At 64.7% G+C, this 56,058-nt stretch carries 52 protein-coding genes (2 of these 52 only partly in view); 29 read left to right on the plus strand and 23 right to left on the minus strand.

Going from position 1 to position 56,058, the window contains the following annotated elements; all coding sequences use genetic code 11:
- Both E4P09_RS17915 and E4P09_RS17920 read right to left on the minus strand, forming a co-directional pair.
- On the minus strand, positions 1-329 hold the 5' end (the start) of the coding sequence (locus E4P09_RS17915) for a dihydrodipicolinate synthase family protein (protein ID WP_137390995.1). It extends 628 nt beyond the left edge of the window; 329 of the gene's 957 nt are visible here — the first part of the coding sequence; its start codon is at positions 327-329; its stop codon lies off the left edge, out of view.
- A gap of 46 nt (positions 330-375) precedes the next feature.
- Positions 376-1,806, minus strand: a complete 1,431-nt coding sequence (locus E4P09_RS17920) for an NAD-dependent succinate-semialdehyde dehydrogenase (RefSeq protein ID WP_137390996.1) — start codon at positions 1,804-1,806, stop codon at positions 376-378.
- A 135-nt stretch (positions 1,807-1,941) separates the two neighbouring features.
- On the opposite strand from E4P09_RS17920, the gene E4P09_RS17925 reads away from it, so the two are divergent.
- Together E4P09_RS17925 and E4P09_RS17930 are read left to right on the plus strand one after the other, a co-directional pair.
- Positions 1,942-2,853 carry a LysR family transcriptional regulator gene (locus E4P09_RS17925; protein ID WP_137390997.1) on the plus strand — a complete coding sequence of 304 codons (912 nt, stop codon included), beginning with the start codon at positions 1,942-1,944 and terminating at the stop codon, positions 2,851-2,853.
- Positions 2,854-3,070: 217 nt separating this feature from the next.
- Positions 3,071-3,454, plus strand: coding sequence for an aminotransferase-like domain-containing protein (locus E4P09_RS17930; protein ID WP_137390998.1), 384 nt, complete (start codon positions 3,071-3,073; stop codon positions 3,452-3,454).
- Between the two features lie 47 nt (positions 3,455-3,501).
- Here the strand turns inward: E4P09_RS17930 and E4P09_RS17935 are convergent, their stop codons facing one another.
- Positions 3,502-4,515, minus strand: coding sequence for a LacI family DNA-binding transcriptional regulator (locus E4P09_RS17935; RefSeq protein ID WP_205042173.1), 1,014 nt, complete (start codon positions 4,513-4,515; stop codon positions 3,502-3,504).
- Between the two features lie 169 nt (positions 4,516-4,684).
- Here E4P09_RS17935 and E4P09_RS17940 point away from each other — a divergent pair, with 169 nt between their 5' ends.
- From E4P09_RS17940 to E4P09_RS17980, 9 genes are all read left to right on the plus strand, one after another.
- Complete coding sequence (locus E4P09_RS17940) at positions 4,685-5,995, plus strand: M24 family metallopeptidase (protein ID WP_137391000.1); 1,311 nt, start codon at positions 4,685-4,687, stop codon at positions 5,993-5,995.
- A gap of 19 nt (positions 5,996-6,014) precedes the next feature.
- Entirely contained in the window at positions 6,015-7,055 is a 1,041-nt protein-coding gene (locus E4P09_RS17945; RefSeq protein WP_137391001.1) for a thiamine pyrophosphate-dependent dehydrogenase E1 component subunit alpha, read from the plus strand.
- Entirely contained in the window at positions 7,043-8,020 is a 978-nt protein-coding gene (locus E4P09_RS17950; RefSeq protein ID WP_137391002.1) for an alpha-ketoacid dehydrogenase subunit beta, read from the plus strand. The genes E4P09_RS17945 and E4P09_RS17950 overlap by 13 nt, the downstream gene beginning before the upstream one ends.
- Positions 8,021-8,028: 8 nt before the next feature.
- Entirely contained in the window at positions 8,029-9,477 is a 1,449-nt protein-coding gene (locus E4P09_RS17955; protein WP_137391003.1) for an NAD-dependent succinate-semialdehyde dehydrogenase, read from the plus strand.
- Positions 9,478-9,485: 8 nt separating this feature from the next.
- On the plus strand, positions 9,486-10,796 hold the full coding sequence (locus E4P09_RS17960; RefSeq protein ID WP_170984485.1) for a dihydrolipoamide acetyltransferase family protein: 1,311 nt from the start codon (positions 9,486-9,488) through the stop codon (positions 10,794-10,796).
- A gap of 30 nt (positions 10,797-10,826) precedes the next feature.
- Positions 10,827-11,786, plus strand: a complete 960-nt coding sequence (locus E4P09_RS17965; protein WP_137391005.1) for an NAD(P)-dependent oxidoreductase — start codon at positions 10,827-10,829, stop codon at positions 11,784-11,786.
- 143 nt (positions 11,787-11,929) lie between these two features.
- Positions 11,930-13,033: an ABC transporter permease gene (locus E4P09_RS17970; RefSeq protein ID WP_170984486.1), complete on the plus strand. Its 1,104-nt coding sequence runs from the start codon at positions 11,930-11,932 to the stop codon at positions 13,031-13,033.
- Entirely contained in the window at positions 13,030-14,094 is a 1,065-nt protein-coding gene (locus E4P09_RS17975; protein WP_137391007.1) for a sugar ABC transporter substrate-binding protein, read from the plus strand. Before E4P09_RS17970 ends, E4P09_RS17975 begins: the two co-directional genes overlap by 4 nt.
- A gap of 31 nt (positions 14,095-14,125) precedes the next feature.
- Positions 14,126-15,628, plus strand: coding sequence for a sugar ABC transporter ATP-binding protein (locus E4P09_RS17980; RefSeq protein WP_170984487.1), 1,503 nt, complete (start codon positions 14,126-14,128; stop codon positions 15,626-15,628).
- Positions 15,629-15,682: 54 nt separating this feature from the next.
- Here the strand turns inward: E4P09_RS17980 and E4P09_RS17985 are convergent, their stop codons facing one another.
- From E4P09_RS17985 to E4P09_RS18005, 5 genes are all read right to left on the minus strand, one after another.
- Complete coding sequence (locus E4P09_RS17985; protein WP_170984488.1) at positions 15,683-16,591, minus strand: sugar ABC transporter substrate-binding protein; 909 nt, start codon at positions 16,589-16,591, stop codon at positions 15,683-15,685.
- A 63-nt stretch (positions 16,592-16,654) separates the two neighbouring features.
- A complete protein-coding gene (locus E4P09_RS17990; protein WP_205042175.1) occupies positions 16,655-17,635 on the minus strand; it encodes an ABC transporter permease in 981 nt (326 codons plus the stop codon).
- 11 nt (positions 17,636-17,646) lie between these two features.
- Positions 17,647-18,609 carry an ABC transporter permease gene (locus E4P09_RS17995; RefSeq protein WP_137391010.1) on the minus strand — a complete coding sequence of 321 codons (963 nt, stop codon included), beginning with the start codon at positions 18,607-18,609 and terminating at the stop codon, positions 17,647-17,649.
- Positions 18,596-20,191: a sugar ABC transporter ATP-binding protein gene (locus E4P09_RS18000; RefSeq protein ID WP_137391011.1), complete on the minus strand. Its 1,596-nt coding sequence runs from the start codon at positions 20,189-20,191 to the stop codon at positions 18,596-18,598. Before E4P09_RS18000 ends, E4P09_RS17995 begins: the two co-directional genes overlap by 14 nt.
- Positions 20,188-20,523, minus strand: a complete 336-nt coding sequence (locus E4P09_RS18005; protein WP_170984489.1) for a DoxX family protein — start codon at positions 20,521-20,523, stop codon at positions 20,188-20,190. Before E4P09_RS18005 ends, E4P09_RS18000 begins: the two co-directional genes overlap by 4 nt.
- 205 nt (positions 20,524-20,728) lie before the next feature.
- On the opposite strand from E4P09_RS18005, the gene E4P09_RS18010 reads away from it, so the two are divergent.
- Positions 20,729-21,067, plus strand: coding sequence for a YciI family protein (locus tag E4P09_RS18010; protein WP_137391013.1), 339 nt, complete (start codon positions 20,729-20,731; stop codon positions 21,065-21,067).
- A gap of 92 nt (positions 21,068-21,159) precedes the next feature.
- Here E4P09_RS18010 and E4P09_RS18015 read toward each other — a convergent pair whose 3' ends face one another.
- Entirely contained in the window at positions 21,160-21,519 is a 360-nt protein-coding gene (locus tag E4P09_RS18015; protein ID WP_137391014.1) for a putative quinol monooxygenase, read from the minus strand.
- Positions 21,520-21,526: 7 nt separating this feature from the next.
- The gene (locus E4P09_RS18020) at positions 21,527-22,888 is read right to left on the minus strand and encodes an amidohydrolase family protein (RefSeq protein ID WP_137391015.1); all 1,362 of its coding nucleotides are present in this window, start codon (positions 22,886-22,888) and stop codon (positions 21,527-21,529) included.
- A 132-nt stretch (positions 22,889-23,020) separates the two neighbouring features.
- Here E4P09_RS18020 and E4P09_RS18025 point away from each other — a divergent pair, with 132 nt between their 5' ends.
- The 3 genes from E4P09_RS18025 (at position 23,021) to E4P09_RS18035 (ending at position 26,097) form a co-directional block, all read left to right on the plus strand.
- Complete coding sequence (locus E4P09_RS18025) at positions 23,021-23,818, plus strand: AraC family transcriptional regulator (protein ID WP_137391016.1); 798 nt, start codon at positions 23,021-23,023, stop codon at positions 23,816-23,818.
- 83 nt (positions 23,819-23,901) lie between these two features.
- Entirely contained in the window at positions 23,902-25,737 is a 1,836-nt protein-coding gene (locus E4P09_RS18030) for an adenine deaminase C-terminal domain-containing protein (protein WP_137391017.1), read from the plus strand.
- A gap of 30 nt (positions 25,738-25,767) precedes the next feature.
- A complete protein-coding gene (locus tag E4P09_RS18035) occupies positions 25,768-26,097 on the plus strand; it encodes a hypothetical protein (protein WP_137391018.1) in 330 nt (109 codons plus the stop codon).
- A 179-nt stretch (positions 26,098-26,276) separates the two neighbouring features.
- Here the strand turns inward: E4P09_RS18035 and E4P09_RS18040 are convergent, their stop codons facing one another.
- Positions 26,277-27,443 (minus strand): MFS transporter, encoded by a 1,167-nt coding sequence (locus tag E4P09_RS18040; protein WP_137391019.1) that lies wholly within the window; start codon positions 27,441-27,443, stop codon positions 26,277-26,279.
- Positions 27,444-27,571: 128 nt separating this feature from the next.
- Here E4P09_RS18040 and E4P09_RS18045 point away from each other — a divergent pair, with 128 nt between their 5' ends.
- Entirely contained in the window at positions 27,572-29,089 is a 1,518-nt protein-coding gene (locus tag E4P09_RS18045; RefSeq protein WP_170984490.1) for a winged helix-turn-helix domain-containing tetratricopeptide repeat protein, read from the plus strand.
- A gap of 9 nt (positions 29,090-29,098) precedes the next feature.
- On the opposite strand, the gene E4P09_RS18050 is transcribed toward E4P09_RS18045, so the two are convergent.
- Positions 29,099-30,004, minus strand: coding sequence for a LysR family transcriptional regulator (locus tag E4P09_RS18050; protein WP_137391021.1), 906 nt, complete (start codon positions 30,002-30,004; stop codon positions 29,099-29,101).
- Between the two features lie 292 nt (positions 30,005-30,296).
- On the opposite strand from E4P09_RS18050, the gene pxpA reads away from it, so the two are divergent.
- The 11 genes from pxpA to E4P09_RS18105 are packed head-to-tail and all read left to right on the plus strand — an operon-like array spanning position 30,297 to position 42,048.
- Positions 30,297-31,103, plus strand: coding sequence for a 5-oxoprolinase subunit PxpA (gene pxpA, locus E4P09_RS18055; protein WP_137391022.1), 807 nt, complete (start codon positions 30,297-30,299; stop codon positions 31,101-31,103).
- Positions 31,100-31,342, plus strand: coding sequence for an acetyl-CoA carboxylase (locus tag E4P09_RS18060; RefSeq protein WP_137391023.1), 243 nt, complete (start codon positions 31,100-31,102; stop codon positions 31,340-31,342). Before pxpA ends, E4P09_RS18060 begins: the two co-directional genes overlap by 4 nt.
- Positions 31,339-32,724: an acetyl-CoA carboxylase biotin carboxylase subunit gene (locus E4P09_RS18065; protein WP_137391024.1), complete on the plus strand. Its 1,386-nt coding sequence runs from the start codon at positions 31,339-31,341 to the stop codon at positions 32,722-32,724. Before E4P09_RS18060 ends, E4P09_RS18065 begins: the two co-directional genes overlap by 4 nt.
- Positions 32,721-33,596 carry a 5-oxoprolinase subunit B family protein gene (locus tag E4P09_RS18070; protein ID WP_137391025.1) on the plus strand — a complete coding sequence of 292 codons (876 nt, stop codon included), beginning with the start codon at positions 32,721-32,723 and terminating at the stop codon, positions 33,594-33,596. The genes E4P09_RS18065 and E4P09_RS18070 overlap by 4 nt, the downstream gene beginning before the upstream one ends.
- Positions 33,586-34,557: a 5-oxoprolinase subunit C family protein gene (locus E4P09_RS18075; RefSeq protein ID WP_137391026.1), complete on the plus strand. Its 972-nt coding sequence runs from the start codon at positions 33,586-33,588 to the stop codon at positions 34,555-34,557. The genes E4P09_RS18070 and E4P09_RS18075 overlap by 11 nt, the downstream gene beginning before the upstream one ends.
- A gap of 55 nt (positions 34,558-34,612) precedes the next feature.
- Complete coding sequence (gene torT / locus E4P09_RS18080; RefSeq protein WP_137391027.1) at positions 34,613-35,683, plus strand: TMAO reductase system periplasmic protein TorT; 1,071 nt, start codon at positions 34,613-34,615, stop codon at positions 35,681-35,683.
- 57 nt (positions 35,684-35,740) lie between these two features.
- Positions 35,741-37,252 (plus strand): sugar ABC transporter ATP-binding protein, encoded by a 1,512-nt coding sequence (locus E4P09_RS18085; protein WP_137391028.1) that lies wholly within the window; start codon positions 35,741-35,743, stop codon positions 37,250-37,252.
- Positions 37,252-38,292 carry an ABC transporter permease gene (locus tag E4P09_RS18090; protein ID WP_137391029.1) on the plus strand — a complete coding sequence of 347 codons (1,041 nt, stop codon included), beginning with the start codon at positions 37,252-37,254 and terminating at the stop codon, positions 38,290-38,292. Before E4P09_RS18085 ends, E4P09_RS18090 begins: the two co-directional genes overlap by 1 nt.
- 36 nt (positions 38,293-38,328) lie before the next feature.
- A complete protein-coding gene (locus tag E4P09_RS18095; protein ID WP_239025259.1) occupies positions 38,329-39,213 on the plus strand; it encodes an FAD binding domain-containing protein in 885 nt (294 codons plus the stop codon).
- A 6-nt stretch (positions 39,214-39,219) separates the two neighbouring features.
- Positions 39,220-39,678, plus strand: a complete 459-nt coding sequence (locus tag E4P09_RS18100) for a (2Fe-2S)-binding protein (RefSeq protein ID WP_137391030.1) — start codon at positions 39,220-39,222, stop codon at positions 39,676-39,678.
- A gap of 3 nt (positions 39,679-39,681) precedes the next feature.
- The gene (locus E4P09_RS18105; protein WP_137391031.1) at positions 39,682-42,048 is read left to right on the plus strand and encodes a xanthine dehydrogenase family protein molybdopterin-binding subunit; all 2,367 of its coding nucleotides are present in this window, start codon (positions 39,682-39,684) and stop codon (positions 42,046-42,048) included.
- Between the two features lie 43 nt (positions 42,049-42,091).
- Here E4P09_RS18105 and E4P09_RS18110 read toward each other — a convergent pair whose 3' ends face one another.
- Positions 42,092-42,718: a TetR/AcrR family transcriptional regulator gene (locus E4P09_RS18110; protein ID WP_137391032.1), complete on the minus strand. Its 627-nt coding sequence runs from the start codon at positions 42,716-42,718 to the stop codon at positions 42,092-42,094.
- A gap of 103 nt (positions 42,719-42,821) precedes the next feature.
- Here E4P09_RS18110 and E4P09_RS18115 point away from each other — a divergent pair, with 103 nt between their 5' ends.
- Complete coding sequence (locus tag E4P09_RS18115) at positions 42,822-43,562, plus strand: SDR family oxidoreductase (RefSeq protein WP_137391033.1); 741 nt, start codon at positions 42,822-42,824, stop codon at positions 43,560-43,562.
- Positions 43,563-43,628: 66 nt separating this feature from the next.
- Here the strand turns inward: E4P09_RS18115 and E4P09_RS18120 are convergent, their stop codons facing one another.
- From E4P09_RS18120 to E4P09_RS18150, 7 genes are read right to left on the minus strand one after another with little or no spacing between them, the layout of a single operon-like run.
- On the minus strand, positions 43,629-45,182 hold the full coding sequence (locus tag E4P09_RS18120; protein WP_137391034.1) for an AMP-binding protein: 1,554 nt from the start codon (positions 45,180-45,182) through the stop codon (positions 43,629-43,631).
- 34 nt (positions 45,183-45,216) lie between these two features.
- Positions 45,217-46,185 (minus strand): NAD(P)H-dependent flavin oxidoreductase, encoded by a 969-nt coding sequence (locus E4P09_RS18125; RefSeq protein WP_428977729.1) that lies wholly within the window; start codon positions 46,183-46,185, stop codon positions 45,217-45,219.
- Positions 46,186-46,194: 9 nt separating this feature from the next.
- Positions 46,195-47,694 carry a sugar ABC transporter ATP-binding protein gene (locus E4P09_RS18130; protein WP_137391035.1) on the minus strand — a complete coding sequence of 500 codons (1,500 nt, stop codon included), beginning with the start codon at positions 47,692-47,694 and terminating at the stop codon, positions 46,195-46,197.
- The gene (locus E4P09_RS18135; RefSeq protein ID WP_137391036.1) at positions 47,691-48,773 is read right to left on the minus strand and encodes an SMP-30/gluconolactonase/LRE family protein; all 1,083 of its coding nucleotides are present in this window, start codon (positions 48,771-48,773) and stop codon (positions 47,691-47,693) included. The genes E4P09_RS18130 and E4P09_RS18135 overlap by 4 nt, the downstream gene beginning before the upstream one ends.
- Entirely contained in the window at positions 48,770-50,935 is a 2,166-nt protein-coding gene (locus E4P09_RS18140; protein WP_137391037.1) for an ABC transporter permease, read from the minus strand. Before E4P09_RS18140 ends, E4P09_RS18135 begins: the two co-directional genes overlap by 4 nt.
- Positions 50,936-50,987: 52 nt before the next feature.
- Positions 50,988-51,998, minus strand: coding sequence for a sugar ABC transporter substrate-binding protein (locus E4P09_RS18145; protein ID WP_137391038.1), 1,011 nt, complete (start codon positions 51,996-51,998; stop codon positions 50,988-50,990).
- Between the two features lie 50 nt (positions 51,999-52,048).
- Positions 52,049-53,017 carry an ABC transporter permease gene (locus E4P09_RS18150; protein WP_137391039.1) on the minus strand — a complete coding sequence of 323 codons (969 nt, stop codon included), beginning with the start codon at positions 53,015-53,017 and terminating at the stop codon, positions 52,049-52,051.
- Between the two features lie 248 nt (positions 53,018-53,265).
- On the opposite strand from E4P09_RS18150, the gene E4P09_RS18155 reads away from it, so the two are divergent.
- A complete protein-coding gene (locus E4P09_RS18155; protein WP_137391040.1) occupies positions 53,266-54,228 on the plus strand; it encodes a helix-turn-helix domain-containing protein in 963 nt (320 codons plus the stop codon).
- 28 nt (positions 54,229-54,256) lie between these two features.
- On the opposite strand, the gene E4P09_RS18160 is transcribed toward E4P09_RS18155, so the two are convergent.
- From E4P09_RS18160 to pcaF, 3 genes are all read right to left on the minus strand, one after another.
- Positions 54,257-55,024 carry an SDR family NAD(P)-dependent oxidoreductase gene (locus tag E4P09_RS18160; protein WP_137391041.1) on the minus strand — a complete coding sequence of 256 codons (768 nt, stop codon included), beginning with the start codon at positions 55,022-55,024 and terminating at the stop codon, positions 54,257-54,259.
- Positions 55,021-55,827 carry an enoyl-CoA hydratase/isomerase family protein gene (locus tag E4P09_RS18165; protein WP_137391042.1) on the minus strand — a complete coding sequence of 269 codons (807 nt, stop codon included), beginning with the start codon at positions 55,825-55,827 and terminating at the stop codon, positions 55,021-55,023. The genes E4P09_RS18160 and E4P09_RS18165 overlap by 4 nt, the downstream gene beginning before the upstream one ends.
- Positions 55,828-55,985: 158 nt before the next feature.
- On the minus strand, positions 55,986-56,058 hold the end of the coding sequence (gene pcaF / locus E4P09_RS18170; protein WP_137391043.1) for a 3-oxoadipyl-CoA thiolase. Its footprint extends 1,133 nt past the window's final position; 73 of the gene's 1,206 nt are visible here — the last part of the coding sequence; its start codon lies beyond the right edge, outside the window — the gene reads right to left on this strand; its stop codon occupies positions 55,986-55,988.

Genomic DNA, 56,058 nt, shown 5'->3' on the forward strand with positions numbered 1-56,058 from the left:
ACCGCCTGAGCATGGCGTGCCAGCTCGATCACGGTGTCTAGGTTCTGATCGGAGCACGACATGATCGTTGCCGCTCTGCCTGCACACGCATCGACTGCAAGTTCGAAACTGCGCTTGCGTTCTTCCAGTGACATGGAAAAAAATTCGCCCTGTTTACCGGCGATGAAGAGACCGTCTATAGACAGATCTTCGACCCAGTGGTCGACGTTCTTCCGCCAGCCCGGCTCGTCGATGGCTCCGGTCGGCGTGAACGGCGTCAACGCCGCCGCCCAGATGCCTTTCATATGTTGCCGCGCGTAGGCCTTGGCGTCCTTCTTGGCGTACTTCATCGAGGTCCTCACACCCGAATTTGGCGTGAACTGCTGGCCGGCATGCTCAGGCCATCCGATGGGAGACGGTCTTGACAATGGTGTAGTTCAAGATGCCTTCCGCGCCCCCTTCGCGCCCATAACCACTCTCTTTCACGCCGCCGAAAGGGGTCTCCGCCACGGATGCCTCCAACGTATTGATGGAGAGATTTCCTGCCTCGATGCAATCAGCGAGATAATCCACGTTGCGGGCAGAATGGGTGAACCCGTAAGCGGCCAGTCCGAAGGGGAGGGCGTTGGCCTTCTCGACCGCCTCTTCAAGAGACGCCACCGGATTGATGATAGCCAAGGGGCCGAAGGGCTCCTCTCGCATAGCCCGTGCGTCGTCGGGAAGTTCCGCGAAGACGGTGGGGGCAAAGAAATAACCCCGGTTGCCCAGACGGTCCCCTCCGGTGAGAAGTCGGCCTCCCTTCGCGCTCGCATCCGCAACAAGACCCTCCAGTGCCCCCACGCGACGCTGGTTGGCCAAAGGGCCTACATTCGTATCGGCATGAAGGCCGTTGCCGACCTTCATCGCGCGCGTGCGTTCCACGAAGGCCTTTGAAAAGGCGTTGAAAACATCCTGATGCACAAAAAAGCGGGTCGGCGAGGTGCAGACCTGGCCAGCGTTTCTCATCTTGCGAACGGCCGACATTTCGGCAGCCGCAGCGGGATCGAAATCGTCGCAGACGATTACGGGCGCATGCCCGCCGAGTTCCATCAACACCGGCTTCATGTGGCGTGCCGCAAGTTCGGTCAGCCGCTTGCCAACTGCCGTCGAGCCCGTGAAAGCGACCAGTCGGACCTGCTCTCGTGGGATGAGGAACTCGGAAACGCGGGCGGGAACACCAAAGACGAGGTTCAGCACACCGGGCGGCAGTCCTGCATCGTGAAAGGCGCGCGCGATATGAAGGGCACCGGCCGGTGTTTCTTCGGAGGCCTTGATGATGATCGAGCAGCCGGCGCCGAGCGCGCCCGCAATCTTTCGACACGGCTGGCTCATGGGAAAGTTCCACGGCGAGAAAGCGGCCACGGTGCCGATCGGCTGATGAAGAACGATGTAACGGATACCCGGGCCGCTCGGGATTACGCGACCATAGGTGCGCTGCCCTTCGGCAGCGTCCCATTCAATGAATTCACAGCCACGGATTACCTCAAGACGTGCCTGTTCGAGCGGCTTGCCGTGTTCCAAGGTGATCGCCAGCGCAATTTCTTCGATCCGCTGGCGCATGAGCGAGGCCGCGCGGAGCATGATCTGCGCACGAGCCGCAGGCGCTGTCCGACTCCATGTGGCAAAGCCGATGGCAGCGGCTTCGAGCGCATCGGCTAAATCTACGTCGTCCGCTAACGGCACGTCGCCGATCGTCGTTTCGTCGGCCGGGTTGATGACGGGCTCACAAGACGCGGTGTCACGCCAATGGCCGCCGATATAAAGCTGCAGCCGCGGATAGTACGTCATCTGGGCTATCATCCTCACCGACCGAAAAACCGGGCCGTGCCGCGATCGACGCGACGATTGAAAAACAGTTCAATCTATTCGAGAATGCTATATTGTGTTATCAATTGATGCCTTCTTCTTATAAATGGGCCGCTCATGCAGCGTGTCACGCTCAGACAGATTGAAAGCTTCATCGCTGTCGCGGAGACCGGCAACTTCTCGCGGGCGTCGCGTAGACTGGGGATTGCCCAGCCGGCGCTGTCCCTCGCCATAAAGGAACTTGAAGCCGAATTGGGGTTGCGGCTGTTCGATCGAACCACACGAAAGGTGCAGTTGACCGAAGCAGGTAGCGAGTTTTTCGCGTCCGCTGCGCCGATCATGGAAAGTCTTCAGCTGGCACTGGCCAATATGAGCAACTTGGCGCAGCTCAGGCGTGGGCGCATCAAGGTGGCAGCGCCGCCACTCCTCGCGTCGGCGATCTTGCCCTTGGCGTTGGCCAAATTCCGGCGCGAGCATCCAGGAATCACCGTTGAAGTTCTGGATGTCGACACGGGAAAAATCGTGGAAAGCGTCACGGCGGGCACCGTCGACTGCGGGCTAGGCACTTTTTCCCCGGAAGAGCGCGAGGTCACACGCAAGGTCCTGGCGCGAGATAAGCTACTTCTATTCTGCCCGAAGGATCACGGGCTGGCCGAGCAGCCCCTTGTTCGATGGGAGCAGCTTGCAGGGTTTCCGCTTGTGACCTTGACCCGCAACAGCGCCATCCGCCTACTTGTTGAGATAGGGTTCGAAACGGCGGGCGTTGCCGCCAAGCCATCATACGAAGTCTCTCACATCACAACAGCCCTGGCGTTCGTAGGCGCAGGGGTTGGCATCAGCGTTCTGCCGACCTACGCCTTGACTGCGGTTCAAGACCGATCGCTCAAAGGGGTTCCGCTGGTTGAACCGGAAATGAGCAGGGAGATCGCATTGATCTGGGCGAGCGGCCGTTCGCTGTCGCCCGCGCTTGCAAAGTTCTCAGAATATATCGCAAAAGCATCAAGATCTCTTATGCCGGAGGAACGATAGAGTTGTCGAAAACAGTTGCCGGCCCGCTATGCACTGATGGAAGCTTTTCATCTAACGACTCCCCGCTTCCTTTCCTATGGCGGGCCTCTGCAACTTCTCAGCCCGACATACGGTGTGTTGTTCCGGATGCGGTTCCGCCGGTGGGTCGCGTGATCATCGGCTTTGTGCCTTCATAGTGCATCCGCCCACGCTCTCCCAGGCAGCTCTTGCGGACTTCATGGAGGAAGGTCATTTCGGCCGCCATCTCCGCCGCATGCGCGTGCTTTATGGCGAGCGGGCGCAAACGCTGAAGGATGCGGTCGGTCGCTATCTCGGCGGTGTGCTTTCGGCTCCGGAACCACAAGCGGGAATGCACATGGTGGGCTGGCTTCCCGAGAACATGGATGACCGGCAGGTCGCCTCCGCTGCCGCGCTGGAAGGAATCGAAGCCAGGCCACTGTCGCTCTATGGAATGGAGCCTCTCAAGCCGGGGCTGGTCCTCGGCTTCGCGACCGTGCCGGCCTCCGAGACGAACGAAGGCGTCATCAAGCTCGCACGCGCCATCGAAACAGTGCTGCGAGCACGAGGTGGCCGCCCAGCGCTCTGCGCGGAACCACACTAAGTTATTGCTTCGCTCGAAAATGCTCAACGACACGCAGACAGCCGGCGTCAGGCTCGAGATGAGGCCGGCGCGGTCGATGACCTGATCACAAGCTCGACCGGCAGCACCGCATGCTCCGGTGGAACCTCCTGGCCGATCATGCGCTGAAGCATCATTCCGGCGGCATGGCCCATCTTGTATTGCTGGATGCGCACCGTGGTGAGCGACGGCTGGATCCGGTCCATCATCGGCATATCGTTATAGCCGGTGACGGACATGTCCTGAGGGCACCTGATACCATGGCGCGCCAGCGCCGCGATCGCGCCGACTGCAAGCCGATCATTGGCGCAGACAACCGCGCTGAAATCGTCGCCGCCCGCCAGCAGTTCCTCGACACAGCGCTCGCCCTCCGCTTCGTTATAGGCTTCTGCGAAGGCCACCAGATGAGCGCGGGACGAAAGCCCCATCGCCGCCCGATGGTGCTCGAACGCGGCAAAACGCTCTGCGCCGGTCGAAAGCACCTGCGGCCCGGCAATCATGGCGATGTTCTTGTGACCGAGCGAGACAAGGTGGGTCAGCACGCGCCGAATGCCCTCGTATTCATCATGCACTACAGAGGAGACAGTATCCTTCTCGACCCGGCGGTTGACCGTAACGATAGGCACCCCATCCGCCAGCGCGCGGTCCAGAGCGTCGTCCTCCCGTTCCACGCTCGCAAGCACGAGCCCGTCCACGCCGCGGCCGAGAAACATATCGACCAGGCTGCGTTCACGGTCGCGATTGCCGTCCGTGTTGCCGACGATTGCCATGTAGCCGCCCGCCAGAAGCGCATCCTCGATGCCGCGGATGATTGGAGGAAAGATGGCGTTGGTAATGTCTGGAATGACCACGCCGATCGTCCGGGTGCGGTTGGTCCGCAGCGAATAAGCCGCAATATTCTGCCGGTAGTCCAACTCCCGGCTTGCCTTCAGAATCTTCTCCACGACCTTGGGGTTGATGAGGTGCCGAGTGTTGCTGTCGAGCGCCCGTGAGACCGTCGACACGTGAACGCCGACCGTCTGGGCGATTTCTTTCAGCGTCACGCGCTTCCTGGGACGGCTCTCAGTTTTAGCAGTCCTCATTGGACCTCCAGATCGCAATCGATTTCCAATTCTCCCATACACTGAATCCAACCAACCCTCCAGTTGGATTTGCACTTGACGGCGCGACGCCTTAGTGGTGTAAATGCAAACGATTGCAAAAGAGGGTTCCATGGACAGCAGGGTTATAGAGCCGCGGCACATCCGCGAAGGCGAAGTCGAAACGCCATCCACTCATTGGAACTGGGGGCGCGCAATTCCCGCGCCTGGCCACATGGGGGTGGACTTCGAAACCCGGGTCGATTTCCGCAGGCTGCAGGCCTACCGCCTCGCCCGCGCGCGACGGGCTCTGAAGATGTCGAACTGCGGCGCTCTCCTGCTCTTCGACGTCAACAACATTCGCTACGTCACCTCGACCAAGATCGGTGAATGGGAGCGCGACAAGTTCTGCCGTTTTGCGCTCCTTGCCGCCGATGGCGACCCGATTTTGTGGGACTTCGGCTCGGCCGCCGTCCACCACCGCCTGTACTGCGATTGGATGCCGGTGGAAAATTTCCGCGCCGGCATGCTCGGCATGCGCGGCACTGTTCCGCCCGATGTCGGGCTCATGCGCAAGCATGCCCGCGAGATCGCAGCGCTTCTCCGCGACGCCGGAGTGGCCGACATGCCTGTCGGCGTCGATGTCGCCGAGGCGGCGATGTTCTTCGCGCTTCAGGAGGCGGGCATCAAGGTGGTGGACGGGCAGCAGATTATGCTGGATGCCCGCCAGATCAAGAATATCGACGAGATTATTCTGCTCAACCAGGCAGCCGCCATGGTCGATGGCGTCTACCACATGATTTATGAGGAGCTGAAGCCGGGTGTGCGCGAGAACGATATCGTCGCGCGCGCCAACAAGATGCTCTACGAAATGGGGTCGGATGACGTCGAGGCGATCAACGCCATATCGGGCGAGCGCTGCAATCCGCACCCGCACAATTTCACCGATCGGCTGTTGCGCCCCGGCGACCAGGCCTTTTTCGACATTCTTCAATCCTACCAGGGCTATCGCACCTGCTATTACCGCACCTTCAATGTCGGCCGGGCCACGCCCGACCAGCGCGATGCCTATGTGAAGTGTCGGGAATGGCTCGATGCGGCGATCGCGCTCATCAAGCCCGGCGTCTCGACAGATACCGTCGCCCGCGCCTGGCCAAGAGCGGAGGAATTCGGCTTCGGCTCCGAACTCGACGCCTTCGGCCTCCAGTTCGGCCACGGGCTCGGCCTCGCGCTGCACGAGCGGCCAATTATCTCCCGGCTCGTTTCGCTCGATAACCCCATGGAGATCAAGACCGGAATGGTGTTCGCGCTGGAGACCTATTGCCCGGCCAAGGATGGCTTTTCCGCCGCGCGCATTGAGGAGGAAGTGGTCGTGACCGACACGGGCTGCGAGGTCATCTCGCGCTTCCCCGCCGAAGAGCTGCCCATTGCCAATGCCTACTGAGCGGTTGCGGGAGGAAACCATGTCTGCACGGAAGGGAACGGCGGCGCAGGTCATGCCGGAGGCAGTTCTGGCCAATGATGACATCGGGTTGGCCACGCGGCTCAAGCTCTATCGTATGCAGGTCGAGATGCGCGATTTCGAGAAACGCGCCTACGACCTGTTCCTGCAGAATCTGGTGAAGGGCACCAGCCACCTTTCCCTCGGGCAGGAGGCCATTGCCGCCGGTTTTGGCGCGGCCATGCGGAAGGATGACAAGTCGTTCTGTACCTATCGAGGCCACGCGCACACGCTCGCGCGTGGCGTGCCGCCCGAGTCGGTGCTTGGCGAGCTCATGCAGCGCGACAACGGGCTGATGCGCGGCAAGGGCGGCTCCATGCATCTGACCTCGGTAGAGCACGGGGTTCTCGGCTCCTACGCGATCATCGGCGCGCATCTCTGCATCGCCAATGGGTCGGCTTGGCGCGCCCAGTATCTGGGAGAGGATGACGTCTCGGTCTGCTTCTTCGGCGACGGCACCACCAATATCGGCGCGTTCCACGAGGCTCTCAATTTTGCCGCCGTGTGGTCGCTGCCGGTGATCTTCGTCTGCGAGAACAACCTTTACATGGAATACACGCCAATCGCCGATGTGACCCCCGTCGAGCATCCGGCCGCCGACCGCGCCAGCGCGTACGGCCTGCCGTCGATCGTCATCGATGGCAACGATGCCGACATAGTCTATCGCACGGCGCGCGCAGCGCTCGACAAGGCACGCGCCGGCAGCGGGCCGTCGCTCATCGAATGCAAAACCTATCGGCACTCGGGCCACTCCCGCGCCGACCCGGCGAAATATCGGCCGGAAGGCGAGCTCGAACGTTGGCTGGAGCGCGATCCCGTCAAGATCTATCGCGCCCGGCTGCTGGAGTTCGGCGTGAGCGAGGATGAAATCGCGCGCATAGAGCAGGAGTCGCGGCGGCTCGTCAATGCGGCAACGGAAGCCTGCAAAGCGGCCCCGCCGCCGCCGGCCGAGCTTCTCACGACCGATGTCTATGCCGATGGGGTCTGGTCATGGCGGAACTGACCTACCGGGATGCGGTGGCTCACGCCATCGCACAGGAGATGGAGCGCGACGATCGTGTTGTCTTCCTTGGCGAGGATGTCGGCAAGGCGGGCGGTGTCTTCAAGGCGACGGTCGGCCTTCACGAAAAGTTCGGGCCGAAGCGCGTGCGCGATACGCCGATTTCAGAGCAGGCGATCTTGGGGGCCGCCATGGGCGCGGCAATGACCGGGCTGCGGCCCATCGCCGAGATCATGTTCTCGGATTTCCTCGCCGTCTGCTGGGATTTCGTCGCCAATGAGTTTCCGAAGCTGCGCTACATGACGGCTGGCCAGCTGTCCTGCCCGTTGGTGGTGCGCACCGGCAATGGCGCGGGTTCGCGCTTCGGTGCCCAGCATTCCCAATCGGTCGAAAACTGGGCGATGATGATCCCGGGCTTGAAAGTCGTGGCGCCGTCGAGCCCTCGAGACGTGGTGGGCCTGTTCGCGGCTGCCGTGCGCGATCCCGATCCCGTCATCTTCTTCGAGCACAAGTCGCTTTATGCGGCCAAAGGAGAGGTCCCCGACGGGGAGATCGTCGATACTCTCGGCACCGCGAAGGTGGTGCGGTCCGGCCAGGATGCCACGATCCTTGCCCTCGCGCTGATGGTGTCACGTGCCATTGCCGCCGCCGAGATGCTCGCCGCGCGGCACGGTATCGACGCTGAGGTGATCGACGTCCGCTCCCTGGTGCCGCTCGACACCCAAACCATTCTTGGTTCGGTCGCGCGCACCGGCCGACTGTTCACGGTGGAGGAGAATCCGCGGCTGTGCGGCTGGGGGGCGGAAATAGCCTCCATCGTGGCGGACGAGGCCTTCTTTGATCTCGACGGCCCGGTGGTGCGGATCACGACGCCGCACATTCCGCTGCCGGCGGCCGACAATCTCGAAGATCTCGCTCTCCCGACCGTCGACCGCATTGTCGAGCGCGTGCTGCGCGCCATGACGTGAGGCCTCTTATGCTGCAGGACATCAGCGTTTCCCGGACCGACCTCTACATTGACGGCAGCTGGGTGCCCGCGCGGGGAGGCGAGCGTTTCGAGGTGTTCGATCCCGCAACCGAAGCAGTGCTGGCCTCGGTGGCGAGCGCGACGGTGGAGGACGGGCGCGCCGCCCTCGATGCGGCGGAGAGAGCCGCGGCAGGTTGGGCGGCTAAGAAGCCGCGCGAACGCGGAGAGATCCTGCGGCGCGCCTACGACATCATCATGCGCGAGCAGGAGCGCCTGGCCCGGCTGGTCACGCTCGAAAACGGCAAGGCGCTGCCCGACTCCATGAGCGAGATTGCCTATGCGGCCGAGTTCTTCCGCTGGTTTGCCGAGGAAGCGGTGCGCAATATCGGCTGTGTCTCCCGGGCACCCTCCAGCGGCGCACGCATCCTGGTTCAGCACAGGTCGGCCGGCATCGCGCTGCTCGTCACGCCCTGGAACTATCCGGCTGCGATGGGCACGCGCAAGATTGCGCCGGCGCTGGCGGCGGGCTGCACCGTGGTGGTGAAGCCTGCATCGGAAACACCGCTCACCATGCTGGCGCTGATGCCGCTGCTTGAGGAAGCGGGCGTGCCGCCGGGCGTCGTCAATGTCATCCCTACGCGCCGCTCCGCCGCAGTGGTGAACAGCCTGCTCGGCGATCCGCGGATTCGTGTGGTGTCCTTTACTGGCTCCACCCAGGTGGGGCGGCAGCTGCTGCGCGCAGCGGTGGAAACGGTGGTTACCCCGGCGATGGAACTGGGCGGCAATGCGCCCTTCATCGTCTGCGCGGACGCCGACCTCGAACCGGCCGTAGACGGCGCCATGCTCGCCAAGATGCGCAATCTGGGCGAGGCCTGCACGGCGGCCAACCGGTTCTACGTTCATTCGAGCCTGCATGATCGCTTTGCGGCAGCAATGGGCCGGCGCATGGCCGCGCTCACGGTCGGCAATGGTCTGACGCCCGGCGTGGACGTGGGCGCGCTCATCAATAGGGCCGCCCGCGACAAGGTGGCGGCGCTGGTGGAGGATGCGTTGGCCAAGGGCGCCCGCCTGGTGACCGGCGGCGCCGTTCCCGAAGGACGCGGCTATTTCTACTCACCGACAGTGTTGGCCGGCGTCCCGGACGATGCCGACTGCCTGCAGGAGGAGGTGTTCGGCCCGGTTGCCGTAATCCAGCGCTTCGAGGACGAGCGGGAAGTGATCGCCAAGGCCAATGCCACGGAATATGGCCTGGCGGCCTATGTCTACACCCGAGACCTCAAGCGCGGCCTCGCGCTGTGCGAGCAGCTTGAATTCGGCATGGTCGGCTTGAATCGCGGGCTGGTCTCCGATCCTGCGGCACCGTTCGGCGGCATGAAGCAGTCGGGCATCGGGCGCGAAGGTGCCCACGAGGGGCTCATGGAGTTCCTCGAAACCCAATATGTCTCCGTCGAATGGTGAGCCCGGCCATGGAAGTGATCATGCCGCAGCTCGGCGAGACCGTCGCCGAGGGAAGGATCGAAGCCTGGTTCAAGCAGCCTGGCGATGAGGTGCGCGAGGGTGAGCCCCTGTTCGTGATCGAAACCGACAAGGTTTCGATGGAGGTCCAGGCCCTCGCATCTGGGAAGCTCAGCGAGATTCGTGTACCGGCAGGCGCGAGCGCTCCGGTCGGCGCCATTGTCGCGGTGATTGGCGCAACGCAGGACGGCTCCTCGTCGGAGCCGGCGAATGCAGCCGTGGCCGCTCTGGCCCCGGCGGGGAACGGATCGACGCAAAGCTCCACGCTGGACCCGTATTTCGAGGTCCGCACACCGGCGCCTATCGCGATTGCGCGTGGCGCCAATGGCTTGCCTATAACCCCGCTTGCCCGGCGCAGGCTGGCAGAGACAGGGATTGCGGTGGAGCGCGTGGCGGCAGATGTTGCAGCTGCCGGCCGCCGTCGCATCACCCGCGCGGATGTCGAGCGAGCCTTGCGCGCGCCTGCGGAAGCGGAGATCGCTGTAGCGCCGGTATCGGCGCCTGCCCCTCCGCCCGTTGTTGCAAGGGCGGTCGAACAGCCGGCACCGCGAACCGGCGCTTTTGATGTTCTCGAACTGAACCGCATCCGCCGGAAGGCGGGAGAGCATCTGGCGCAGGCCTGGCGGGAGATCCCTCATGTCACGCAGGGCGTCGAAGTCAATTTCCAGCGGGTGGAGAGGGCGCGTGCGGCGCTCAATGCCGACCGCCGGGGAGGCGAGGCGAAGCTGACCTTCCTTCCCTTCATCGCCCGGGCGGTCTGCCTCGCCATTCGCGACTACCCGCAAGTGAACGCGACCCTCAACGGGGAAAGCCTCCACGTCCACCGTCGCGTGAACCTGGGAATCGCCGTGGATCTCGATCATGACGGGCTGGTCGTGCCGGTCGTCAGGGACGCGGACAGCATGACCGTGCGCGGCCTCGCTCGCGCTATCCAGGATCTCAACGACCGTGCCCGCACCGGGCGACTGTCGGCTGACGATCTTGCCGGCGCCACCTACTCGATCTCGAACTCGGGAACCTTCGGCACCCTGTTCACGACACCCATCATCAACCCGCCGCAGGTAGCGATCCTCTCCACGGACGGGATCAGCAAACGACCGGTCGTCATAGAGGATCCGGAGGGTGATCGCCTGAGCATCGCGCGGGTCGGAATCCTGGCCCAGTCCTTCGATCATCGCGCCTTCGACGGCGCCTATTCCGCAGCCTTCCTGCGCAAGCTCCGGCAGATCATCGAGATGCGGGACTGGCTTGCCGAGGCTTGAGTTTCAATCTGTCCATGAAGAGGAATCATCATGAGTAAGTCGACGCTGAGCGCGGGTTGGATCGGTCTTGGGCGCATGGGCTTCCCCATGGCCGAGCGACTCATCAAGGCCGGCTTCAAGCTATCCGTCTGGAACCGGACGAAGTCGAAAGCCGAGCCGCTCGCCGCCTTGGGTGCCGAGCTCGTGGACCGGCCGAGCGATCTCGCCGGCGTCGACGTGCTGTTCACCATGGTGTCGACCGGCGACGACCTGGAGCAGGTCTATTTCGGGTCGGTCGGCGTGGCGACCGGAACCAGGCGCCCACCTATCTTCGTTGACTGCTCCTCGATCGGCGTCGAACAGAGCGATGTCATCCGCTCTCGTCTCCACGCATTGGGCTCGCAATTCCTGGTGGCGCCGGTCAGCGGCAACGGCAAATGCGTCAAGGCCGGTAAGCTCAGCCAGGTCGTATCGGGCCCTCGCGACGTCTATGAGAAGGTGCTGCCCTTCCTCGAGACCATTGCTGGCAACGGCGTCGCCTATGTAGGGGAGGGCGATCTCGCCCGCATCTGCAAGATCGCGCATAACGTATTCTTGGGCGTGATCATCGAAAACCTGGCAGAGATCACCATCCTCGCCGAGCGGGCCGGGGTGCCACGCCACGCCTTCCTGGAGTTCATCAACAATTCGGTGATGGGCTCGATCTTCACCCGCTACAAGACGCCTGCGCTGGTCAATCTCGATTGGACGACTACCTTTACCGTTCCACTCCTGCGCAAGGACATGGATCTCGGCCTGGAACTCGGGCGGGAGCTGGGGGTGGCGCTGCCGGTCACCGCGGCCACCCGCGAGGCGATCCAGGCGCATTTCGGAACGGCGGCACTCCAGTCGGATCCCGAAGCCTATTTGGCCAAGGACTTCGCAGCGCTTTTGGAGACGGTCGCCTTGCATGCTGGCCATAAACTGGTGAGCGAGAACAAGCCGCTCAAGACAGGGCTGGAGGTGGATTAGGCCCCCGACGCGTGCGAGCGCATCTCCGAATTGAAAGGGCTGGACAAGGAGATGCGCTTATGCAAACGTTTGCTAAAACAAAACGCGCCACCGGACCAGGGAGAAGCGCAGGGCCGGAAACGGCAGAGGGAGGAGCCAAATTCATGTCAGACGTCGACAGAGCCGGTAAACATGACGGCTTGCTGCTTGGTGCAAGGAGCAAGCCCGCGTCTGCCGCCCGGAGACCGGCGATCTGGTCCGTTGCCTCCACCGAGCTTCAGGTCCTGTTTGCGGCAGTGTTCCTGTTCGGCCTCTTTGCCTTTCTCTATCCCGATAGCTTCGCCACCGAAGGCACCATGCGCAACATGGTCCGCGTCGCCGGAATCCTCCTGGTGGTGGGCATCGGCCAGAGCTTTGCGCTGATCGTCGGCGGCTTCGATATCTCGGTCGGCTCGAATATGGGGCTGGTGAGTGTTCTGGTGGCTTTGCTCGCCGTTTCAGGAACACCGGTTCCAACGGCGATCCTCGTCGGGATTGCCACCGGTGCGCTGATCGGCCTGGTAAACGGCCTGCTGATTGCCAAGCTCAACATAACGCCGTTCGTGACCACGCTCGGCATGCTCACCTTTCTTCGCGGCCTGGCGGATGAGCTGGGCAATGGCGGCTCGATCGTCGGCCTGCCTGCCGAGCTGTCGTTCTTCGGGCGCGCGAACTGGGGATTTCTGCCCTCGGCCGGGGCCATCGCATTCATCGCATTTGCCATCGCCTGGTTCATCCTCAACCGCACACGAGCCGGCCTCTACATCTTCTCGATCGGCGGCAGCCGCGAGACCTGCCGCCTGGCGGGGGTGCCGGTGACCCGATACGAAATCCTCGCCTATACCTGCTGCGGAGCTTTCGCTGGGCTCGCCGGCGTCATGCTGACCGCACGCGTAGCAGTGGGCCAGGCCAATATCGGCCAGGGCTTCGATTTGCTCTCCATCGCCACCGCCGTCATCGGCGGCGTGGCGATCGGCGGGGGCAGCGGCCGGCTGTCGGGCGTGCTTCTGGGCGTGCTGCTGCTGACCATTCTCACCACCGGCCTCGACATCGCCGGCATCAACACCTTCTACCAGCAAATGGTGACGGGCCTCGTGCTGATCTGTGCGGTGCTGGTGGCCCAGGCCCGCAATCCGCAGCTTCTGAAGCGGTTGCTCCGCCTTCGCGGTGAAACGCCGAAGGCCATGGATCCCAATGTGCTCAACCTCGAACGCGGGGAGCTGAAATGACTTCTGCATATGCATGCGCAAGGCCGATCCTTGCAGGCTTTCTGGCCGGACTGCTGTCCACCGCCATCCCCTCCGCGGTGCAGGCGCAAGTGGCCCCCGAGATGAAGCCCATGGAGTGCGACGCCATCCTGACCGTCAACGACCTCGCCGGCATTTCCGCGCCAAAGGCCAAGGAGAGGTACAACATCGTCGTCTCCGTGCCGTCTCTCGCCAATCCCTACATCATGGCGCTGGTCTATGGAGCATACCGGGCGGCGGAAGATGCGGGCGTAGACGTCAGGGTGAGCTCCGGCTCCGGCATGATGAACTCGGCGGCGCAAATTCGCCAGCTGGAGAACGCCTTGAGCCGTAAGACCGACGCGCTTCTCATCAACCCGGCTGATCCGGCGGGGCTTGCCACCATCATCGACGAGACGGTGGATGGAGGCACGCCGGTCTTCGACGTCGGCACCCTGTCGAGCAGCGCCAAGTCGCGGAAGATCGTTCAGGACGATTTCGCCGTCGGGCAGTTCGCGGTGCAGACGCTCGCAAAATATCTTCCCAACGGTGGACAGGGTATCGTGCTCGGCGGTCCCGCGAACGCGGTCTGGGCGCAGCGGCGTGTCGCCGGCTTTCAGGAAGAGATCAAGAAACACCCGAACATGGCGCTCAATGCGGTGGCCCATTCCGACAGCACGCCGACCGAGGGGCTGCAGAAGTTCCAGAACGCTGCCCAGGCACATCCGCAGGTCGACTGGATCTATACCGTCTTCAGCCTTCTGCTACCGCCCACGGCCATTCCGCCGGAACATCAGAACGCGGTCTATGTCGGCTCGAGCTATGACGCGATCATGGTCGATGCCGTGAAGAACGGTAGAGCGGCGGCGGCGCTGGCCGACTTTCCCATCGCCGTGGGCTATGTGGGTGTCGCCCAAGCCGTCCAGGTGCTGAACGGTGACGATACGGTCGTCCGAGGCACCTGCATCCCGGCCGGCGCCGTATCGAAGGAGAACGTCGCCGATCCGGTCTGGGAGCGATTCAACACCGTGCCGGATGGGTGGACCATTCCAACGAGCCAGTGATGGACGAGATCAGGGCGCACAGGATATCCCGATGAGCGATCCGGTCGCGTTGAGAGTCAGGAACGTCACCAAGCGCTTTCCGGGCGTGATCGCGCTGGACCGGGTCGCCTTCGACCTCCAATGCGGCGAGATCCACGCGCTTCTCGGCGAGAACGGCGCCGGTAAGTCGACACTGCTGAAAATTCTGACCGGCATCTATCAGCCGGATGAGGGAAACCTCGTCATCCGTGGCAGAAGCGGATGGTTCGCCACGCCTGCGGAAGCTTATGCCGCCGGCGTCACGATCGTGCCGCAAGACGTCTTGATGGTTCCACGGCTTTCCATCGGCCGTAACGTGCTATTGGGGGTGGAGAAAGGGCAGGCGAGACGCGGCAGGCTGAGTGATTCGGAATACGGGCAGGTTGAGCGGGCCTTCGCCAAAATCGGGCTCGATGTCGGCCCGGAGGCCATAGCCGGCACGCTCAGCGTACCGCAGCTGCGCCTTGCGCAAATAGCCCGGTGCTTGCTGAAACCCGGCGAGATCGTCATTCTCGACGAGCCCACGGCGGCACTCTCGGAGCCGGATGCGGCACATCTCCTGGAAAACCTGCAAGCCCTACGCCGTGAAGGGAAGGCCATCATCTATGTGACTCATCGCTTGTCCGAGGTCATCCAGATCGCCGATCGCGCGACTATTCTGCGCGACGGGCGGGTGGCGGGCCAGTTCAGCCGGCCCCTGGAGCGGGCACGGCTGGTGGAAGCGATGACGAAGTCCACATCCAGGTCGGCGTCCGCGCCGCCCGTTTCTGTTTCGATGGCAGTAGCCTCTGCCAGCCTGAAGGTGGATGGTTTGAGCGTCGACCGCTGGGTCGAGGGCGTGAGCTTTGAGGCACGCCCTGGGTCGATCGTCGGCATTGCTGGCGTGCAAGGCTCCGGCCATGGACAGCTGCTCTGGGCCATCGCAAATGCGCTTCCGCGCAAATCGGGCACGGTTCAGCTCGCAGGATCTAATGGCCATGGCGCGTCCGTCGTCGACACGTACCGGGCGGGCATCGTGCTCGTGCCCGCAGACAGGCGCAATGCCGCGATCGTGCCGCGCCGCTCCATCGCGGACAACATCGCCATCAGCGGCCGCGCGTTCCATGAGCGGGGTGGGCTTGGCCTGCGCAGCCGAGCGGCCGAAGCAGCGCTCGCCCGTGAATATATCGACCGTTTCGACATCAGGCCGCGCGATATCTCCGCCAGAGCCGGTTTTCTGAGTGGTGGCAATCAGCAGAAGGTGGCAATTGCCCGGGCGGTCGCCTCCAAGCCCCGCGTGCTCCTGATCGAGGAGCCGACCCAGGGGGTCGACATCGGTGCCAAGGCGGAAATCCACGCTCTCTTGCGGCAGATTGCGGCGGAGACCGGCTGCATCGTGATCGTCGCAAGTTCGGAGTTCGAGGAATTGATCGCGCTCTGCGCCACGATCCATGTGATGCGTCTCGGCCGCCTGGTCCACAGCTGCCCCAGCGGATCGGCCACCTATCGCGACATTCTTGAGCACGCGTTGCCGTAGCGCAGCCGAGACGAGGCACCCGTACGATAGCACAGGTGCCTCACGTGTTTCAGTTCACGAAGCATACTCGGCGAGAGTTGGACATTCACGCTTGTCCATCGGCACCAGCCATTCATCCACGTTCGCCGCGGTGATCAGGGCGCCAGGCAGAATGACTTCCTTGGGCACCTGTTCTCCGCGCACGGAGCGCAGGCCCAGCTCCATGGCAATGCATGCCATTTTGAAGCCGCTGAACTCGGCGATGGCGAGAATCTTGCCGTCTTTCACCGCCTGCGCGCCTTCCGTCGTGCCGTCTATGCTCACGACCCGCGTGCCTTTGCGACCAGCGGCTTCCAGCGCTTCCACCGCCGCAACGCCCATATTGTCGCTCGCCGCGATCACGCCATCGATCTGCGGATGCTGCTGCATCAGGTTCTCCATCACTTGAAGCGCTTCGAGCCTGTTGTAGTTGGCGGGTTGAGAAGCGAGAACCTTGATATCCGGAAATTCTGCGGCCGCCTTGTTGAAGCCGATCACGCGGTTGTCCGAGGTGGAATTCCCCTTGATGCCCTCGAGGATCACCACATTGCCTTTGCCACCGAGTGCTTCGAACAGGGTCTTGGCGATTGTGTGATCGTTGAAGTTCACGACGGGGATGCCCGATTTGATGATCGACCGGATCAGCGGCAGCTGCGAATTCGGGTTTAGCGGCATGAACAGCACGAGGTCCGGCCGCGAAACCAGAACGTCTTCAAGCTGGCTCATAGCTTCGGCCAGATTGTTCGGCTTGATCGGCACGTAATGGACGACCTTTGCGTCCATCTTCGCAGCCATTGTGTCGGCGCCGATGCGGGCGGATTCGAAATGTTCATCCACCTGGTTGAGGCGAAACACCGCCACTGCTTCCCCCTCCGCTCGGGCGGGCAGCGTTAGGCCCAACCCAACGGCTGCCGCTATCGCGGCGGCGATCCAAGAACGCTTCATGGTTTTCCTCCTTTGATGCGCCGAAACCATTACCGCCGCGGCGCGTAACCGGCGGCCCCGAACTCAGTCCCGCTGTGGCCTGTTGATCAGGCCGTCGATGCTGATGGCGAGGATGATGGTGGCGCCCGTCACCAATGGATGCCAGGCCGCCCCGATATTGAAGAGATTGAGCCCGTTGATGACGAGCGTCAGGATGATGGCGCCCAGGGCGGTCTGGACCATTCCGCCTGCGCCGCCAAACAGCGATGTGCCGCCGACGAGAACCGCGGCAAAGGCCGGAAGCAGCAGGGGATCGCCGACCCCTGCGTCTGCCGCGTTGACCCGCCCGAGATAAACCAGGGCGGCAAAGCCCGCGCTTGCGCCGCTCAGGAGATAGAGCAATATCCGCCGGGCGCGCATCGGAATGCCGGAAAGCTCGGCAGCGGAGGCATTGGCGCCGATGAAATAGACCTGCCGGCCGAAGCTGGTGAAGGCGAGCACCGCGCCACCGAGCGCCATGAGCGCCAACATGATCACCACCGGCACCGGCAGTCCCAGCACATAGCCTGTGCCGAGAAAGCGCAGCGCTGGCGGGAAGCCGTAGATCGCCTGGCCGTGCATGAAGGTGTAGGTGACGCCCTGTGCGATCCACAGCACGCCATAGGTTGCCAGGAACGGCGGGATCCTCAGCACAGTGATGAGAAGCCCATTGATAAGGCCGATGGCGCTTCCACAGGCAAGAGCGGTGGCGATCGCGGCCGGTACGGAACCTGTCGTCTTCACGACAGCCGCCGCCAGGCAGGCAGAGAGCGCCAGGTTCGCGCCGATGGAAAGATCAAGGCCGCCGCCGATGATCACGAAAGTGAGGCCCGCCGCGATGATGAACAGCAGCGAAGCCTGCCGCAGGACGTTGAGAACGTTCTCCGTCGAGGCAAATCCGTCCGTGCCCAGGGAAAGGACTGCCGCCAGGATAGCGATCAGCAGAAGGCGCTGGAGGATCACCGCACCAGCCCCTTCCAGCGCGACGATACTAGGCATGGATGCGGTGTTTTGCGTGAACGACATGGCGGATCTCCTCAGCCGTCGAGGCGTGCGCGGTCAAACAGCAGGATGAGGATGACAAGCACGCCGACCGACGCGACCTGCAGTGAGGGCTCGATCGCAAGCAGGCTCATGCCGTTGCGCAGAACGGTGATCGCCGCGACCCCGAGGACCGTGCCGAACAGCCAACCGCGACCGCGCTCGAACGATGTGCCGCCCAGAACCACCGCAGCTATCGCATCGAACTCCGTGCCGAGGGTGACGGTGGGGTGGGCCGAAGCCATCCGGCCGACAAGGAGCAGGGCCGATGCCGCGACGGTCACGCTCGCGATCACATAGACTAGCACGTGGATGAGATCGGCCCGGACACCCGCAAGGCGCAGCGCATCCTTGTTGCCGCCGAGGGCGAACACGTAAGACCCGAAGGCGGTGCGATAAAGCAGCAGGTGGAAAGCCACATAGGCGGCCAGCGCCACCACGACCGGCGCAGGGATTCCCAGGACGCGCGACCAATAAAAGTCCGGAAGCGGGCTTTCGAAGCCGGCCACGACATTGCCGCCCGAGAGCACGAGCGCGGCGCCATGAGCGAGCCCCAGCGTGCCGAGGGTGACCACGAATGTGGGCAGGCCGAAGCGCCCGATCAGAAGCCCGTTGATGGCGCCGATGATGAGACCCGCAAGCAGCGCAGCACCCGCGGCGGCGGGGACTCCCCAGCCGGAGAGCAGGACCAGCCCGACAATGACGCCGGCGAGGCTCAGCATCGCTCCCGCTGAAAGATCCAGGCCTTCCGTGAGGATCACCAGCGTCATCGGCAGGGCCACCATCAGCAGCATCGAGCCCTGCAGGCCGAGATTGGTCATATTCGACAGGGAAAGGAACCGCGGTTCGATCACCGCGATGACGACGGCCATCACCGGAATCAGCAGGGCGGCGCCCGGAATGGTCCGGCGTTGCCGCCAAGCTGAGCTGAGTGTCCTTGTGGTTTCAACGGCGGTCATCGCTCATCACCAGATCGAGAATCGCCTTTTCCGTGAGGGCATTTCCCTCGAGGTGCCCGACAACCGTGCCTTCGCGCATGACATAGGCCCGGTGGGCAAGCTGGATCAGCTCCGGCAGATCGGAGGTGACGAGCAGGACGGCGCCACCCTTTTCCACCACGTCGCGGATCAGGCCGTAGACCTCGTATTTCGCGCCGATGTCGATGCCGCGTGTCGGCTCGTCCAGGAGCAGGAGGCGCGACCCCGCCGCGAGCCATTTCCCGAACACGACCTTTTGCTGGTTACCGCCGCTCAGTGTGGTCGCGGCTTGGCTCGGACCCGAAGCCTTGATGCCGAGCAGTCGGATCATCTCGCGCGCCCTGTCGGCCACCGCCATGGGGGGAAGGTATCCGAACGTCGACATCAGCCGGTGTGAGGAGGCGATCAGGTTATCGGCAAGCGGGAGCGAGAGGGCCAGCCCCTGTCGCTTGCGGTCCTCGGGCACGAAACCGATGCCATTCGCGATGGCGGCGACCGGAGACGGCGAGATCTTGCGGCCCGCGACCCGGATCTCCCCTGCCTCGAGGCGGTCCACGCCGAAGATTGCGCGCAGCACCTCCGTGCGCCCCGAACCGACGAGGCCGGCCAGGGCGACGACCTCGCCCGACCGGACCGTCAATGCATCGACCCTGACCGCCGAGGTCTGCAAGCCGGACGCCTCAAGCAGCGTCTGATCCGGCCGATGCGTGATCCTGGGCGGCGCGGCTTCGAGCGAACGGCCGATCATGAGCGTGACGAGTTCGTCGATGCTCTTTTCGTGCCGGCGCCAGGAGCCTACGCCTTTTCCATCCCGCAGCACGGTGATGCGGTCGGCCAGGCGCTGCACCTCGCGCATCCGGTGCGAGATGTAGACGATGGCACATCCCTGGGTCCGCAGCCTTTCCAGCGCCTCGAACAGGATCTCCGCTTCCCGCTCCGAGATCGCGGCGGTCGGCTCGTCCAGGATGAGCACATGCGCCTGTTTGGCCAGCGCCTTGGCAATTTCGACCATCTGCTGCTGGGCGACGGTGAGCTGCGAGACCTTGCGTCGCGGATCATAGTTGAGATTGAGGCGCTTCAGCGCTTTCGCCGCAGCCTGGTAAAGTGCGTTCAGATTGAGAAACCCGCCTCTCGAGAACAGCTTTTCGCGCCCCAAGAAAATGTTCCGACCGATATCGAGGGAAGGAACCAGCGAGAACTCCTGGTAGATGACCGCGATACCATACGCGATCGCGTCAGAAGGGCTGGCCATCGAGACCTGGCGGCCCCCGACCAGAATTTCCCCGGACTCCACACGATGGGCGCCGGCGAGCACCTTGATCAGCGTCGACTTGCCTGCGCCGTTCTGGCCCAGCAGCACGTGGATTTCCCCCGGCCTGATCTCGATCGAGACATCGGAGAGGGCGCGCACGCCCCGGAACGATTTGGTCGCGCTGCGAAGCTCAAGGGCAGGGGGGCTCGCCGCATCGGGACTGCGGTTTTGTGGGGCCGCTGCTGGCCGCTCTTCAATGTAAAAACGATTGCAGAGGTGGCTATCCGGCGCAATGACGATGCTCTCCCTCATACGATGCCCCCCACGTCGAGGCCAATGAGCGCGGCGAGCGAAAGCAGGATCGCAGGATATTCCATCTCCCGCCACGCGCGTTGGCGCGCCAGAGTGCCGACGGCGCCGATGAGGCATATCCCGGCAATAGCGACGCCGATCCCGCGGGTGGGTGAATACAGGAGCAGGGCCGCCGCCGTTAGTTCTGCCAGCCCGACTGTGGTGAGCATCCACTTGGGGTATCCGAAGCTTTCGAAGGCCCGCCGCGCGAAATCTGCGCCCGCGGTGTTCGCGGATCCGTGGATCAGCAGCGCGGCAGCAACGATCCAGCAAAGGCCATCGGCCAGGGTCATCGGCATTCCTCCCACCAGTGGCGGCCCACACCTTGCCGGCGTAGTAGCGCGCCGGACCGCGCGGCAGACATTCGTCCTGTTATCGCGATCCGTCGGCAGAGTGACATCTTTCGCAAACGATTGCAAGACCGATTCCCTTGTGCGATGCTGCGTGTCACCGGCAGTCCCGAGGACTCCAATTCATATGACTTCCGAGGAGCGTTCCATGGATCAGGTCCCCAACATCTTCATCTGCGTCAGCGAATATCTTCGGCCGCTGGAGGAGGTGGATCAGCACCTCCCTGCGCATATCGAGTGGATCGAGGAGATGGAAAGGCGCGGCCTGATGATCGCGGGAGGGCGCAGGGTGCCGCCCGTTGGGGGCGTGCATATTCTTGCCGGCTCCAGCAAGCAGGAGATCCGCGATCTGCTTGCGACTGATCCGTTTGAGGTCAATGGGATGGCGGCCTATTGGGTCTTTGAGTTCGCGCTTCCGCCCGGAGACGGGAAGAGCCGCCTTATGCAATATTACCTGAGCGAGGCATTCGGCCGGCCGAAGGGGTAGGCTCGGATCGTCGGCAAATTAGCAGAAAGAGAAAGGACCGGTCGCGACCGGTCCTTTCAATCCAGTGCCCACAGGACCGGGCATGGCTGGTCCTAGCGATCCGTGGGCTCCTGACCGTAACGGTCAAATCCGGGCCCGGCGAAGAACACATAATCCTCCCTGAGCGGCTCCCAGAACTGCATGGTGCGCGGCGCCCTGAGAATATCCTTCAGCCTCGCCTCGTATTCGGCCCGGTACGACCGCTTCATCTGCACGTCGAGAAATTCGGCGCGATCGGCCCAGATCTCGAACAGCATGAACCGGTCGGGATCCTCCGGATCGCGGTTGAGGATCGTGTTGATGAAGGTCGGCTCGCTGCGCATGGCGTCGAGCACCGGCGTCACGATCCGCAGGTACTCGCCGCCCATGCCCGGCAGCACATGATTGGTCACGACAACGGCAAAATGCTTCATGGTCTTGTCAGGCAGCCTCCTTGAGCAGTCCGATATCCATGAGGATCCTGCGGCCGGACTCCAGAAGCTTCTCCTGCTTGGCGCGAAGGCCGGGGAACAGCATCGCCCCATCGCGCTTCACGAACTTACCCGCCACGAGCACAGTATCGACATTGGCCAAGCTCGCCTGGAGAACAACGCTGCTGACCGGCGAGTGAACGGGATGCAAGTTGAGGTCAGTGGTGCGGATCAGCGTGATATCCGCTTGCTTGCCTGGTGCAAGGCTGCCGATCTGATCCGCCTTGCCCATCATCTTCGCCCCGTTGATCGTGGCCCATTCCAGCGCCTCATAGCAGGTGATCGTCGTCGTGGCCGGCAAGGGCTCGCCGCGGGCCAGGGCGGCCAGATTGTCGAGGTTCCGCTGCACGTTCATGGTCACGCGCATGGTGGAGAACATGTCACCCGCAACCGCCGGCTCCACATCGGAGCCTATCGAGAGAGCCGATCCAAGCGCCCGCAGCTTGCCCGTGATGGGATTGCCAAAGCCCATCTGCAGCTCCACGTCCGCTGTCACGCTGAAGCTTGCGCCGGCCCCGACGAGCGCCTTGATGAGCGCGTCATCAAAATTGTTCGCATGCACGATATTGGTGCGCTGATCGATGAGCCCGAGCGCGATGAGCTGTTCGAACGTGCCGGGCGACATGAGGGGTGCGCCGCCCGTATGGGCGCTGGCGATCAGGCCGTATTCGCGGGCCAGCTTGAAATCCTCAACGCAAACGTCGTGAACCGAGTATTGGGGGCCGAGAACCGCAAGCCCCATGGTGACAAGTCGCGTATCGGAGGCCATTCGCCCCTTCCGCAGGCGTTCCACCTCGGCCCGCGGCATGGGCATTTCGCTGAAGTGCTTTTGGCCGGGCTTTGGGTTCGGCTTGGGCGAGCCGTGCAGGAAGAGCGCCCGCGCGCCAGACTCCTCGAGCCCGTCTATCGCCGCGTCCGTATGATCCGGCGTAGGATTGTTGTGGCACCAGTCCACAAGTGTGGTGATGCCCGCGTTGAGCTTGGAGAGTGCGCCGACCAGATTGGCGATATAGATGTCCTCGGGGCGGAAATAGGTGGCAAGGCCGCGATGCATGGCGCGCATATATTCCGCCACGGTCCAATCCCCGGCCACACCGCGCAGTCCCGTCTGCCAGGTGTGGACGTGAGAGTCGATCAGTCCCGGCATCACGATGAAGTCCGCGGCGTCGATCACCGCGGCATCGCCGCCGTCGACCGACGGCCCGATCGCGGCAATCTTGTCGTCGACCACCAAAAGATCGCCACGGGCGCCCGCCTCGTAACGGGATTCCATCGTGATCAACCGGCCGCCCTTGATCAGAATCTTCGACATAATGCCCTCCCACGATCCCGCCAAACGGGATTGGCGGCGGCCTACGCACGGTCGCCATTCTGGTGATGATATTGACTCCCCACCCTCAAAGCTGCCATTCGAAACTCTGCCAATTTCTTTCGAGAAACTGCCATGGATTTCAGCTATCCCCTTTCTCCCGATCCGGATGAAGCCCAGTCGCCTGTGGTGGGGTGGCACCATGATTCCGTGGAGGCCAAGATCTTCCCGCCGCATCGGCATCGCCGCGCGCAACTGATGCATGTCACATCGGGCATCGTTGTGGTGGAGGTGGAAAACGGCCGCTGGGTGGTTCCGCCGGTCCGCGCCTTGTGGATCCCCGCGGGGATCACCCACAGCGCGCGCTATCCGCGCGGCGTGGCCATGCGGCATCTCTACCTCGAGATGAGTACCTTCGAGCAGGAGATGCCCGCGCATTGCGCGCTTCTGCAGCTCGACGGCCTGACCAAGGAGCTTATCAAGGCCGTGGCGGAACAGCCCTGGGAGGCCGGCCTGTCCGGCCCGGGGGCGCGGCTGATTGCGGTTCTGATCGACCGGCTGGCGCAGTCGGCGCGCAGCGACCTCTATCTGCCCACGGGCCAAGACCGGCGCGTGCGCCGTGTCATGGATGCGCTGATGCAAGACCCATCCGATCAGCGCTCTCTCAGGGAAATTGCGAAGAATGCCTCGGCCAGCGAGAGAACCCTGGCGCGCTTGTTCAAGGACGACACGGGCCTGACCTTCGGCGACTGGCGCCAGCAGCTTCGCCTGCATCTGGCCATCGAGCGGCTCGCATCCGGCGATAGCATCGCCCAGGTGGCCTTCGACCTCGGCTATGGCTCGCCGAGCAGCTTCACCACGATGTTCCGGAAGGCGCTCGGTGTCCCGCCCGCCCGCTATATCAAAGGGGCGAGCGCCGACGGTCTGGCGTGAGCGCATTTGGTCGTGCAAACGATTGCAGATCGCGTTAGGTTCTGTTAAGGTCCTCGGATCAGTGGTGTTGGAGGTGGAGACAAATGGCGCATCAGCACGGGGGCAAGGTGGCCGAGGTCGCGGAGCGCCGTCGCGCGGCCGATGCAGCGGCGGGCCGGGTAGCGGCAGATATAGTGCTTTCTGGCGGACGGATCGTCGACGTGCTGTCCGGCCGTCTTCTGCCGGGAGACTTGGCCATCGCCGGCGCCCGGATCGCCGCGATCGGCGATGTCACCCACTGCATCGGACCGACCACAGAGAAGATCGACTACGCCGGCCGCTTTATACTCCCCGGATTTATCGACCCCCATTTCCATACCGGCTTTTCGCAGGTCACTATCGAACGCTTGGCTGAACTCATCGTGCCTCAGGGCACGGTCGCTCTAAGCACCTGCTTCTATGAGTCGGCCGCCATCGGGGGCCTGCGCGCCGTCGAGGAGCAGCTGGAGCGCGCCAAAGGCACCGGTCTCGATGTTCTTCTGTCTCCGTTCCATGCCTCGGCGCTCAACCTCGGCGAGTTCGGCTGCACCCGCCGTTTCAGCTTGGAAGACATGAAAGCGCTGCTCGATCGGCCGGAATGTGTGGAACTGCGCGAGTGGAGCGACGCTGTGCGCCAGCTGCCCGTGCCGGGAATTGCGGAAACCTGGGAGCACGCGATCCGGCGTGGGCATGTCATTGGCGGCCACCTGGAAGGGCTCTCGGGGGCGGCGCTTCAGGCCGCTGCCGCGCAGGGTGTCTGCTCCGACCATGAGGCCATCACGCCGGAAGAAGCGCTGGAGCGGGTCAAGCTCGGCATTTACGTGCAAATGCGCGAAGGCTCGTCCACTCAGGATATGGTGCGCCTGCTTCCGGCCATCACCGAGCAGGGCGCCAATCCCGCCCTGTTCAGCGTCTGCAGCGACGAGCAGGAGCTGCATGATCTGGCCGATGACGGGCACCTCGACGGCAAGCTGCGCACACTGGTGCGGCACGGCCTCGCTCCCATCGATGCGGTGCGGCTGGTCACCCTGAACGCCGCCCGCAGCCTGGGCGTTGAGCGCGACTATGGCGCGGTGACGCCGGGTCGCTTCGCCTCCCTTGTGGTCGTGGACAATCTCGCGGACTTCAACGTCCTTGCCACTTTTGCAAAAGGCAAGCTCGCCGCCAGGGATGGTCAATACCTGCTGGAGCGCAGCACGAGGCCTTATCCGGAGGCCTTCACGGGCACGGTGAAGCTCGGCCGAACCTTCCGCGCGGAAGACTTTGCGCTCCCGATCAAGGACGGTGCCGCCCGTCTTCGGGCCATTCATATGCGCCCAAGCTATCTCGAGACCCGCGAGCTGCACCTGGATCTAGAGATTGCGCGAGGCTCGGTGGTCGGCGGTCCGGCCAGAGATATCGCCAAGCTCGCCGTGGCCGACCGCCATGAGGCGAGCGGACGCCTTTCCGTTGCGTTGACGCACGGCTTCGGCGTCCGCCGCGGCGCCTTCGCCGCGACCATCAATGCAGGCATCATGAACCTGTTCGTCATGGGGGTGGACGATGCCGACATGGCGCTCGCCGCCAATCGCATTGCCGAGCTCGACGGCGGCATTGTGGTCGTCGAGGGCGGGGAGGTTGTCGCCGAACTGCCCATGCCGGTGCTCGGCATACTCTCGCATGCACCGCTGGAGGACTCGCTGGCCGCCATGCGCGGGGTTGCCAATGCGCTCAAGACGCGCATCGGCTCCCCGCACAAGGGCCTGGTGCCCATGGCGGGCTTCGCTTGCCTGGCGGTCAGCATCCCCGAGCTGAAGCTCACCGACCGTGGTCTCGTGAGGGTGGAGCGAAGCGGCGCCCGGCGATACGTGCCGCTTTTGGTGGGCGACGCACCCGCTTCGCACGCGCTCCAAGCCGTTTGAAACAAGCCAGCGAGGATGGGGGGTGAGCCCATGGTCATGACAGTGGAAATGGCGCGGTTCGTGGTGAAGCCGGGGGCGGAAGCGGCGATGCTCTCAGAGCGGCCGGCCATGCTCGAGGCGGCGCGCAAGCATTTTCCTGCCCATCGCGACGCCTATCTCTGCAAGCTCGATGACGGCACCTGGATCGACATCGTCCTCTGGAGCGACCGCCAACAGGCGGAAGAGGCGGCCGAGGGGTTCTATCGCTATCCCGAGATAAACACCTGGTTCCGGCACGTCGAACGGATGATCGGCTTCGAATATGCCGATGTCGAGCAGATCTCCTACCCCGAAAACCCGGACCGAGAAGCGCAGCGCTAGACTAGCTACATCACTCGGGCTTTCGTTGTGAGCCCTGGACCGCAGGGTCAAGCCCGCGGTGACGTAGCCCGCTACAGTGACGGCAAGAAACCGTCGTCGTCCGGCTAGACCGGGCCGCGCTGGCTATGTTCCCCCATTGGCCAACGCGAACGCGACCCGGCACGAGGCGGGCGCCGCGATCAGAGTCGCCGTCTCTCCGCCAGCAGAAACACCGCCAGCAGGCAGCACAGGAGCCCGAGGAACCAGGGCAGCCCCTGATGCCCGATCAGTTGCATCGCCAATCCTGCCGCGGGCGAGCTCACGATGCCGCCGATCCCCCACACGAACGCAAAGGCCGCATTCCCGGCGATCAGGGCTTGACCGGTGAAACGCTCGCCGAGCTGGATCAGCGACATGGTGTAGAGCCCGAACGAGACCCCGCCCCATAGGAAAATGAGCGGCCAGATGAGCCACGTGTTGAAGATCGACTGCAGCAGCGCGCAGCCGGCCAGCGAAGCCAGGGCGCAGAACAGCATGATCCGCATCGAGCCGAACCGTTCGGCCAAGCGCCCGAGCAGAATCTGCAGCACCGCATTGCCTGCGATGAAGCATGTGATGAGCGAGGCGATGCGCTCCTCGGCGCTGCCGAGTGCTGTGCCGTAGACTGCGATCAAGGAAAGCAGGCTCTGCTCGAAAGCGGCGGCGGTGAAGACCGCCAACAGGAGCAGCGGCGCCAGGGCGAGGAAGCCGCCGACCGAAATTGCCTCCCCCTGCTGCGGCATGCTCGGCAGGCGCGGCACCACCGCGAGCACGATCAGGCCGCAGAGAAGGAAGGCTGCGATGCCGATCATGAAGGGCGGCCAACCCTGCGTGCCCACCAGGCCGAGCGACAGCGGGCCGATGGCGAAGCCGCCCGAAACGATCGATGAATAGAGGCCCATGATGCGGCCCCGGCGTGGCGCGGGCGTGATCGAGATCAGCCAGGTTTCGCTGATCACGTAGAGCGGATTGGCGAAGAAGCCGAGCAGGAAGCGCAGCGGCATCCAGGCCCACACGTCCTGCCGCCAGGCAATCGCGATCAGGGTGAGCACGGCCATCATCGAACACAGGATCGCAAGCCGCGCCCCGCCCACGCGCCGCGCCAGCGCCGGAACGAAGAGCGCGGATACGACGAAGCCCAGCGGCGTCATCGCCGCCGACAAGCCGATCAGCCCGGGCACTATTGCCTGCCGCTCCAGGATGAAGCTGAGCAGTGGATAGGTGAGCCCCTGCGCCACCGCGAACACGCTGACGGTCGCGATGATGCCGGCCATCGCGCCCCATGGCATCCGATCCTCGCGCGGTGATGGGGTGCTTTCGGCCGTCATGCGGAAACAGGGCTGGTTTGAGGTCCGGCGGGCTTCGATCCTGAAAGAGGGAGGATTCTACAGGATGCGAACGGCGCCGTACTTAAGCGTTCCCAAAGAGTTCTCAAGAACGCCCAAACCGGCTATAGATGCGCCCTATGCAGGCATCACGCTTTGCCTTCGGTCCGTTCCTGCTCGATTCCGCTGCGGGAACGCTTCTTCGGAACGGCGTCCCCGTCGCCATTGGCTACCGTGGGCTGAAGCTGCTTGCGGCGCTCGTCGGACGGCCCGGCGAAATCCTGCGCAAGGCCGAGTTGATGGATGCCGCATGGCCCGGCACGGCCGTCGAGGAAGGCAACCTCACCGTCCAGATCGCGCTGCTGCGGAAGCTGCTCGGTCCGGCCGCCGGCGGCGGTCAGTGGATCGCCACGGTTCCGCGCCTCGGCTATCGCTTTGCGGGGGCCGTAGAACAGCTCGGCGGCGCTAAGCGAAAGCCTTTGCCGCTGCCCAGCAAGCCATCGATAGCCGTGCTGCCCTTCGTGAATGTCAGCAACGATCCCGGGCAGGACTCCTTCGCCGACGGGTTGACCGAGGACCTGATCACCGATCTGTCCAGGATCGCCGGCCTGTTCGTCATCGCGCGCAGCTCGGCCTTTGCCTACAAAGGCAAGGCGATGGACGTGCGCGACATCGCACGGGACCTCGGTGTGCGCTATCTGCTGGAGGGGAGCGCAAGGCACGCCGCGGGATGTGTGCGCATCAATGTCCAGCTGGTCGACGCGGCCAGTGGCGATCATCTCTGGGCGGAGCGCTTCGATCGCGGCCTGGACGATATCTTTGCCGTTCAGGACGAGGTCACCGGCAAGATCGTGGAGGCACTGCTCGGCCGGCTGCGCGCACCGCCGCCGCGCAATCGGCCCAAAAATCTCGAGGCATACGATCTGTGCGTGCGGGCGCGCAAGCTGATCGACGATTCGCCGCTGACGGCGCGGGAAGCGCATCTGATGCTCACGCGCGCGGTTACCCTCGATCCGGAATACGCCGAGGCCTATCGCTGGCTCGCCATGAACCACTGGATGGGATGGGTGCATTGGGGTGAACCGGTCGAACCCAACCGTCGCCTTGCTTTAAACCTGGCGCGCAAGGCCGTGGCGATTGATCCCAACGACGCCGGCTGCCACTGGGTTCTGGCCAACCTGCTAGCCTACGAGCGCAATTTCGCCGAGGCGGATGCGGAATTCGCCAAGGCGATTGAGCTCGATCCGAACGAGGCCGACACCTGGGCGACGTTGTCGGACATCACGGTCCTGGCCGGGCGGGTCGGGGAGGGGATTGAGCACATCCGCAAGGCGTTCCGGCTCAATCCGTTTCCGGCAAGCTGGTATTATCTGACGCTCGGCCAGGCGCAGTATGCGGCGCGCGAATATGAAGCCGCCGTGGAGACATTGCGCAGGGAGGAGACTTATCGGACGAGCTCACGCCGTTTCCTCGCGGCAAGCCTCGCCCAGCTGGGTCGGCTCGACGAGGCGCGCGCCGAGGCCGAACTGTTCCTCGTCGGCAACCCGCATTTCACGACCCGCCACTGGGCCGCGACGGAGCCGTTCCGCGACGCTGCGACCCTCGAGCATTTCGTTGATGGCTACCGCAAGGCCGGTCTTCCGGAGTGAGGCGCGCTTCTAGCGCCCCATCGGCAGATGGTAGGCTTGGCGGAAGTAATCGCGAAACGCCTGCATCACCGGTGTGAACGTGATGCCGCGTTTCCAGGCGAGGCCCACATCCATGGGGGGGATCGCGTCATTGAGCTCGACGGTTTCGATGCGCCTTCCTTCCAGCGACCACGGCCGGTGCACCATGTCGGAGAGGATGGCCACCCCTTGCCCGTTGGCGACCAGCGATCGCACCGCCTCCACTGACGAGGTGCGCAGCCGCACGGAGGGGCGGTAAGGGGTCTTGCTCCAGTATTTGAGCGATGTATGGGCCGCCTCGTCCACCGTCAGCATGATATAGGGCTCCTCGGAGACCTCCTTCAGTCCGACCGAGCCGAGCGAAAGCAGCCTGTGCCTGGCAGGAACCCACAACCGCCGGCGTGACGAGAGATGGGTTTCTGTGGAGAGATCCGGGTTGGTCGTATTGGCGGTCAGCATCACCGCGAGATCATAGCGGTTGGCCAGCAGGCCCTCCTCGATCGCATCGCGATTGAGCTCGAACAGCTGGATGTCCAGCCGCGGAAAATTGCGTCGGAGCCGCTCCAGATGGTGAGGGAGGTAATAGCCGATCACCGTGTAGGAGGCGGCCACCCTCAGCGTGTCCTCGAGATCGCTGCCCGGCACGTTGATGCCTGCCATCTCGTCGATCTTCGCCAGCACCTCATAGGCGTGGAACAGCATCTCCCGACCGGCCGCAGTGAGCTCCATCCCTTGCTGCGAACGCGAGAACAGTTTCGCACCGACTTCGATCTCGAGTTCCTTGATCGCGGTCGTGATGGCCGACTGCGAAATCGATAAGGCAACGGCCGCTTGAGACACCTGGCCGCTCTCTGCGGTCGAGACGAAATACCGGATCTGTTTGAGGGTGATGGCCATTGGGTCTATGGGTATCTGAATTTCTGATAAATGCCAAGGTGGATAATCGAAAAAGTAATCAACCCGAAAGATCGTGCGGCTGCGCATGTTCGCACGCCGTGACCAAGACATTAAAACCACGTCATATTTCACCGGAACGCTCGATCTGGGCGACAGGTCTGATATCTGAATTTTTAAGGGTCAAAATCAAAGAATAGAATTTATCAATGCGCGAAGCTTTCGCTAAGGTTACGACAGACGAGGAATAACGGCGCAAAGAAAAAATGGCGCCGGGGCGGGAGGGCTGCCAATCATGCCGCTGTCAGCGGTGGACCTCAACTGCGATATGGGCGAAGCGTTCGGGCGGTGGCACATCGCCGATGCCGACGACGCGCGTATCATGGGGCTGATCAGCTCGGCCAATATTGCCGCTGGTTTCCATGCGGGCGACCCCATGCTGATGGACGAGACCGTCCGGCTGGCGGCGCAATATGGCGTGGGCATCGGCGCCCATCCGGGCTACCGGGATCTTCAGGGGTTCGGCCGCCGCAAGATCGCCGGCAGCAACGAGGAGATCCTCAACGACCTGATCTACCAGGTCGGCGCGCTGCGCGAATTCGCGCGCCGTTACGGGGCGAAACTCCAGCACGTCAAGCCGCATGGCGCGCTTTACATGGAGATGGCCGTCAATGAAGGCTTGTCGCGCGGCTTCATCGACTTCATGCGCCGCACCTCGCCGGACGTCTACGTCTTCTGCATGGAGGCCTCGCTGACGTTCCGCATCGCCCGCGAAATGGGGCAGCCGGCCGTACGGGAGTTCTATGCGGACCGCGATTACGATGCGACCGGCTCCATTGTCTTCGTGCGGCGGGTCGACCGGCTGGACCCCAAGCGGGTCGCGGACAAGGTGGTGCGCGCCTGCCTGGAGGGGAAGGTGCGCACCGTTGAAGGCGAGGACATCGACGTTTCCTTCGAATCCGTCTGCTTCCACTCGGACACGCCTGGCTGCGTGGAGATCGCCTGTGCCATACGCGATGCCCTCACCGCGAGCGGGGTCCGCATCGCGCCGGTTTCCGAGATACTCGTCAGTGCGGACAGTGGTTCAAGGAGAGCCGTATGAGCAAGCAAGAAGTTCGGTCGCCCCTTCCCGGCGTCTTCTATCGCAAACCTGCACCCGACAGCCCGCCTTATAAGAATGACGGCGATGCGGTGGCGGCCGACGACGTCATCGGCCTGGTCGAGGTGATGAAGTCCTTCCACGAGGTGAAGGCTGGGGTGGCGGGCCGAGCGATCCGTTTCCTGGCGGACAACGAGGATGCGATCATGGCCGGCGACGTGATCGCGGAGGTCGAGGGATGACCATCCGATCTGTGCTCGTGGCGAACCGTGGCGAGATCGCCGTGCGCATCATCCGCGCGGCGAAGGCGCTCGGCCTGCGCACGATCCAGGTCTATAGCGCGGCCGACGCGGATTCGCTCGCGGTGCGCATCGCCGATGAGGCCGTGGAGATCGGCCCGCCCGCGGCGAAGAAGTCTTACCTCAACATCCCTGCGCTCATCGAGGCCGCGAAGACCGCCAAGGCGGATGCCGTTCATCCCGGCTATGGCTTCCTCGCAGAGAACGCCGATTTCGCCGATGCGGTTGTGGCCGCCGGCATGCGCTTCGTAGGGCCGTCCGGTTCGGCCATCCGTCTGTTGGGCGACAAGGTGGCCGCGCGCGAGGTTGCCCGCAAGGCGGGCGTGCCGACGGTGCCGGGCAGCGACGGCCGCGTGACCGACGCGGAGACCGCGGCCGCCATGGCGGGCGAGATCGGCTTTCCCGTCATGATCAAGGCGGCGGCCGGCGGCGGTGGGCGCGGGATCCGTATCGTTCACGATGCGGCGGAGTTCGCCCGCCAGTTTCCGCAAGCCTCCGCCGAGGCCGCAGCAGCCTTCGGCGACGGCGGCCTCTACGTGGAGAAGGTGATCCCGAAGGCGCGCCACATCGAAGTGCAGATTTTGGGCGACGGTCGCAACTTTGTGCACTGTTTCGAGCGCGAGTGCTCGCTGCAGCGGCGCCGCCAGAAGGTCTGGGAAGAGGCGCCGGCCTTCGATCTGCCACAAGATGTCCGCGCCCGGCTCTGCGCGAGCGCGGTCGAGCTCGCGCGGTCGGTTGGCTACGTCGGAGCGGGCACGGTCGAATATCTCTACGACGATGCGACCCGCGATTTCTATTTCATCGAGGTCAACACGCGCATTCAGGTCGAGCATCCCGTCACCGAGATGATCACCGGTGTCGATCTCGTGCAGGAGATGCTGAAGATCGCGGGCGGGCAACCGCTCTCGGTGCGTCAGGATGATGTGGCGATCGTTGGCCACGCCATAGAGTGCCGCATCAATGCCGAGGACCCTTACAAGGATTTCCAGCCTTGGCCGGGCAAGGTCGAGAAGCTGGCAGTGCCCGACGAAGCGCATGTGCGTTTCGACACTCTGCTGTTCGAAGGCTATCAGGTTCCGCCCTTCTACGACTCGCTCCTCGGCAAGCTGATCGTCCATGGCGAGACCCGCGACCAGTGCCTCGCCCGTCTCGGGCAAGCGCTGTCCCGCCTCGATATCCAGGGAATCCCCACCACCCTGCCGCTGCACCGGGCGCTTGCCGCCGACCCCGACGTCATGGCCGGCAACGTCCATACACGCTTTCTCGAAAAATGGCTTGAGACGGGGCTTGCTGCCGCCGGCAGGGAGAAGGAGGTGGCCCAATGAAGAACCGCTACAGTTTCGGAGGCGACGAACACCTGTTCGTGGAATGCGACGAGAGCATGTCGCTCGAGGCTTTCTTCAAGAGCCTCTCCATGACCAAGGCCGTCAAGGACAGCGGCATCAGGGGCGTCACCGAGATCTGCCCGGCCAACGCTTCGTTCCAGATCAAGTTCGACCCTGATGTCATCAAGCCGGACGACATTCTGCGCGAGGTGCAGGCCATCGAGGAGCAGGCGGCGAAGTCGGAGCCTGTGATCCCCACCCGCATCATCGAAATCCCGGTCTACTACCAGGATCCGTGGACGCACGAGACGCTTATGCGCTTCCGCGAGCGGCACCAGGACCCGAAGGCGACCGATCTCGAATATGCGGCGCGCATCAACGGCTTTGCGACCGTCGAGGAGTTCATCGCCGCCCATTCGGGCGCGCCGTGGTTCGTGTCCATGGTCGGCTTCGTCGCCGGTTTGCCCTTCATGTACCAGATGGTCGAGCGGCAGCGGCAGCTGCAGGTGCCGAAGTACCTGCGCCCGCGCACCGACACGCCGAAGCTGACGGTGGGCTATGGAGGCTGCTTCACGGCCATCTACTCGGTGCGCGGCGCCGGCGGCTACCAGATGTTCGGCATCACCCCGATGCCGATCTACGATCCCGAGCAGAAGGTCAGCTATCTCCGCGATTTCATGGTGCTGTTCAGGCCCGGCGACATCGTCAAGTTCAAGTCGATCGGCCGGGAGGAATACGACCAGACCGTCGCCGACGTGGACGCGGGGCGCTTCTCCCCCGCCATGAGCGACGTCACCTTCGATCTCACCGAATTCCAGAAGGACATCGACGGCTACAACGCACGGCTGGAGGGCGCGATCCATGGCCGCTAGGGTGATCAATCCGGGTCTATCCACCACTGTCCAGGATCTCGGTCGTCCCGGATATTTCCACCTGGGCATTCCGATCGGCGGCGCCATGGACCGGCTCGCCATGCGCGCCGCCAACCTGCTCGTCGGCAATGACGAGGGGGCGGCCGGGCTCGAAGCGGTGTTCATCGGCCCCGAACTCGAATTCACGGCGGATACGGTGATCGCCGTGACCGGTGCCGACGTGCCGCTGAAGATCGACGGCGACGAGAAGCCGGGCTGGACGTCGCTCGCCGTCAGGAAAGGGCAGGTTCTCTCTTTCGGCTATCTCAAGTCGGGCGCGCGCATCTACATCGCCTTCGCCGGCGGTGTGGACGTCCCGGTCGTGCTGGGCAGCCGGTCGACCTATGCCATCGGCGCCCTCGGCGGCTTCAAGGGGCGGCCGCTGGCCAAAGGCGACGAGCTGCCGGTCGGCACTGCCAGAGCGGCGCGCGAAGGGCGCAGCGTGCCGGAGGCCCTGCGGCGCGGCCCCGGCAGGCCGGCCGAACTGCGCGTGCTGCCCGGCCTCTATTGGCATCGCATCCGTGAGCAGTCGCAAGCGGCCTTTTTCGACGACGACTGGAAGGTGGCGCCCGAAGCCGACCGGATGGGCTATCGCTTCCGGGGTGGCCGGCCCATGTCCTTTGTGGAGCGCGAGCAGCCCTTCGGCGCCGGCTCCGATCCCTCCAACATCGTCGACAGCTGCTATCCCTACGGCTCGATCCAGGTACCCGGGGGGACGGAGCCCATCATCCTGCACCGGGATGCCGTATCGGGCGGCGGCTATTTCATGATCGGCACGGTGGTCTCGGCCGACATGGACCTCATCGGCCAGATGCAGCCGAACACGCCGACGCGCTTCGTCAAGGTCGATATGGAAACGGCCCTGAACGCCCGCGCCGACAGGTCCGAGCTTCTGCGGAGGATACGGAGCGCACTCGACTGAACCACATGAGAAATGCCGCCACAACGCCCGGCGGCGAACAATAAGGGGAGCGGAAATGAAAAAGCTATCTGCACTGATGCTGGCCACGGTCATCTCAGCGGCCGCATTCTCCCAGGCCCTCGCCGAGGACTGGTTTCCCTACGAAGCCGAGAAGGTCGAGCCGCCTTTCGCGGCTGACGGCAAATCGGAGCCCGTATCCTACGTGCCGTTGGAGAAGGCCTCGAAGCCCTGGAACATCTGCGTGTCCTTCCCCCACATGAAGGATGCCTACTGGCTGGGCGTCGGCTACGGCGTGGCCGAGGAGGCCAAGCGGCTGGGCGTCAAGATGAACCTGGTCGAGGCCGGCGGCTATACCGAGCTCAACAAGCAGATCTCGCAGATCGAGGACTGTGTCGCCAGCGGGGCCGACGCGGTGGTGATCGGCGCCATCTCCTATGATGGCCTCAACAATCTCGTCGCCGAAGTCCGCAAGAAGAACATTCCGGTCATCGACGTCATCAACGGCATCTCCTCGCCGGAGATCTCCGCGAAGTCTCTGGTGTCCTTCTACACCATGGGCCATTCCGCCGGCGAATACCTGGCCAAGAAGCATCCGGCCGGCAGCGAGGAGGTCGTGGTCGGCTGGTTCCCGGGTCCCGCCGGGGCTGGCTGGGTCGAGGCGGCCAACAAGGGCTTCATGGATGCGGTGAAGGGCTCGGCGGTCAAGGTGCTCGAGCCGAAATACGGCGATACCGGCAAGGAGGTGCAGCTGAAGCTGGTCGAGGACGAGCTTCAGGCCAATCCCAACATCCGCTACGTGGCGGGCACCGCGGTGACGGCGGAAGCCGCCCAGGGCCTGATCCGCGAACGCGGTCTCCAGGGCAAGGTAGACCTGCTGGCCTTCTACATGACCCCCGGCGTTTATCAGGGTATCAAGCGCGGCTTCATCCTCGCCGCACCGGCCGACTCCATGGTCATTCAGGGTCGCATCGCGATCGACCAGGCCGTGCGCATCCTGGAAGGCAAGGACTACGTCAAGCATGTCGGGCCGAAGATCTTCGTCGTCGACCAGGACAACGTCAACGACGTGTCGCAGACCAACATCCTGCCGCCCGACAACTACAAGCCTGTGTTCAGCGTCAACTAGAGCAATTCAAGCGAGCCCCGCCCGCGCGGCGGGGCCGCACCGCTCCGGGAGATGACCATGAGCAAAGCGCCTTTGGTCGAGATGACCGAGATCTGGAAGGAATTCCCGGGGGTCAAGGCGCTCGCCAACGTGAACTTTCGCCTGCAGCATGGCGAGGTCCACGTGCTGTTCGGCGAGAACGGCGCCGGCAAGTCGACGCTTATCTCGATCCTGTCGGGCGTCTATCGCCCGACGGCGGGCACCATCCACGTCGAGGGCAAGGAGGTCGAGTTCCGCTCCGTCCAGGATGCTAGGGAGGCCGGCGTCGGCACCGTGTTCCAGGAATTCTCGCTGGTGCCCACGCTCGCGGTGTTCGAGAACGTCTACCTTGGGAAGGAGCCGCGCCGCGGTCCCTTCATCGACCGCAAGGCGATGATAAGGGGTGCGGAGGCGCTCTTCCGCGAGCTCGGCTTCGACATCGACGTCCGCACCCCGGTCGTGCGCCTCTCCCGCGCTCAGCAGCAGATGGTCGAGATCGCCAAGGCGCTCCACGCCAAAGCGCGCGTCCTGATCCTGGATGAGCCCACCGCATCGCTCACGGAGAAGGAAACGGAAAAGCTGTTCTCCTTCATCCGTCGCGCCAAGGAGAGCGGCGTCGGCATCATCTACATCTCGCACCGCATCCAGGAATTCGCCGAGATCGCCGACCAGATCAGCGTCCTGCGCGACGGCCGGATGATCGGCACCGTCGGCGCCAAGGACGTTTCCGAGAGAACGCTCGTCGAGCTCATGACGGGAAGAGCAATCGACAAGGTCTATCCGCAGATATGCCGTCAGCCTGACGGCGAGAAGGTCCTGTCGCTGCGCGGCATCCATGCGGCCGGCGTGCACGGCGTCGACATCGACGTGAGGGCGGGCGAGGTGCTCGGCATCGCCGGCCTGGTCGGTTCGGGAAAGTCGCGGGTGTGGCGCAGCGTTCTTGGCCTCCAGCCGATCAAGGCGGGCCGGGTTGTCATGCGGGGCGCGGACGTCACCGGACTGCCGACCCGCAAGCTTCTCGACGCCGGCATCTTTTACCTGCCGCCCGACCGCAAGTCGGAAGGCCTGGTGCTCACAGCGTCGGCGCGGGACAACATCCGCCTCAGCCTGCTTGCTCGCCGCGATCTCGCAGGCCCCCTCGGCATGCCTTCTCCGGCACGCAGCCGGGCGGAGGCCGACGCCATCGGCGCGCGGGTCGAGCTCGCCGCGCGGGCACTGCCCATGGCGGTTGCCAGCCTGTCGGGCGGCAACCAGCAGAAGGTCTTGTTCGGCAAAGGCTTCGGCGAGGAGCGCCTGGTCTACATCTTCGACGAGCCCACGGTCGGCGTGGATATGGGCACGCGCAGCCAGCTCTACCTCCTGATCCGAGATCTCGCCGAAGCCGGCAAGGCGGTGGTCGTCGTCTCCTCCGACCTGCCGGAGGTGATGCATCTCTCGCACCGGCTGCTGGTCTTTGCCGGCGGCAGGATCGCAGCGGAACTCGAAGGAGAGGAGATCGCGGAGGACACGATCCTCCGACACTTCTTCAGCCAAGCAAGGATATCGGCCTGATGTCGTCGCCAGAGACCGTGACCAACGATGTCCACCCGCTTTCACGCCGCTTCGCTCCGGCCAACGCGGCCAAGGCGCTCTTCCTCAAGGTTGGCGTGCTCCCCTTCTTCCTCGCCGCGGCGCTGATCATCTTCTCGCTCGTGTCTGGCCAGTTCCTGTCCCTGCAGAACCTCACCAACGTGGCGCGCCAGTCCGTCTATCTGATCCTGGTCTCGCTCGGGCAGATGATCGTCCTCATCACCGGTGGTTTCGATCTGTCGGTCGGCACCGCCATCGCCCTCACCTCGGTCGTCAGCGCGCTCGCCATGGTCGCGCTCGCCTCGGCCATGCCGGATTATGTATGGCTCGTCATCCTGCTCGGCTGCTTCGCCGGCTTCGGCGCCGCCCTCGCCATAGGCAGTCTGAACGGCATCGGTGTTGCGCAGTTCGGTGTCTCCCCGTTCATCATGACGCTCGGCGTGCAATCGGTCGGCGCGGGCATGGCGCTCTTCCTCACCGGCGGCGTGCCGATCGCCGGGCTCCCTTATGAATTCGGCAATGTCTTCGGCTTCGGCAGGGTGTTCGGCACCCCGGTTCCGGTGCTGGTCGCCATCCTCGCCATCGTGGTGATCTGGTTCCTCATGAACCGGACCCGGCTTGGCGCGCACATCTACGCGGTGGGCGGCAATGCCAAGGCGGCCAACCTTTCCGGCGTGCCCACCAAGCGGGTGCTGTTCCTGGCCTATCTCATGTGCTCGCTGCTCGCCTCGCTCGCCGGCCTGCTGCTCACGGCCCGGGTGGAATCGGGCGAGACCAATCTCGGCGGCACCATCGCCCTGGAATCGATCGCCGCCTGTGTCATCGCCGGCGTGTCGCTCAGGGGCGGAATCGGCCGTGTCGAAAGCGTCGTGCTCGGCGCCTTCTTCATCGTGCTCGTTCAGAACGGCATGAACATCGCGCAGATCGGCTCGTATCTGCAGATGGTTCTGCTCGGCGCCTTGCTCATACTCGCCGTCATCCTCGACCAGTTCCGCTACCGCATGCTTGTCGGCCGGACCTGACCGGACCCCGGCGGCAAACCTCGGAAAGGCTTCGCCATGTCGGCAGCAATGTCCAGCCAACAGGCCGAAACGATCCACATGGCCGCCTCTGTCGACGATGCCCTCGCCGCGCTCCGTGATCATGGGGCGCAGGCGGCGCCGCTTGCCGGCGCGACATGGATCATGCGTGCCCCGATCCGTGGCGAAAGGCTGCGCCCGGCTTATGTCGGCCTTGGCGCCATCCCGGAACTGTGCGCCGTGGAAGTCGCGGACGATGAGATCAGCATCGGTGCCTGCGTCACCCATGCACGCCTTGCGGCAGCCCTCCATGGCATCCGGGGGTGCCAGGGGCTTGTGGCCGCCGCCAGCGGGGCCGCGAACCCGGCCGTGCGGCAGATGGCGACCGTGGGCGGCAATCTGTGCACCGCCGACTTTCCCGCCTCCGATCTCGCGCCTGCTCTGCTGTGCCTCGACGCATCGGTTGAGCTTTGCACGGCCGCCGGCCGGGATCGCGTGCCGATCGGCCGCTTCCTGGAGCTCCGCCGCGACCTGGAGCCGGCTACGCTTCTCACGAAGGTCACGCTGAAGCGCCGGCCCCTGCGCTGCGCCCATGCCAGGCTGCCTTTGCGCAGGGCGGGAGACTATCCGGTGGCGATCGTCAGCATGGCGGCGGCGTCTGCGGGCGATGGTTCGATCGACGATATCCGCATCGCGGTCGGTTCGGTCGAGGCCACCGCGCGCCGCTGGCCGGAACTGGAGCAGCGGTTCCGCGGCCGCAAGCTCGATGCTGCGGAAGCGGAGGAACTGGCCAAGGCCGCGAGCAGAGCGTTCCGCGGCCGCGACGGCATCGAAGCGCCCGGCTGGTACCGAGTGCAGGTGCTGCCCGCCCTCGTGCGGCGCTGCGCCGAAACGATCATGGCTCCAGCAGAAACGGAAGAGTGAGGGGCGATGGCGGTTAGCTTTGTCGTGAACGGAGAGGAGCGGCGCTCGGCCGCCGATCAGATGACACCGCTCGTTGATGTGCTGCGCGACGAGTTCTTCCTGACCGGCGCAAAGGCAGCGTGTCGCGAAGGCGCCTGCGGTGCCTGCACCGTGCTGCTCGACGGCAACCCAGTCGTGTCCTGCCTCGTGCCGGTGGGGATGCTCGAAGGCCGCGAGGTGCGCACGGTGGAAGCGCTCGCCCCGACGGAAGAGCTTTCTCCCGTGCAGCAGGCCATGGAAGAGCACGACGTCGTCCAGTGCGGCATGTGTTTCCCCGGCATCGTGATGGTTCTGACGAGCTTTCTGGCGGAGTGCCCGCAGGCCGGACCGGACGAGATCAAGACGGCGCTGGTCGGCAATATCTGCCGCTGCACCGGCTACGAGCGTGTGGTGGATGCGGCGGTGGCGCTTGCGCAGCGGAGATAAGTCATGACTTTGGCGGATGCTTCGAACGTCACCATGAACCTGCCGCGGCGCGACGCCCGCGACAAGCTTCTCGGCCGCACCCGCTATACGGTCGACCGAAAGCACCCGGGCATGTTGCACGCGGCATTGCGGCGTTCAGATATCGCCTCCGCCCGGATAATCAAGGTCGATATCACGGATGCCAGCAGGATGCCCGGTGTGCGTGCCATCGCGCTCGCCGCCGACGCACCGGGCATGCACGGCATCGGCATCGCGGACCATCCGCTTTTCGCGCGTGACGCAATCCGCTTCCATGGCGAGCCGATCGCCGCCGTCGCGGCCGACACGCAGGCCCAGGCGCAGGCAGCCGCGGCTGCCATCGTCGTGGAGACCGAGCCTCTGCCTGCGGTGCTCAGCATGGCGGATGCGCTGGCCCCCGATGCGCCCCTGGTCCATCCCGAATGGAGAAGCTACCAGGTTCTGGTCGAGGGCGGCGTCCGCGGCGGCAATGTCGCCTGGGAGGCCACCGTGATCCGCGGCGACACGGAAGCGGCCTTCGCCCGCGATGATGTGGTCGTCGTCGAGAGCTGCTTCCGGGTCGGCCGGCAGAACCACGTCTCGCTCGAGCCGCGTGCCGTCGTGGCCTCCTATGAGGACGGGCGCTACCACATCGAGACCTCGACCCAGGTGCCCTGGACCGTGCGCGCCATGACGGCCAAGCTCCTGGGCGTGCCGGCCGCTCAGGTCCGTGTCACCGTGCCGCCGGTCGGCGGCGGCTTCGGCCAGAAATTCGACTGCACGCTCGAGCCCTATGCGGCGATCCTTGCGCGCAAGACCGGCCGTCCGGTGCGCCTCGTCTATTCCCGGCAGGAGGAAATGCTCACCTGCCTGTGCCGTGAGAATGCCGAGATCAAGATCCGCTCGGCGGTCACCAAGAACGGCGAGATCGTCGGCCGCGAAGCTGTCGTGCTGATGGATTGCGGCGCCTATGGCGGCGAGCAGATCTTCCTCACCACCATGACGGCGCATACGCTCGGCGGCAACTACCGCCTGGGTTCGGTGAAGCTCGCCAGCCGCGCCGTCTACACCAACACGCCCCCGAACGGTGCCTTCCGCGCCTGCAACGGCGTCTACAACACCTTCGCGCTGGAGCGGCACACGGACGAGATCTGCCAGAAGATCGGCATGGACCCGCTGGAGTTCCGGCGGCGCAACGTGCTGGGCGACGGCGACATCGGCGCCACGGGACAGGTTTTCGAAGGTGACGTGCTCGGCCCCATGCTCGACCGGATGAAGCGCTGGCGCGAGACCGCGCCCTCGCGCAAGTCACTGGCGGCTAGGCGCCTCTATGGCCGCGCGACGGTCGTCGGCACCTGGTTCATATTCGTCGGCCCGTCCACCGCCACCATCAATCTCAATGCCGACGGGAGCGCTACGGTCATCACGGCCGGAGTGGAGATCGGTTCGGGCACCATGGTGCAGGCCCTGCCGCAGATCGTGGCCTACGAGCTCGGCCTCCATCCCGATCAGGTCGTCGTGCGGAGCGCCGATACCGACGCGGCCGGCTTCGATCTCGGTGTCGGCGGCGGGCGGACCACCGTCTCCATTGGTGCGGCCAGCCGCGCGGCGGCAGAGGATGTGCGCCGGAAGCTGCTGGCCGTGGCGAGCGAGATGCTACAGACGCCGCCGGATAGGCTGAAACTCGCCAGCGGCCGTGTAGAGATCGCCGGCAAGGAAGGATCGGGTACCTCCATCGCAGCGGTTGTGCAGCGTGCGCACGAGGTGATCGGACCGGTCGTCGGCAGCGGCGCCTTCACCAAGCCCGGGGTCACGGCCATGCCGGGCTGCGCTGCAGGCCATTTCATCGACGCGCTCGACTTGCCCGTCTTCGCCGTTCACGACTGCGAGGTCGCAGTCGATCCCGATACGGGCCACGTCGAGATCCTCAGCTATAAAGTGGTGCAGGACGTCGGCCGCGCTCTCAACCCCCGGGCCATCCACAGCCAGATCCAGGGCGGCGTCACGCAAGGACTGGGCTATGCGCTGCATGAGGAGCTGACCATCGGCCAGGACGGCTGCATCCGCCAGAACAGCCTTGAGACCTACCGCGTGCCGCTCGCGCTCGACACGGTGCCGGTCGAGATCGATCTCTACGAGGGCGCACCTTCGATCGGACCGCTCGGGGCAAAGGGCGCCGGCGAGGTCCCCATCCTCAACGTTCCGGCCGCAGTGGGCTGTGCCGTCGCCAACGCGATAGGACGTCGGGTTCAGCAGACGCCGCTCACGCCACCACGCGTGCTGGGGCTGCTCCTTGGCCGAGAGCCCGATGTCGATCTGCCTCACATTGGCGACGACTGGTGGGATAATGTGTTGATGAAGCGTCCATCGTGACTGCGGCCTGGATCTGGCCGCCGACCGGCACCAGCCTCGCTGATCAGGGAGATCGGCGGGTGGATTCGTCGCGGGCGAGTTCATCCCAGCCCGCCATGGCGCAATCGACGATACGATTGAGCGCGGAGGCCGGCGCCCCGTCCCGCGCCTGGACGGAAAGCCCGTAGATCACCGTCGTGTAGAAGGCAGCGATCGCCTGTGCGTCTGCGCCCTCGGGCACATCCCCATCGGCGATGCCCTGCGCGATCCGACGCCTCATAGCCTCCTCGCCGGCCTGGCGGTTTTCCGCCAGCAGACGCCGCACCGCCTCGTTTTCCGGCGTTCCGACCAGCGAGGCCAGAACCACCAGGCAGCCGCGCGGCTTGTCGGCATCGGCATAGGCGGCAGCGTTGTGGCGAAGCACGGCTTCCACCGCCGCCCGCGCGGTGGGTGCCCCGTCAAGCGCAGCCTGAATAGGCTTGCTCTCGATCATGTCGTAGAGGGCGACCGCTTGCTCGAAAAGCGCTTCCTTGCAGCCGAAAGCCGCATAGAGGCTGGGCTTGTTGATCCCCAGTGCTGCAGTGAGATCGCTTATGGACGTACCCTCGAACCCACGCGCCCAAAACACCTTCATGGCGCGCTCGAGCGCCTGGTCCCGATCGAACGCCCTGGGCCTTCCCCGATCTGCCATTCGCCTGTCCTACCGATTTGTACCTATCAGTAAATAAATGCCTTGACCGTGTGCGGCAAGGTTTCTATGGTTTTTGTACCAAAAGGTACAGAAGGAAACTGAAATGCGGGAACTGGCTGGCAGATCGGCCCTTGTCACCGGCGGCAGCCGCGGCATAGGCGCGGCGATCGTGAGGGCACTGGCGGCGGCGGGCGCCGATGTGGCATTCACTTATGCCAATTCGGGGGAGAAGGCCGGCGCGATGGTGGCCGAGATCGAGGCGGCGGGCCGGCGGGGGCTCGCGGTGAAGGCCGACAGCGCCGACAGCCGCGCGCCCGCCGCAGCCGTGCACGAGGCCGCCAATGCGTTCGGCAAGCTCGACATTCTCGTCAACAATGCCGGCATCTTCCCCTTCGGTCCACCGGAGGAAGTCACGGTCGAGGAGATCGACCGCACGCTGGCCGTCCATGTGCGCGCGGTCTTCCTGGCATCGCAGGCGGCGCTTGGCTACATGGGCGCCGGCGGGCGGATCATTTCAATCGGCTCATGTTTCGCCCATCGCGTCCCCTATCCGGGCGTCACCCTCTATGCCATGAGCAAATCCGCCTTGATCGGCTTCACCAAGGGCTTGGCCCGGGACGTGGGCCCGCGGGGGATTACCGTCAACGTCGTGGATCCCGGCTCCACGGACACCGACATGAACCCGGCAGACAGCGGCAATGCCGATGCGGAGCGCGCGCTCATGGCGGTCGGCCGTTACGCAGATCCGAACGAGATCGCCGCGGCGGTCCTCTACCTCGCGGGAAGCGGCGGCCGCTTCGTCACCGGCGCCAGTATCGCGGTCGACGGGGGGTTCAGTGCATAGGGCGTGCGCCGGGCATTTTCGAGCGAAGTGGACACCGGTTGAAGGCCAGGATCGCTGCGGCGCCGCTCAGCCGAGCATGCGGGCTCGCCCCGCCCAGTATTTCGCGCGGATCGCCTTCTTGTCGATCTTGCCCACGGCGGTGACGGGAAGCGCCTCCACGAATTCGATGCGCTTGGGGGTGAGCATGGAGCCCTTCTTCTCCTTCACGAATTGCTGCAGCGCAGCCGCATCCGCGGCCGCGTCGGCCCGCAGGACCACCACTGCCATCACCGCCTCGCCCCATCTCTCGTCCGGCACCCCGATCACGGCAGCCATGGAGACATCGGGATGGGCGGTGAGCGCATCCTCCACCTCGCGCGGATAGACGTTGAAGCCGCCGGACACGATCATGTCCTTCTTGCGGTCCACGATGTAGAGATAGCCCCGCTCGTCCGCCTTGGCGATGTCGCCCGTATGCAGCCAGCCGTGTTCCAGGGCGCTCGCGGTCTCGTCCGGGCGGTTCCAGTAGCTGGCCATGATATGCGGACAGCGCACGCAGATCTCGCCAGGCTCCCCCTGCGGAACCTCCTGGCCGTCATCGCCCAGCAGCTTCACCTCGCAGTTCATGACGGGAATGCCGCAGGAGGAGAGCAGCTCCGGCTGGCTGGCGTCGTGGTCGCCCTTGCGAAGCACCGAGATCGGATAGCACTCGGATTGCCCGTAGAGCTGCGAGAACACCGGGCCTATGCGCGCCATCGCCTCCATCAGCCGCGTCGGCGAGATGGGCGCGGCGCCGTAGAGAACGAGCTCAAGCATGGACAGGTCCGCGTCGTCGAGCCCGGGATGGTCCAGCAGGCCATAGATCATGGTGGGAACGAGCAGCGTCATGTTGATCCGCTCGCGGGAGATTGTCCGCAGCAGCCGGTCCGCCGCAAATCCGGTGGTCATGTGCACGGTTCCGCCGCGGGCGAGAACCGGGATGATCTTGGTGCCTGCCACGTGGCTTATGGGTGCGACGGCGAGATAGCGCGGCTCCCGCGGGATCTCGAAGTCGGCGAGAATGGCGGCTGTCGCCGGAGCTGCCATGGCATGGCTGCGCGCCACCCCCTTGGAGCGGCCGGTGGTCCCTCCCGTGTAGTTGAGGATCGCGGTATCATCCGCCCTCGCCAGATCTTGCGGCGAGCAGGCGCCGGCCGCATCTGCCGCGGCCAGAAGGTCGGTGCCGTAGCGCGCCGGCCCCGCGGTGAAGACCAAAGCTGCCGCCGATGCGAGTTCGCCTCCGCGCTCGTGATGATGGATGGGATCGACCACCAGCGCGGCGGCCGCGCAATCCTCGATCTGGAACAGTTGGTCGGCCGCGGAGGCGAGCGGGTGGAGCCAGGTGATGGCGATGCCGCTGGCTTGGGCCGCAATGCTCGCGCACCAGACCTCGGCCCGGTTGCCGGTCAGGAAGGCCATTCGGTCGCCCCGACCCAGGCCGGCGGCCGCAAACACGCGCTGGAGCCGGCCGATGAGCTCCCGTGCGGCGCCATAGGTCATCTGGCCGCCGTCCCAAGAGAACGCGATCCTTCCCGGATGGCGGGCGAGAACCCGCAATGCCTGTGAGCCGATCGTCGGCCCGCCATGCAGCGGCCCGTTCATGAGCACTTCCTCCCCAAGTCTATCGACCGGCCTCTCAGGGCGAGACGTCGGTCCTCGTGTATTCGTCGGCGATCTGATCGACGAGCTCGCGAACGCTCATGACCGCATCGACGCCGGAAACGGAATGGCCGGCGCTCCAGATGTCGGTCCAGCGCCGTGGTCCCTCGATCATGACTGTGCCGCCGCCATACCGCTCACGCGCCGCCTCCAGCGAGACGTCCTCGTCCAGTCGGTCCGGATCGAGGCCCGCGCGCGTGATCGATGGCCGCAGCATGTTGGCCGGAAGCCCCGTGAAGGCGCGGGTGAGCAGCACGTCGTCCATGTCGCAGTTCACCAGCATTTCCTTGTAGGCTTGGCTCGCCATGCTCTCGCGGGTCGCGATGAACGTCGTGCCCATATAGGCGAGATCGCAGCCCAGCACGCGCGCCGCCCGCAGCGCGTGACCGTCGCAGATGCCGCCGGCCAGCACGATGGGGCCGGGAAAGATGGCGCGCACCGCGCGGGCGAAGGCAAACCCGTTGAGCCATCCGGTCTGGCCGCCGGCACCGGCCGTCAGCAGCACGAGGCCGTCGGCGCCCGCGTCCATAGCCTTGCGCGCATGGGCCATGGTTGCCACATCCGCGAACACCAGACAGCCGATATCGTGCAGCGCCGGGATGACCGGCGCGGGCGAACCCACGCTGGTGATCACCAGCTCGACCCGGTGGCGCACCAGGCAGGCGAGGTCGTCCTTCAGACGCGAGCTGCGGATGATCAGGTTCGGGCAATAGGGCGCGCAAGGCTGTTCGCCCTCGGCAAGCGCTCCGGCAATTCGAGCAAGCCAGTGGTCGAGCTCGTCCGGGCTGCGGGCGTTGGCGGTGGGAAAGGCCCCGATCGCCCCGGCGCGACAGCTCGCGATCACCAGATCGGGGCCGGAGACGCGCAGCATGGGCGCGACGATCAAGGGCAGCTTGAGGCGCGAGGATATCCGATGGGGAAGTGTCGCGTTCACTGAGTGCTCCATTTCACGGTTCTAGTGCACGGCAGCGTACATGATGCGTTCCTCGTTGGCCTCCTCGGCATCGAACTCCTCGACGACACGGCCCTGCCGCATCACCAGGATGCGGTCCGACAGGCTCAGGACCTCCGGCAGGTAGGACGATATGACGATGACGGCGCGCCCCTCGGCGGCGAGCGCGTTGATGATCTGGTGGATTTCGACGATCGCACCCACGTCCACCCCACGAGTGGGCTCGTCGAAGATGACGAGCTTGGGCTCCTGCGCCAGCGACTTGGCGATGACCACCTTCTGCTGGTTGCCGCCCGACAGCTCGATGACGCTGGCGTCGCCGTTGATGGCCCGGATGTTCAGGGCCTCGATCCAGGCCTTGCCCTGGCGGTGCGTCTCGGCGGCGCTCACCAGTGACAAAAGGCCGGTCTTGGCCGCCATCGCGCCGATATTGATATTGGCCGCGATCGACATGGTCTCGAAGAAGCCTTCGAGCTTCCGGTCCTCGGTGACATAGACGATCCCGTCCCGCACCGCCTGCCGGGGTGTGCGATAGCGGACGGGTCGGTCCTCGAGCTTGATCTCGCCGCCGTGGAACAGGTCGCGCTTGAGCACGCCGGCAATGACCTTCGCGGTCTCCGTGCGGCCCGAGCCGATCAGCCCGAACATGCCGGTCACCTGGCCCGCGAACACCGAGAAGGAGGTGTTGCGGACCATGGCCCCCATCGAGAGGTTCTGCACGCTCAGCAGCTTTCGGCCGGGCCGGCGCGCTGCTCTGGTGATGGCGCGGCCGCCGTAGATCTCCTGGCTCAGCGAGCGGCCGACCATGGCGCGGATGATCGCCTCCCGGTCGAAATCGCGGACATCGCCCGTGGCAACCCGGGCGCCGTCGCGCAGCACGGTGAGGCGGTCCGCATGCTGAAGCACCTCTTCCAGCGCATGGCTGATGAAGATGAGGGAAACGCCCGCTTGCTTGAGGCGCCGCATCAGCCCGAAGAAATGGTGCTTCTCCTCCGGCGTCAGCGACGCCGTCGGCTCGTCGAAAATGATGATGCGCGCCTTCTGGTGAACGGCACGGGCGATCTCCACCATCTGCCGCTGCGCCGCCCCCAAGGCGCTCACGGCGGCGGCCGGGTCCACGTTGAAGTTCAGCGATTGCAGCAGCTGCTGGGCGGCAATGTTTATCCGGCGGATCCTGTTGAAGAACCCTTCCGTACCGAGAAAAATGTTCTGCGCGACCGTTAGGGCGGGCACTAGGCTGTTTTCCTGGTAGACCATGACGATGCCGGCGCTGCGCGCCTCTTTCGGCGAGCCGAAGGCCACGGGCTTCCCCTCCAGGACGACCTCCCCGGAAGTCGGCTGCACGGCCCCGGCAATGATCTTGGTGAGGGTCGACTTGCCCGCCCCGTTCTCGCCGAGCAGGCCGTGGATCTCGCCGCGCATCAGCGAGAAGGAAACGTCCTTCACGGCGGGAATGCCGCGATAGGCCTTGGTGACGCCGCGCAGTTCCAGAATAGGGTTCATGTCTTCGGCAAGTCCCCGGCCGGGAGTTTCAGGATCGCATCGCCGCCCTTGCTGGCCACGAACAGCTGTCCCTCGGCCTCGAGCACGCTGGTGGTGCCGTGCCGGCGTCCATCCGCACGGCTGTGAAGGCTGAGGACCGGATTCCATGCGCTATCGAGCTTGATCACCAGGCCATAGGAGCGGGACGGGGCCCACGGTTTCAGGATGCCCATCTGCTTCACCGCGCCCCCCTGCAGCGGCTCGAGAAAGGAGCGGCCGCTCGCCAGGGCTGGTGAGATCCAGTAGTCCGGCTCGATCTGCGCCATCATCCGCCGGCGGAAGCTGTCTTCGCGCAGAACGAACTCGATCAGCTGGCTGCGTGGCGCGAACACGGCGAGCCAGCATGCCCCGTCCGCGGCCGGCGCCATGCGCGCGGGATATCCCGGAAGGTCCGCCACAAGTCTGCGGGCAGGGGCGCTGCCATTTGGGTCCAGCGCCAGCAGCCGGTGGCTCCAGCTTTCGGAGATCACGATCCCGCCGTCCTGCCCGGCGAGGACGCCATAGGGGTAGCGGAGCCCCGCGCCCAGCCGGCGCTCGCTTCCGTCTGCGGCGCAGATCCAGACGGAGCCGCTGCCGCCATCGGCCGGCCCTGTCTCCATGAGGTCGCGCTGCCAGTGCTCCGGCGAGTGGCGGGCGGAACCCTCGCAGACGATCAGGTCCGCACCGCGGAACATCGCCGCCGTTGCATTCCGGATGCGTGCGCCGCCAGCGGCTCTGAGGGTGCCGTCCGGGCTCAGCATGCGGATGCCCAGGCCGGCAAGGCCGATGGCAAGCACACCGCCCGGTCCCGCGGCCAGACACGTGATCGTCCGTTCGCATACGTGGATCGGCTTGCCCGAGGCAAGCGCGCGGATCTCGCGGCCCGAGGTATAGAGAACCTGCCCGCCGTTCACCGTCAGGTTGTCTGGTGCGGGCGCGGCAAGGGCCTCCGCCTCCTCGAGGTGCTGGTTGGGCTTGAGGGCGCCGTCCATCGGCGGCACCGTCACGGCGGCCGTGCCGCGGCCCGTCAGCCGGTCGAGCTCTCGTCTGATGAGGTTCATCTGCCGCCCCAATAGGAGTCCCACCCGGTCCACGCTTGGTCTGCGCCCGCCAGCCGGTAGCGGCCGATGCGGTTGTTGGAGATGCCCCCGAGATACAGGCTGCCCTTGTGCTCGCGCATGGAGGTGATCATGGGGTGGTTGACCCCGGCGAGATCCCACAACGCATCCAGCACCTCGCCGCGTTCGTTGAACTTCACCACGCAGCCCGTGTTGATATTGGGGTAGAGCCATTCGTCCTGGGCGATGCGGCGCGACATGCGGCGGCGGAAACCGGGCATGCGGAAGGCCAGATCCACCGCCGGTGCGCGCATGCCCACCACCGCGAGCCAGTAATTCCCGTCGGAGGCGCGGTTGATATTGTCGGGATAGCCGGGGAGCGACGGGATCACCGTCTCGACCTGCCCCTTCTTCGGGCCATCGAGCCAGTAGCGGCTGATGCGGCAGGCCCAGGTCTCCGCGAACAGGATCGAGCGTCCGTCATGGGCCGTGCAGATGCCGTTGGGGAACACCAGGTTGCGAAGAACGGTGCGGGTTGCGCCGCTGGCCGGATCGTAGCAGACGATGCGCCCGTTGCCGCGCCCCTCCAGCGCGTCCACCGGCCATTGGTGCATCTCGTAGCGGATGGTCGCTTCGGAAAAGAACACCCGGCCATCGGGCGCGATGTCGAGGTCGTCCGCGAGCCGCAGCCGTGAGTCGTCGTTGACCGAGAACAACGAGCGGTTGGTTTCGTCGGTCGCCTTGGACACCGTGCGGTCCGGCGCCACCCGATAGAGGCCCATGCCGCCCACGCACACATAGAGGTTCTCGTCGCGGTCGAACGCCATGCCCAGCGTGTGCCCGCCGATATGGGCGAAGAGCTCCATCGTCCCATAGTCGGGCGCGAGGAAGCGCATGACGTCGCCGTGCCGGGTGCCGCAATAGAGATTGTCGGCGCGGTCGAAGATCACGTCTTCGGGGCCTTCCACCCGCCCCAGTCCGATCAGCTCGACGCTGCGCAGCTTATCGTTCACCGCGTAGGGTGACCCCGAACCGGCGGCCGTCGCGGGGGCCGGCGGCAGGTCGTTCACGGTGGGCGACACATAGACCTTGGACAGGATCTTGTGCCGGTTCTTGAGCCAGCGCACATCCACCGCCGCGGCGAGCAGCAGGATCAGGCCCAGCACCATGTTGCCGGCGCCGGCCTGCATGCCCAGCCGCACGACACCATTGGTGATGATCAGCACGATGACCGCCCCGATCAGCGCCTTGCCCGTGGAGCCGCGGCCGCCGCCGAGGCTGTTGCCGCCGAGGATGGCTGCGGCGAGCGCCGCCAGCTCGAGGCCCACACCGGCATCGGCCCCCGCGCTGGACAAGCGCGCGGCATACATGAAGCTCGCCATGCCCACCAGCACGCCGGATGCCACATAGGTGCCGCAGATGGTCCACCGGACCGAAAGGCCCGAATTGTGCGCCGAGCGGCGCGACCCGCCCACGGCCATCACGCGCCAGCCCGGCCGCGTGCGGCTGAGCACCACATGGCCGACCAGCACGGCCGCCACAAGCAGCAGGGCGCTGAAGGGAATGCCGAGCACGGAGCCGAAGCCGATGAAATCCCAGGCTGCCGAGGAGGCCATCCCGCCGGAGATCTGCACCGCATAGCGCAGGAGCAGCATGTCGACGATGGCGCGGATGATGATCAGCGTCACCAGCGTGGTGAGAAAGGCGCGCAGGCGAAGCAGCCCGACCAGCACCCCGTTCAGCAGTCCGACCAGTCCGCAGGCGAGCAGGGTGCAGGGCAGGGCCTGCCACACCGGCCAGCCCAGCATGTTCATCAGCGCCAGCGCCACGAAATTGCCGAGCGCGAAATTCGAGCCGACCGAGAGATCGATGCCGCCGGCCACCATGACCACCATCATGGCGAGCACGACGAAACCGAATTCGCCGAGCTGGCGGGCGGAATTCGCGAGGCTCGCCGGCTCGAAGAAACCCGGGATCAGCGATCCGAACAGCGCGACCGTCAGCACCAGGAAGCCCAACGGCGCGATATTGTCGATCCACCTCTTGGCCAGAAGCTCGCCGAGCAGGTGATCGGGAATCCACCGGTAGCGGGCTTTGAGCAGGGCGTTTGCGATCGTGGTGGCGCGCGGCGCCTGCACCCGTTCGGATGTTGCGAGCTCGACCATGCTCCGTCTCGTTCAGGGGTGGGTGGGAAAGGTGGGCGGCAGGGTGCCGCCGTCACCTCGGCTGCAGTGTCCAGCAGCTGCCTGGCCCGACCGTGTCCTTGGTCAGCAGCCTCACTGGCGAGTAGTTGATCACCTTCATCGACCCGGTATCAGGCTTGACCTGCAGCAAGGTCTTGATCATGCCGTTGAGGTCGCGGCCCTGGCCCATGGCGTCGTAGTTGACCAGGGCCGAGAAATTGCCGTTGGCCACGTTGTCGCATGCGGATTGCGAGCCTCCGGCCGAGGTCACCACGAACACCTCGTCTGACTTGCCCGCTTCGCGCACCGCCGCTGCCACGCCGGTATCCATGCCGTCCCAGAAGCCGATGACGGCGCAGAGGTCGGGATGCTGCTGCAGGACCGTCTGGGTAATGGCCTTGGCCTTGGAGGCGTCCCAGTCGGCGGCCTGGTTCGAGACGACGCTGATCTCAGGGTGCTCGGCCAGCACCTTCATCACGCCGTGGATCTGGTAGACGCTGGCGCCGCTGGTCAGCACGCCCTGCACGATCGAGACCTTGCCGGATTTTCCGCTGCCCTTGCCGCAATGCTCGGCCACCAGCTTGGCCTGCGCCTCGCCCAAGCCGTTCCAGTCGGCGCCCACATAGCCTTCGGTCATGTAGGCCGATTTCATGTTGACCTGCAGCACGTAGATGCCCTGCGCCTCGGCCTGCTTGAGCAGCCGCGCGTAGGATTGGACGTCCGGGTTGTGGACCACGATGATGTCGGGCTTCTCGGCGATGAGCTGGGTCAGCACCTGGGCGCCGGCATCCGTGCTCCAGTTCGGATCGCGCACGATGTACTCATAGCCCAGATCCTTGGCCTGCTTTTCCATCTGCGCGCTCCAGGCCTGCGTCAGGTCTATGCCCATGGAAACCGGCACGAAGGCGACCGTCTTGCCTTTGAACGCTTCGAGATAGGCGGCCCGGCTGGGGTCCTCGAGGCCTTCGGCCTGAGGAGACGTGACAAGCCCCAGGCAACCGGCGGTGATGGCGCCAACAGCGCAGACGGCATTGCAAAATCGCATGTAGTGATCCTCCCTTTGTTCTTGTCCGGCACGCCGCCGGCTGGCCTCAGTCAGATGTCTCCCTGTTGCGCGGTCTGCTCGTCGCGCGGGTTGACGATGCTGTCGATGATGATGGCGAGCAGCAGGATGAAGCTCTTGATCACGTTCTGCAGCGTGTACTGCACGTCCAGGATGGTCATGCCGTTCAGCAGCGTGCCGATCAGCAGGGTTCCGACGATCACGTTGCGCACGCCGCCCTTGCCGCCGGAAAGGCTGATGCCGCCGAGCACGACCACGAGAATGACGTCGTAGATCAGCGTGGAATTCACGATGCGCGTGTTCATGCTGGTCACGCCGGTGGCGACGATCAGCCCGGCGCCGTAGCCGATCACGGCCGAGATCGCGTATTGCAGCACTGTCAGCGGCCGCACCGGCAGACCGGTGATCCGGGCGGCGGACGGGTTGTCGCCGGTCGCATGGATGAACTGGCCCGGACGCGTGCGGCGAAGAACCATCGCGAGCAGCGCGGCCGTCAGCACGAACAGCAGAATGGGGACGGGCACGCCCCAGATCTCGCCGCCCCCGATCCAGCCGATCGCGGCGGCATTCTTCGGCATGGCGATCACGTCCTGGCTGAACAGGGCGAACCGGCCGAAGCCATAGACGAAGGCGCCCATGGCCAGGGTGGCGAACAAGGGTGGGATCTCCACATAGGCGATGAGCCATCCGGAGGCAGCGCCGACGCAGACGGCAAAGGTCAGGCCGATGGCGAGTGCGAACCACAGCGGTATTCCGCCGTCCGCCAGCATGAACGCAAACGCGGTGCTGATCGCCATGGTCGCAATCAGCGACAAATCGATGCCGCGGCCGATGACGACGACCGCCATGCCGATGGCAAGAATGCCGAGCACGGAGACGCTGCGGATCAGCGCGATCAGGTTGCCGTAGCTGAGGAAATTCGGCAGTGCGATTGCAAACCCGCAGAACATCAGCAACCAGAGCAAAAAGACGATGCGCTCCTGAGAGAAAAACTTCTGCATTGTTCTTGTCGGTACTTCGATGGGTGGAAGCGCCATTCCTCCAGAGGCTGTCAGGCCCCAGTCTCGGCCATGTCATAGTCGGTCGCGATGACGAGCTCTTGCCTGGCTCTGCTAAGGATTTACGTCAGAGTGCAATCGCCATGGGCAATGGTTGAGGGATGTTCTGAGATGTGCTTTTCTCGGAACGGAGAGCAAGCTCATAAAAACCCGCACAAAAGCTTGCATGCACACAGCTCTGGGAGGAAGTTGTGGAGACCGTCTTCGATACCGGCTCACTGCCGCGCCCGCGTCGCTTCCAGGAATGGCAGGCGGCCATCTGCGATCTCTATGCCCATGTGGACGTCGCCTCCGATCGGCAGGAGAACTGGGACGGCTATGTGAGGGAAGCGCATTTCGGCTCGCTCACGTTGACCGATACGCTGCTCTCCCGGCAGGTCATCTCGCGCCGAAGGCGCCATCTCGCCCGGCTGGACAACGACAACTACTTCCTGACCATTCCCCAGAATGGCAGCATCGTCTGCGTGCAGGGCGGTTCGGATGTCATGGTGAATTGCGGCCTTGCGGGCCTGTTCACGGTGGCGGAGGAATATGACCTCCACTATGCCTCCAAGGTTCGCGCCTACTATGTGGAGCTTTCCCGGGAGGATTTTGCCGCGCGGTTCTCGGCCAAGGATCGGCCGCCGCTGACGACGACCTTGAATATCGGTACCGGCCTCGGACGGATCGTGGCGGAATTGTGCGCGCTGCTCTCGGCGGAGGCGCCGCGTCTCGACGCGGTGCAACGCGAGCGGTTGGGGCAGCAGTTCATGGACGTGCTGGCGCTCGCGATCCAGTCCAGGCGGTCGGACGAGCCGGTTGGCGACCATCTCGTCCAGCAGGCGCGGTTGAGATCGATCAAGGACTATATCGAGAGGCATCTGGCGAACCCCAACCTCTCACTGGCCTCGATCGCCAGGAACAACGGGATCTCGCTGCGCTATCTTCATCACCTGTTCCGGGCCGGCCATGAATCAGCCGCGGAGTGGATATGGCACAGGCGATTGCAGCGCTGCTACGACATGCTCGCCTCGCCGGACTTCGCCCATCTGTCCATCACGGAGATCGCCTACTCGATGGGGTTCAGCAGCTCGTCCCATTTCAGCAATCTGTTCCGCAGCACCTTCGGCATCCGGCCGTCGGACGCGCGCCACGCGCGTCGCCGCCCGATCTGAGCTTTTCGGAGCCAGGGCCGGGGACGGGTCAGACCCCGCCATAGGCGGTCCAGCCTCCATCGACGATCAAGGTGGCGCCGGTCACGAAGGAGGCGGCATCCGACACCAGGAACGCCACGGCCGCGGCGACTTCGCTCGGCTGGCCCAGGCGGCGCATCGGGGTCCGCGCTGCGATCCGCGCCCGGTCCAGCCCTTCCGCGAACATGCCGCGCGCCATTTGGGTATCGATGAACCCGGGAGCGACGCAGTTGACTCGGAGGTTCTTGCCGGCCCATTCGCAGGCGAGGTTCCGGGTCAGGTGAATGACGGCCGCCTTCGAAACGCCGTAAGCATTCGAGCCGGGAAAGCCGCCGAGCCCGGTGATCGATGCGACATTCACGATCGCGCCGGGCATTGCCCGCTGCAATGCATGCCGGGCGAATTCACGGCAGGCGAGATAGGTGCCCCGCAGGTTGACCCCGATCACGTGCTCCCACACGTCCAGCCGCTGGTCGGCGGTCCGTACTAGCGGCTCCGCCACACCGGCATTGTTGATGAGCAGGTCCACGGCTCCGGCCGCGCTCCAGGCTTGCGCCATCATGCCGATGACGCCGGCCTCGCGCGAAATGTCTGCAGCCAGGACCAGCGTGTCGTCCGGCAGCCCGCACGAGGAGACATCGAGCCGCTCCGGGTTGAGATCGGCGATGACCACGCGGGCACCCTCCCGCGCCAGATGGCAGGCGATGGCGAGGCCTATTCCACCTGCCGCACCGGTCACCAGCGCCGTTCTGCCGCGGAACGTTCCGGGCGCCGTCATTTGCGCGTGGCCTCATGATCGGCCGCGGCCTTCGCACGGGCTTGGAACGCCCGGACCAGGCGCCGGTGATCTTCCGACGCATTGGTGAGCGCTTCATAGGCCAGTCCGGTATCCATCATGCTGTGGGCGAGCTGCTTCAGCGCGATGTTCACGGTCGTCTTGCTCCAGCGGATGGCCTTGATCGCACCGCCCGCGAGGCGGTCGGCGAACGCGTCGACCTCCGCATCCAGCCGTTCCGTCGGCACCGCGTGGTTGATCAGCCCGATTTCGGCCGCGCGCCGGGCGGAAATGCGGTCGCCGGTCATCAGATATTCCTTCGCGCGGGCAAAGCCGATGAGTTGCGGCCAGATCACCGCGCCCCCATCGCCTGCCACCATGCCGATGGAGACGTGAGGATCGGCGAGATACGTGTTCTCGTCCGCGAAGATGACGTCGCAGAACAGCGCGATGGTCGCGCCGAGTCCTATGGCCGGCCCATTGACCTTCGCGATGATTGGCTTCTCGCAGTCCAGCAGGCTGAAAATGATGGCTTTCGCGTCGCGGACCACCTCTTCGAACTTGCTGTGGTCTTCGATCGACTCGTTCAGCCAGTTCAAATCGCCCCCGGCGCAAAAGGCGCGGCCGGCGCCGGTGACCACGATGACGTCGGAGTCCGGGTCATGTGCCGCGTCGTTGAAGACCCGCGCCAGTTCCCGATGCAGGACGCCGTCGGTGGCGTTCAGAACATCCGGACGGTTCAGCGTCAGCGTCAGAACCCGTCCGCGGCGACCGAACCGGATTGCCTCGTATTCGCTGTCCTTCATTCCCTCAGCCCGTGCGTTTCCTTCCGTCGAGCGCTTCATCGCGCCCAACCATGGATAACGCCCGGTACAGAGGGCGGCTTGCCTCGTTGCGCATCACCTTTGAACCAGGGCGCAATCCGAAATGCCGCGCGCCGATCTCGTCGGGCGAGCCCGCCCGATCAAGCCTTCTCCATCGCGATGGCGATACCCTGGCCGACACCGATGCACATGGTGGCCAGCGCCAATCTTGCA

The sequence above is a fragment of the Rhodoligotrophos defluvii genome, from assembly GCF_005281615.1.
GTDB lineage: Bacteria > Pseudomonadota > Alphaproteobacteria > Rhizobiales > Im1 > Rhodoligotrophos > Rhodoligotrophos defluvii.

What these genes read in the sequence shown, in the direction of transcription:
- E4P09_RS18150 (WP_137391039.1), bottom strand. Translation starts at nt 53,017, where the DNA reads ATGCAGAAGTTTTTCTCTCAGGAGCGCATCGTCTTTTTGCTCTGGTTG.
- E4P09_RS18015 (WP_137391014.1), bottom strand. Translation starts at nt 21,519, where the DNA reads ATGAAGCATTTTGCCGTTGTCGTGACCAATCATGTGCTGCCGGGCATG.
- torT (WP_137391027.1), top strand. Translation starts at nt 34,613, where the DNA reads ATGAAAAAGCTATCTGCACTGATGCTGGCCACGGTCATCTCAGCGGCC.
- E4P09_RS17980 (WP_170984487.1), top strand. Translation starts at nt 14,126, where the DNA reads ATGAGCGATCCGGTCGCGTTGAGAGTCAGGAACGTCACCAAGCGCTTT.
- E4P09_RS18090 (WP_137391029.1), top strand. Translation starts at nt 37,252, where the DNA reads ATGTCGTCGCCAGAGACCGTGACCAACGATGTCCACCCGCTTTCACGC.
- E4P09_RS18130 (WP_137391035.1), bottom strand. Translation starts at nt 47,694, where the DNA reads ATGAACCCTATTCTGGAACTGCGCGGCGTCACCAAGGCCTATCGCGGC.
- E4P09_RS18120 (WP_137391034.1), bottom strand. Translation starts at nt 45,182, where the DNA reads ATGAACGGGCCGCTGCATGGCGGGCCGACGATCGGCTCACAGGCATTG.
- E4P09_RS18100 (WP_137391030.1), top strand. Translation starts at nt 39,220, where the DNA reads ATGGCGGTTAGCTTTGTCGTGAACGGAGAGGAGCGGCGCTCGGCCGCC.
- E4P09_RS18025 (WP_137391016.1), top strand. Translation starts at nt 23,021, where the DNA reads ATGGATTTCAGCTATCCCCTTTCTCCCGATCCGGATGAAGCCCAGTCG.
- E4P09_RS17995 (WP_137391010.1), bottom strand. Translation starts at nt 18,609, where the DNA reads ATGACCGCCGTTGAAACCACAAGGACACTCAGCTCAGCTTGGCGGCAA.
- E4P09_RS18045 (WP_170984490.1), top strand. Translation starts at nt 27,572, where the DNA reads ATGCGCCCTATGCAGGCATCACGCTTTGCCTTCGGTCCGTTCCTGCTC.
- pxpA (WP_137391022.1), top strand. Translation starts at nt 30,297, where the DNA reads ATGCCGCTGTCAGCGGTGGACCTCAACTGCGATATGGGCGAAGCGTTC.
- E4P09_RS18010 (WP_137391013.1), top strand. Translation starts at nt 20,729, where the DNA reads ATGGATCAGGTCCCCAACATCTTCATCTGCGTCAGCGAATATCTTCGG.
- E4P09_RS18140 (WP_137391037.1), bottom strand. Translation starts at nt 50,935, where the DNA reads ATGGTCGAGCTCGCAACATCCGAACGGGTGCAGGCGCCGCGCGCCACC.
- E4P09_RS18070 (WP_137391025.1), top strand. Translation starts at nt 32,721, where the DNA reads ATGAAGAACCGCTACAGTTTCGGAGGCGACGAACACCTGTTCGTGGAA.
- E4P09_RS18020 (WP_137391015.1), bottom strand. Translation starts at nt 22,888, where the DNA reads ATGTCGAAGATTCTGATCAAGGGCGGCCGGTTGATCACGATGGAATCC.
- E4P09_RS17975 (WP_137391007.1), top strand. Translation starts at nt 13,030, where the DNA reads ATGACTTCTGCATATGCATGCGCAAGGCCGATCCTTGCAGGCTTTCTG.
- E4P09_RS18135 (WP_137391036.1), bottom strand. Translation starts at nt 48,773, where the DNA reads ATGAACCTCATCAGACGAGAGCTCGACCGGCTGACGGGCCGCGGCACG.
- E4P09_RS18160 (WP_137391041.1), bottom strand. Translation starts at nt 55,024, where the DNA reads ATGACGGCGCCCGGAACGTTCCGCGGCAGAACGGCGCTGGTGACCGGT.
- E4P09_RS17930 (WP_137390998.1), top strand. Translation starts at nt 3,071, where the DNA reads ATGGAGGAAGGTCATTTCGGCCGCCATCTCCGCCGCATGCGCGTGCTT.
- E4P09_RS18115 (WP_137391033.1), top strand. Translation starts at nt 42,822, where the DNA reads ATGCGGGAACTGGCTGGCAGATCGGCCCTTGTCACCGGCGGCAGCCGC.
- E4P09_RS17950 (WP_137391002.1), top strand. Translation starts at nt 7,043, where the DNA reads ATGGCGGAACTGACCTACCGGGATGCGGTGGCTCACGCCATCGCACAG.
- E4P09_RS18005 (WP_170984489.1), bottom strand. Translation starts at nt 20,523, where the DNA reads ATGACCCTGGCCGATGGCCTTTGCTGGATCGTTGCTGCCGCGCTGCTG.
- E4P09_RS18040 (WP_137391019.1), bottom strand. Translation starts at nt 27,443, where the DNA reads ATGACGGCCGAAAGCACCCCATCACCGCGCGAGGATCGGATGCCATGG.
- E4P09_RS18060 (WP_137391023.1), top strand. Translation starts at nt 31,100, where the DNA reads ATGAGCAAGCAAGAAGTTCGGTCGCCCCTTCCCGGCGTCTTCTATCGC.
- E4P09_RS18000 (WP_137391011.1), bottom strand. Translation starts at nt 20,191, where the DNA reads ATGAGGGAGAGCATCGTCATTGCGCCGGATAGCCACCTCTGCAATCGT.
- E4P09_RS18030 (WP_137391017.1), top strand. Translation starts at nt 23,902, where the DNA reads ATGGCGCATCAGCACGGGGGCAAGGTGGCCGAGGTCGCGGAGCGCCGT.
- E4P09_RS17920 (WP_137390996.1), bottom strand. Translation starts at nt 1,806, where the DNA reads ATGACGTACTATCCGCGGCTGCAGCTTTATATCGGCGGCCATTGGCGT.
- E4P09_RS18075 (WP_137391026.1), top strand. Translation starts at nt 33,586, where the DNA reads ATGGCCGCTAGGGTGATCAATCCGGGTCTATCCACCACTGTCCAGGAT.
- E4P09_RS18110 (WP_137391032.1), bottom strand. Translation starts at nt 42,718, where the DNA reads ATGGCAGATCGGGGAAGGCCCAGGGCGTTCGATCGGGACCAGGCGCTC.
- E4P09_RS18145 (WP_137391038.1), bottom strand. Translation starts at nt 51,998, where the DNA reads ATGCGATTTTGCAATGCCGTCTGCGCTGTTGGCGCCATCACCGCCGGT.
- E4P09_RS18065 (WP_137391024.1), top strand. Translation starts at nt 31,339, where the DNA reads ATGACCATCCGATCTGTGCTCGTGGCGAACCGTGGCGAGATCGCCGTG.
- E4P09_RS18105 (WP_137391031.1), top strand. Translation starts at nt 39,682, where the DNA reads ATGACTTTGGCGGATGCTTCGAACGTCACCATGAACCTGCCGCGGCGC.
- E4P09_RS17970 (WP_170984486.1), top strand. Translation starts at nt 11,930, where the DNA reads ATGTCAGACGTCGACAGAGCCGGTAAACATGACGGCTTGCTGCTTGGT.
- E4P09_RS18035 (WP_137391018.1), top strand. Translation starts at nt 25,768, where the DNA reads ATGGTCATGACAGTGGAAATGGCGCGGTTCGTGGTGAAGCCGGGGGCG.
- E4P09_RS18085 (WP_137391028.1), top strand. Translation starts at nt 35,741, where the DNA reads ATGAGCAAAGCGCCTTTGGTCGAGATGACCGAGATCTGGAAGGAATTC.
- E4P09_RS17945 (WP_137391001.1), top strand. Translation starts at nt 6,015, where the DNA reads ATGTCTGCACGGAAGGGAACGGCGGCGCAGGTCATGCCGGAGGCAGTT.
- E4P09_RS17925 (WP_137390997.1), top strand. Translation starts at nt 1,942, where the DNA reads ATGCAGCGTGTCACGCTCAGACAGATTGAAAGCTTCATCGCTGTCGCG.
- E4P09_RS18125 (WP_428977729.1), bottom strand. Translation starts at nt 46,185, where the DNA reads ATGGAGCACTCAGTGAACGCGACACTTCCCCATCGGATATCCTCGCGC.
- E4P09_RS17960 (WP_170984485.1), top strand. Translation starts at nt 9,486, where the DNA reads ATGGAAGTGATCATGCCGCAGCTCGGCGAGACCGTCGCCGAGGGAAGG.
- E4P09_RS17955 (WP_137391003.1), top strand. Translation starts at nt 8,029, where the DNA reads ATGCTGCAGGACATCAGCGTTTCCCGGACCGACCTCTACATTGACGGC.
- E4P09_RS17940 (WP_137391000.1), top strand. Translation starts at nt 4,685, where the DNA reads ATGGACAGCAGGGTTATAGAGCCGCGGCACATCCGCGAAGGCGAAGTC.
- E4P09_RS17965 (WP_137391005.1), top strand. Translation starts at nt 10,827, where the DNA reads ATGAGTAAGTCGACGCTGAGCGCGGGTTGGATCGGTCTTGGGCGCATG.
- E4P09_RS17985 (WP_170984488.1), bottom strand. Translation starts at nt 16,591, where the DNA reads ATGAAGCGTTCTTGGATCGCCGCCGCGATAGCGGCAGCCGTTGGGTTG.
- E4P09_RS17990 (WP_205042175.1), bottom strand. Translation starts at nt 17,635, where the DNA reads ATGTCGTTCACGCAAAACACCGCATCCATGCCTAGTATCGTCGCGCTG.
- E4P09_RS18095 (WP_239025259.1), top strand. Translation starts at nt 38,329, where the DNA reads ATGTCGGCAGCAATGTCCAGCCAACAGGCCGAAACGATCCACATGGCC.
- E4P09_RS18165 (WP_137391042.1), bottom strand. Translation starts at nt 55,827, where the DNA reads ATGAAGGACAGCGAATACGAGGCAATCCGGTTCGGTCGCCGCGGACGG.
- E4P09_RS18050 (WP_137391021.1), bottom strand. Translation starts at nt 30,004, where the DNA reads ATGGCCATCACCCTCAAACAGATCCGGTATTTCGTCTCGACCGCAGAG.